At 34.3% G+C, this 57671-nt stretch carries 58 protein-coding genes and 1 other RNA gene (2 of these 59 cut by a window edge); 49 read left to right on the top strand and 10 right to left on the bottom strand.

Features of this window, described 5'->3' with window-relative positions:
* From ACTQ5K_RS08400 to ACTQ5K_RS08425, 6 genes are all read left to right on the top strand, one after another.
* Positions 1 to 74, top strand: partial view of a tetratricopeptide repeat protein gene (locus tag ACTQ5K_RS08400; protein WP_031538312.1) — the 3' portion only. 1189 nt of this gene lie to the left of the window's left edge; 74 of the gene's 1263 nt are visible here — the last part of the coding sequence; its start codon lies beyond the left edge, outside the window; it ends in the stop codon at positions 72 to 74.
* 198 nt (positions 75 to 272) lie between these two features.
* On the top strand, positions 273 to 818 hold the full coding sequence (locus tag ACTQ5K_RS08405; RefSeq protein ID WP_031538313.1) for a ReoY family proteolytic degradation factor: 546 nt from the start codon (positions 273 to 275) through the stop codon (positions 816 to 818).
* Between the two features lie 133 nt (positions 819 to 951).
* Positions 952 to 1545: a DUF1405 domain-containing protein gene (locus ACTQ5K_RS08410; protein WP_035416534.1), complete on the top strand. Its 594-nt coding sequence runs from the start codon at positions 952 to 954 to the stop codon at positions 1543 to 1545.
* 70 nt (positions 1546 to 1615) lie between these two features.
* Positions 1616 to 2428, top strand: a complete 813-nt coding sequence (ypjB, locus tag ACTQ5K_RS08415; protein WP_031538315.1) for a sporulation protein YpjB — start codon at positions 1616 to 1618, stop codon at positions 2426 to 2428.
* A 60-nt stretch (positions 2429 to 2488) separates the two neighbouring features.
* Positions 2489 to 3163 carry a zinc metallopeptidase gene (locus ACTQ5K_RS08420; RefSeq protein ID WP_031538316.1) on the top strand — a complete coding sequence of 225 codons (675 nt, stop codon included), beginning with the start codon at positions 2489 to 2491 and terminating at the stop codon, positions 3161 to 3163.
* A gap of 301 nt (positions 3164 to 3464) precedes the next feature.
* Positions 3465 to 4691 carry an MFS transporter gene (locus tag ACTQ5K_RS08425; protein WP_441993820.1) on the top strand — a complete coding sequence of 409 codons (1227 nt, stop codon included), beginning with the start codon at positions 3465 to 3467 and terminating at the stop codon, positions 4689 to 4691.
* A gap of 128 nt (positions 4692 to 4819) precedes the next feature.
* Here ACTQ5K_RS08425 and ACTQ5K_RS08430 read toward each other — a convergent pair whose 3' ends face one another.
* Positions 4820 to 5698: a YitT family protein gene (locus ACTQ5K_RS08430; protein ID WP_031538318.1), complete on the bottom strand. Its 879-nt coding sequence runs from the start codon at positions 5696 to 5698 to the stop codon at positions 4820 to 4822.
* Positions 5699 to 5940: 242 nt separating this feature from the next.
* On the opposite strand from ACTQ5K_RS08430, the gene ACTQ5K_RS08435 reads away from it, so the two are divergent.
* The 17 genes from ACTQ5K_RS08435 (at position 5941) to ACTQ5K_RS08515 (ending at position 22653) form a co-directional block, all read left to right on the top strand.
* On the top strand, positions 5941 to 6270 hold the full coding sequence (locus ACTQ5K_RS08435; protein ID WP_031538319.1) for a nucleotide pyrophosphohydrolase: 330 nt from the start codon (positions 5941 to 5943) through the stop codon (positions 6268 to 6270).
* Positions 6271 to 6301: 31 nt separating this feature from the next.
* Positions 6302 to 7102 carry a 4-hydroxy-tetrahydrodipicolinate reductase gene (gene dapB / locus ACTQ5K_RS08440; protein ID WP_235251458.1) on the top strand — a complete coding sequence of 267 codons (801 nt, stop codon included), beginning with the start codon at positions 6302 to 6304 and terminating at the stop codon, positions 7100 to 7102.
* Between the two features lie 13 nt (positions 7103 to 7115).
* Positions 7116 to 7550 (top strand): methylglyoxal synthase, encoded by a 435-nt coding sequence (gene mgsA, locus ACTQ5K_RS08445; protein ID WP_035416535.1) that lies wholly within the window; start codon positions 7116 to 7118, stop codon positions 7548 to 7550.
* Entirely contained in the window at positions 7507 to 8250 is a 744-nt protein-coding gene (gene bshB1, locus ACTQ5K_RS08450) for a bacillithiol biosynthesis deacetylase BshB1 (RefSeq protein ID WP_235251460.1), read from the top strand. Before mgsA ends, bshB1 begins: the two co-directional genes overlap by 44 nt.
* Positions 8247 to 9401 (top strand): N-acetyl-alpha-D-glucosaminyl L-malate synthase BshA, encoded by a 1155-nt coding sequence (gene bshA / locus ACTQ5K_RS08455; protein WP_031538132.1) that lies wholly within the window; start codon positions 8247 to 8249, stop codon positions 9399 to 9401. Before bshB1 ends, bshA begins: the two co-directional genes overlap by 4 nt.
* The gene (locus ACTQ5K_RS08460; RefSeq protein ID WP_441993821.1) at positions 9385 to 10602 is read left to right on the top strand and encodes a CCA tRNA nucleotidyltransferase; all 1218 of its coding nucleotides are present in this window, start codon (positions 9385 to 9387) and stop codon (positions 10600 to 10602) included. Before bshA ends, ACTQ5K_RS08460 begins: the two co-directional genes overlap by 17 nt.
* Positions 10575 to 11558: a biotin--[acetyl-CoA-carboxylase] ligase gene (locus tag ACTQ5K_RS08465; protein WP_349204383.1), complete on the top strand. Its 984-nt coding sequence runs from the start codon at positions 10575 to 10577 to the stop codon at positions 11556 to 11558. Before ACTQ5K_RS08460 ends, ACTQ5K_RS08465 begins: the two co-directional genes overlap by 28 nt.
* 234 nt (positions 11559 to 11792) lie before the next feature.
* Complete coding sequence (gene panB / locus ACTQ5K_RS08470) at positions 11793 to 12632, top strand: 3-methyl-2-oxobutanoate hydroxymethyltransferase (RefSeq protein WP_031538127.1); 840 nt, start codon at positions 11793 to 11795, stop codon at positions 12630 to 12632.
* Positions 12629 to 13474 (top strand): pantoate--beta-alanine ligase, encoded by an 846-nt coding sequence (gene panC / locus ACTQ5K_RS08475; RefSeq protein ID WP_349204385.1) that lies wholly within the window; start codon positions 12629 to 12631, stop codon positions 13472 to 13474. Before panB ends, panC begins: the two co-directional genes overlap by 4 nt.
* Before the next feature lie 145 nt (positions 13475 to 13619).
* Positions 13620 to 14003 carry an aspartate 1-decarboxylase gene (gene panD, locus ACTQ5K_RS08480; protein WP_031538125.1) on the top strand — a complete coding sequence of 128 codons (384 nt, stop codon included), beginning with the start codon at positions 13620 to 13622 and terminating at the stop codon, positions 14001 to 14003.
* A 145-nt stretch (positions 14004 to 14148) separates the two neighbouring features.
* On the top strand, positions 14149 to 16932 hold the full coding sequence (gene dinG, locus ACTQ5K_RS08485; RefSeq protein ID WP_349204387.1) for an ATP-dependent DNA helicase DinG: 2784 nt from the start codon (positions 14149 to 14151) through the stop codon (positions 16930 to 16932).
* Between the two features lie 198 nt (positions 16933 to 17130).
* Positions 17131 to 17604: a cell wall elongation regulator TseB-like domain-containing protein gene (locus ACTQ5K_RS08490; protein ID WP_031538123.1), complete on the top strand. Its 474-nt coding sequence runs from the start codon at positions 17131 to 17133 to the stop codon at positions 17602 to 17604.
* Positions 17605 to 17626: 22 nt separating this feature from the next.
* On the top strand, positions 17627 to 18826 hold the full coding sequence (locus ACTQ5K_RS08495; RefSeq protein ID WP_031538121.1) for a pyridoxal phosphate-dependent aminotransferase: 1200 nt from the start codon (positions 17627 to 17629) through the stop codon (positions 18824 to 18826).
* A gap of 334 nt (positions 18827 to 19160) precedes the next feature.
* Positions 19161 to 20453, top strand: a complete 1293-nt coding sequence (gene asnS, locus ACTQ5K_RS08500) for an asparagine--tRNA ligase (RefSeq protein WP_349204403.1) — start codon at positions 19161 to 19163, stop codon at positions 20451 to 20453.
* Between the two features lie 192 nt (positions 20454 to 20645).
* Positions 20646 to 21356 (top strand): DnaD domain-containing protein, encoded by a 711-nt coding sequence (locus tag ACTQ5K_RS08505; protein WP_031538119.1) that lies wholly within the window; start codon positions 20646 to 20648, stop codon positions 21354 to 21356.
* Between the two features lie 125 nt (positions 21357 to 21481).
* Entirely contained in the window at positions 21482 to 22138 is a 657-nt protein-coding gene (nth, locus tag ACTQ5K_RS08510; RefSeq protein ID WP_031538118.1) for an endonuclease III, read from the top strand.
* A gap of 110 nt (positions 22139 to 22248) precedes the next feature.
* Complete coding sequence (locus ACTQ5K_RS08515; protein ID WP_152910818.1) at positions 22249 to 22653, top strand: YpoC family protein; 405 nt, start codon at positions 22249 to 22251, stop codon at positions 22651 to 22653.
* Positions 22654 to 22721: 68 nt separating this feature from the next.
* Here the strand turns inward: ACTQ5K_RS08515 and ACTQ5K_RS08520 are convergent, their stop codons facing one another.
* Together ACTQ5K_RS08520 and recU are read right to left on the bottom strand one after the other, a co-directional pair.
* Entirely contained in the window at positions 22722 to 25409 is a 2688-nt protein-coding gene (locus tag ACTQ5K_RS08520; RefSeq protein ID WP_441993822.1) for a PBP1A family penicillin-binding protein, read from the bottom strand.
* Positions 25410 to 25445: 36 nt separating this feature from the next.
* Positions 25446 to 26051, bottom strand: coding sequence for a Holliday junction resolvase RecU (gene recU, locus ACTQ5K_RS08525; RefSeq protein WP_031538115.1), 606 nt, complete (start codon positions 26049 to 26051; stop codon positions 25446 to 25448).
* 80 nt (positions 26052 to 26131) lie between these two features.
* Between recU and ACTQ5K_RS08530 the strand changes: the two genes are divergently transcribed.
* The 4 genes from ACTQ5K_RS08530 to ACTQ5K_RS08545 all read left to right on the top strand — a co-directional run bounded on the left by ACTQ5K_RS08530 (position 26132) and on the right by ACTQ5K_RS08545 (position 28626).
* Positions 26132 to 27112 carry a DUF2515 family protein gene (locus ACTQ5K_RS08530; protein ID WP_109767881.1) on the top strand — a complete coding sequence of 327 codons (981 nt, stop codon included), beginning with the start codon at positions 26132 to 26134 and terminating at the stop codon, positions 27110 to 27112.
* 146 nt (positions 27113 to 27258) lie between these two features.
* A complete protein-coding gene (locus ACTQ5K_RS08535) occupies positions 27259 to 27519 on the top strand; it encodes a hypothetical protein (protein ID WP_349204389.1) in 261 nt (86 codons plus the stop codon).
* Positions 27520 to 27568: 49 nt separating this feature from the next.
* Entirely contained in the window at positions 27569 to 27940 is a 372-nt protein-coding gene (locus ACTQ5K_RS08540) for a YppE family protein (protein WP_031538112.1), read from the top strand.
* 167 nt (positions 27941 to 28107) lie between these two features.
* Positions 28108 to 28626, top strand: a complete 519-nt coding sequence (locus ACTQ5K_RS08545; protein ID WP_349204390.1) for a YppG family protein — start codon at positions 28108 to 28110, stop codon at positions 28624 to 28626.
* 53 nt (positions 28627 to 28679) lie between these two features.
* On the opposite strand, the gene ACTQ5K_RS08550 is transcribed toward ACTQ5K_RS08545, so the two are convergent.
* Positions 28680 to 28832, bottom strand: coding sequence for a YpzG family protein (locus ACTQ5K_RS08550; RefSeq protein WP_065429091.1), 153 nt, complete (start codon positions 28830 to 28832; stop codon positions 28680 to 28682).
* Positions 28833 to 28972: 140 nt separating this feature from the next.
* Positions 28973 to 29458 carry an Hsp20/alpha crystallin family protein gene (locus ACTQ5K_RS08555; protein WP_349204392.1) on the bottom strand — a complete coding sequence of 162 codons (486 nt, stop codon included), beginning with the start codon at positions 29456 to 29458 and terminating at the stop codon, positions 28973 to 28975.
* A gap of 359 nt (positions 29459 to 29817) precedes the next feature.
* Between ACTQ5K_RS08555 and ACTQ5K_RS08560 the strand changes: the two genes are divergently transcribed.
* The 11 genes from ACTQ5K_RS08560 to ACTQ5K_RS08610 all read left to right on the top strand — a co-directional run bounded on the left by ACTQ5K_RS08560 (position 29818) and on the right by ACTQ5K_RS08610 (position 42332).
* Positions 29818 to 30600 carry an alpha/beta fold hydrolase gene (locus ACTQ5K_RS08560; RefSeq protein ID WP_031538109.1) on the top strand — a complete coding sequence of 261 codons (783 nt, stop codon included), beginning with the start codon at positions 29818 to 29820 and terminating at the stop codon, positions 30598 to 30600.
* 85 nt (positions 30601 to 30685) lie between these two features.
* Positions 30686 to 32968 (top strand): DEAD/DEAH box helicase, encoded by a 2283-nt coding sequence (locus tag ACTQ5K_RS08565; RefSeq protein WP_349204394.1) that lies wholly within the window; start codon positions 30686 to 30688, stop codon positions 32966 to 32968.
* Positions 32969 to 32978: 10 nt separating this feature from the next.
* Positions 32979 to 34256 carry a ribonuclease H-like domain-containing protein gene (locus tag ACTQ5K_RS08570; RefSeq protein ID WP_284561361.1) on the top strand — a complete coding sequence of 426 codons (1278 nt, stop codon included), beginning with the start codon at positions 32979 to 32981 and terminating at the stop codon, positions 34254 to 34256.
* 410 nt (positions 34257 to 34666) lie between these two features.
* Complete coding sequence (locus ACTQ5K_RS08575) at positions 34667 to 35014, top strand: CotD family spore coat protein (RefSeq protein ID WP_349204396.1); 348 nt, start codon at positions 34667 to 34669, stop codon at positions 35012 to 35014.
* 387 nt (positions 35015 to 35401) lie between these two features.
* Positions 35402 to 35959 (top strand): DUF1273 domain-containing protein, encoded by a 558-nt coding sequence (locus ACTQ5K_RS08580; protein ID WP_031538105.1) that lies wholly within the window; start codon positions 35402 to 35404, stop codon positions 35957 to 35959.
* A gap of 75 nt (positions 35960 to 36034) precedes the next feature.
* Positions 36035 to 36337 (top strand): cell division regulator GpsB, encoded by a 303-nt coding sequence (gene gpsB, locus ACTQ5K_RS08585; protein WP_031538103.1) that lies wholly within the window; start codon positions 36035 to 36037, stop codon positions 36335 to 36337.
* A gap of 108 nt (positions 36338 to 36445) precedes the next feature.
* Positions 36446 to 36827: RNase P RNA component class B (rnpB, locus tag ACTQ5K_RS08590), an RNA gene on the top strand.
* 212 nt (positions 36828 to 37039) lie between these two features.
* Complete coding sequence (locus tag ACTQ5K_RS08595) at positions 37040 to 38173, top strand: THUMP domain-containing class I SAM-dependent RNA methyltransferase (RefSeq protein ID WP_031538100.1); 1134 nt, start codon at positions 37040 to 37042, stop codon at positions 38171 to 38173.
* Between the two features lie 101 nt (positions 38174 to 38274).
* On the top strand, positions 38275 to 38445 hold the full coding sequence (locus ACTQ5K_RS08600) for a hypothetical protein (protein WP_155986757.1): 171 nt from the start codon (positions 38275 to 38277) through the stop codon (positions 38443 to 38445).
* Between the two features lie 234 nt (positions 38446 to 38679).
* Entirely contained in the window at positions 38680 to 40593 is a 1914-nt protein-coding gene (locus ACTQ5K_RS08605) for an ATP-dependent DNA helicase (protein WP_349204398.1), read from the top strand.
* Positions 40594 to 40808: 215 nt separating this feature from the next.
* Positions 40809 to 42332, top strand: a complete 1524-nt coding sequence (locus tag ACTQ5K_RS08610; RefSeq protein ID WP_031538098.1) for a carboxypeptidase M32 — start codon at positions 40809 to 40811, stop codon at positions 42330 to 42332.
* Between the two features lie 495 nt (positions 42333 to 42827).
* On the opposite strand, the gene ACTQ5K_RS08615 is transcribed toward ACTQ5K_RS08610, so the two are convergent.
* Positions 42828 to 43280: a chemotaxis protein CheX gene (locus ACTQ5K_RS08615; RefSeq protein WP_031538097.1), complete on the bottom strand. Its 453-nt coding sequence runs from the start codon at positions 43278 to 43280 to the stop codon at positions 42828 to 42830.
* 631 nt (positions 43281 to 43911) lie between these two features.
* On the opposite strand from ACTQ5K_RS08615, the gene ACTQ5K_RS08620 reads away from it, so the two are divergent.
* The 3 genes from ACTQ5K_RS08620 (at position 43912) to ACTQ5K_RS08630 (ending at position 49597) form a co-directional block, all read left to right on the top strand.
* Positions 43912 to 47490, top strand: a complete 3579-nt coding sequence (locus ACTQ5K_RS08620; RefSeq protein ID WP_349204399.1) for a dynamin family protein — start codon at positions 43912 to 43914, stop codon at positions 47488 to 47490.
* A 39-nt stretch (positions 47491 to 47529) separates the two neighbouring features.
* Positions 47530 to 48378, top strand: a complete 849-nt coding sequence (locus tag ACTQ5K_RS08625) for a sulfurtransferase (protein WP_349204404.1) — start codon at positions 47530 to 47532, stop codon at positions 48376 to 48378.
* Positions 48379 to 48724: 346 nt separating this feature from the next.
* Entirely contained in the window at positions 48725 to 49597 is an 873-nt protein-coding gene (locus ACTQ5K_RS08630; RefSeq protein WP_031538094.1) for a 5'-3' exonuclease, read from the top strand.
* Positions 49598 to 49954: 357 nt separating this feature from the next.
* Here ACTQ5K_RS08630 and sspL read toward each other — a convergent pair whose 3' ends face one another.
* A complete protein-coding gene (gene sspL / locus ACTQ5K_RS08635; RefSeq protein ID WP_031538093.1) occupies positions 49955 to 50092 on the bottom strand; it encodes a small, acid-soluble spore protein L in 138 nt (45 codons plus the stop codon).
* Positions 50093 to 50200: 108 nt separating this feature from the next.
* On the opposite strand from sspL, the gene ACTQ5K_RS08640 reads away from it, so the two are divergent.
* Both ACTQ5K_RS08640 and ACTQ5K_RS08645 read left to right on the top strand, forming a co-directional pair.
* The gene (locus tag ACTQ5K_RS08640; RefSeq protein ID WP_235251625.1) at positions 50201 to 50680 is read left to right on the top strand and encodes a divergent PAP2 family protein; all 480 of its coding nucleotides are present in this window, start codon (positions 50201 to 50203) and stop codon (positions 50678 to 50680) included.
* 182 nt (positions 50681 to 50862) lie between these two features.
* The gene (locus ACTQ5K_RS08645; RefSeq protein ID WP_349204401.1) at positions 50863 to 51132 is read left to right on the top strand and encodes a DUF6123 family protein; all 270 of its coding nucleotides are present in this window, start codon (positions 50863 to 50865) and stop codon (positions 51130 to 51132) included.
* Between the two features lie 699 nt (positions 51133 to 51831).
* Here ACTQ5K_RS08645 and ACTQ5K_RS08650 read toward each other — a convergent pair.
* Together ACTQ5K_RS08650 and ACTQ5K_RS08655 are read right to left on the bottom strand one after the other, a co-directional pair.
* The gene (locus ACTQ5K_RS08650) at positions 51832 to 52764 is read right to left on the bottom strand and encodes a DMT family transporter (protein ID WP_031538179.1); all 933 of its coding nucleotides are present in this window, start codon (positions 52762 to 52764) and stop codon (positions 51832 to 51834) included.
* A 16-nt stretch (positions 52765 to 52780) separates the two neighbouring features.
* Positions 52781 to 53170, bottom strand: coding sequence for a reverse transcriptase-like protein (locus tag ACTQ5K_RS08655; protein WP_235251627.1), 390 nt, complete (start codon positions 53168 to 53170; stop codon positions 52781 to 52783).
* A gap of 351 nt (positions 53171 to 53521) precedes the next feature.
* Between ACTQ5K_RS08655 and ACTQ5K_RS08660 the strand changes: the two genes are divergently transcribed.
* Entirely contained in the window at positions 53522 to 54181 is a 660-nt protein-coding gene (locus ACTQ5K_RS08660) for a reverse transcriptase-like protein (protein WP_235251628.1), read from the top strand.
* Positions 54182 to 54211: 30 nt separating this feature from the next.
* Positions 54212 to 54397 carry a zinc-finger domain-containing protein gene (locus ACTQ5K_RS08665; protein ID WP_031538176.1) on the top strand — a complete coding sequence of 62 codons (186 nt, stop codon included), beginning with the start codon at positions 54212 to 54214 and terminating at the stop codon, positions 54395 to 54397.
* 149 nt (positions 54398 to 54546) lie between these two features.
* On the opposite strand, the gene cspD is transcribed toward ACTQ5K_RS08665, so the two are convergent.
* Positions 54547 to 54747, bottom strand: coding sequence for a cold-shock protein CspD (gene cspD / locus ACTQ5K_RS08670; protein ID WP_009332654.1), 201 nt, complete (start codon positions 54745 to 54747; stop codon positions 54547 to 54549).
* 397 nt (positions 54748 to 55144) lie between these two features.
* Here cspD and ACTQ5K_RS08675 point away from each other — a divergent pair, with 397 nt between their 5' ends.
* From ACTQ5K_RS08675 to ACTQ5K_RS08690, 4 genes are all read left to right on the top strand, one after another.
* Complete coding sequence (locus ACTQ5K_RS08675) at positions 55145 to 55432, top strand: hypothetical protein (RefSeq protein WP_031538175.1); 288 nt, start codon at positions 55145 to 55147, stop codon at positions 55430 to 55432.
* A gap of 306 nt (positions 55433 to 55738) precedes the next feature.
* The gene (locus ACTQ5K_RS08680) at positions 55739 to 56038 is read left to right on the top strand and encodes a hypothetical protein (RefSeq protein ID WP_349204907.1); all 300 of its coding nucleotides are present in this window, start codon (positions 55739 to 55741) and stop codon (positions 56036 to 56038) included.
* A gap of 2 nt (positions 56039 to 56040) precedes the next feature.
* The gene (locus ACTQ5K_RS08685) at positions 56041 to 57027 is read left to right on the top strand and encodes an aromatic acid exporter family protein (RefSeq protein ID WP_349204908.1); all 987 of its coding nucleotides are present in this window, start codon (positions 56041 to 56043) and stop codon (positions 57025 to 57027) included.
* Between the two features lie 332 nt (positions 57028 to 57359).
* A protein-coding gene (locus ACTQ5K_RS08690; protein ID WP_349204909.1) for a type IA DNA topoisomerase crosses the window boundary here: on the top strand, positions 57360 to 57671 show its 5' portion. It continues 1839 nt past the right edge of the window; the window shows 312 of its 2151 coding nt (coding positions 1-312); it begins with the start codon at positions 57360 to 57362; its stop codon lies off the right edge, out of view.

Here is a 57671-nt window from a genome sequence, read left to right on the forward strand (position 1 = left end):
ATATGCTATTACAAACAGACCCAAGTAATGAAGAGTATATTGAAATCTTGCAACGCCTCACAGAAAACGAATAATTAAGTAATTGAAAAAGGGTAAAAGTATTTTTCACATGGTGACTTTCGTAAAGGATTTTCTTTTAGCGAAATTAAATTTATGGGAAAAGGGCAAACAAAAAGCTTGTTGGTCCACTCTAGTTGTCATTTCCTTAGGAGCGATGCAGGTAAAGCAGGTTGGATAATAAAATTTGTTGCAAGCAGAGGAGGGAATTACAAATGAAAACCCCTGTATCTGTCAATGAAAAAAAAGACTTCATTCGTTGGTTTTTAAATCATTATCAATTGAAGAGACGGGAATGTGTTTGGATTTTAAATTATTTAATGAGTCATGATCAATTGATGGAAAAAGTCCATTTTGTTGAAAATGCAGAAAAATGTCCAAGAGGGCTGATTATGTCCACGCATTGTGTAGATGAAGTACCTTTTAGGTTTTATAAAGAAAATGTAATGACTACAGATGCAGAAAAGTCTTTTCATGATATTCGCCTAAATAGAGATGAAGATATTTACATTCAGCTGAATTTTTACGCATCAAATCAAGTTCATCAATACGCAGCTGTACTAGTAGAAAATCCATTTATGCCGAAAAAGCTACAAATAACCGAAAAAGATAAAATGATTGCTGAACAATTTTTGGTAAGTAGCATAGAAAAATTTCAAAAAGAAAAACTTCTCCAATTAATCGATGAAGCATTAGATACTGGAGATAAAGATATGTTTAATACCTTAACGAATCAATTAAAATTCTTTCAAAATAAATAAGGTTACTTGTCTTCCCGTAAAGCGAACTTTACGGGATTTGTTTTTTTACTAAAGTTCTAATTTCTTGAGATTTTCCTATGCCCTCTAAACTGTGATAAAATAGGAGGATCAGTTATGGAAAAGGGGAAAATGTGTGAGAAGTATTTATATGATACTAAGCAATCGTTCATTTTTAGGGCTGTTACTCATTATTAACATAGTAGGAACGGCTTATGGCTATTATTGGTACAGGTTTCAATTAGCAGAGACACCGACAAAATTTCTGCTCTTCGTACCTGATAGTCCGACAGCAAGTCTCTTTTTTGTGTTTGTATTAATAGCTTTCTTATGGAAAAAGAATTGGCCGCTTATAGAAGCACTAGCTTTAATAACTTTATTTAAATACGGAATATGGGCAGTAGTAATGAACATTCTTGTCTATGTTGAAACAGGAGCAATTGGGATAGACTCATGGATGCTCATTTTTTCACATGGGGCAATGGCAATTCAAGGATTGTTATATATTCCTTTTTATCGTTTTAAATGGATCCATATTCTACTTGTAGCAATTTGGACTTTACATAATGATGTTATTGACTATGTGTTTAAGATGATGCCTAAATATAGTGTCTTGGATCAATATATGGCAAATATCGGCTACTTTACTTTTTGGCTTAGTATTCTAAGTCTATTAATAGGTGTATATGCATATAAAAAAAGGCAGCAATTACAATGGAAAATTCAATAGAATTATTTTTTTAGTCTAACCTTGTCCAACTCATCATACATTTTTAATAGTAGATAGAGGAGGGACAAGAATGAAGGCTAAATTGGTTATGTTGTTGATGATATTGATTTTACTTTTGCCTATCTCTTTTTCTGTATATGCAGACCAAAAAACGCCTGCTAAAGAATTAGATGAACTAGATACACTTTCAGATGAAGTATTACAGCTTGTACGATCAGAACGATATGAGGATGCTAAAAAAATTCTTGATTATTTTTCGAATCAATTTAGTACGGTAACGGTAAATGGCAGTCTATTTACACTCGATGAACAGCGAATATTAACTGGAGCGCATGATGAAGCGATAGAAGCTATAACCAATCCATCGATAGATAGTGATCAACGGATTAATACTGTAACGAAATTTCGATTGGCGGTAGATGCTGTTTCATCAGGTGAGCAGCCCTTATGGACACAAATGGAAGATCCTGTTATGACAACATATCGAGATATGAAAGATGCAATCATTTCTGAAGATAAAGAGAGATTTAATGAGAGATTAGATGCGTTCTTATCGCTCTATCAAATTATTAATCCTAGTCTTAAGCTAGATGTTTCAACCACTCAATTTCAAGAACTGAATTCTCTTGTCGAGTTTCTAAATACCTACCGTTTACAAGTATTTAATCAAAAAGGGACCCAAGAAGAAGTTGGTCAATTAGAAGCGGAGCTACAGGATGTTTTTAATCAGCTGTATGAAGATGAGGCGGATCCTTCATTATGGTGGGTGATTATTTCTACAGGAAGTATCATTATTCTTACTTTATCATATGTAGGATGGCGAAAATATCTTGGAGATAAAGCAGAAAAAAGACAAGCAAAACAAAAGAGAGATAAAATTTGACTTTGAAGTTTTTCTTGCTTACAATAAAAATATACTACATGATGAAATAGGGGGAAAAACATGTTTTTTGTATATTTTATACTAATTATTCTCATACCTATTTGGGCACAAATGAAGGTGAAAAGCGCATATAAAAAATATTCAAAAGTAGCTTCTTCCTCACAAATGTCCGGTAGAGAGGTAGCAAGAAGAATATTGGATTCTAATGGGTTATATGATGTATCTGTTGAAGAAACAAGAGGTGTTTTGTCAGATCATTATGATCCTCGCTCCAAAGTTGTGCGATTGTCCACTGATAACTATCACGGGCACTCAGTAGCTGCAGCTGCTATTGCCGCACATGAAGTCGGTCATGCAATCCAAGATCAGCAAGAATACTCATTCTTACGTTTTCGTTCCGCTTTAGTACCAGTTGCGAGTTTTGGAAGTAATGCATCTTGGATATTTATCATGATTGGTATTTTTGCAAGAATTGAAGGAATGTTATTGTTAGGAATTATTTTAATGGCTGCCGGTGTATTGTTCCAATTTGTGACACTTCCAGTAGAATTTAATGCATCTAACCGTGCAATGGATCAGGTAGTTTCATTAGGGATCATTCGAAACGAAGAAGAGAGAGAAACGAAGAAAGTATTAGATGCAGCAGCACTTACTTATGTGGCTGCAGCAGCAGTAGCGGTGCTCGAATTGATTCGTTTAGTTTTAATCTATACAGGTATGTCAAGAGACGAATAAAATTAATAGAACGATGTGAAAAGGAAGTATCTTTTTACATCGTTTTTTTATTTGATTAATTTGAATTTTGATTTTTCGAAAAATTATAGAATCGAAACAAACGAAGGTGTATAATAAACAATGCGATTTATTTAAAGTGATACCTCCTTTCATTTGGAGGGATTCTTTTATCCAAATGGATGGTTAATAAAACCATTCGGACCTATACGGACAGTTGATCTCCCTTTTATCTTCATATTCCCCATGAGAGAGAAAGGGGATAAATGGGAATTAACGAATAATTAAAGAAAGAAGGGTTTATTTGCAAACTGCTGAATACGTACAAGGGAAAAAGCAACAAGAGTTGACGGTTTATCGGATTTTATTTGCGATAAGTTTAGGGCATTTTTTAAATGATTGTATGCAATCTGTTGTGCCTGCTTTATTTCCGGTTATCCAACAATCAATGGCGTTAAATTATACGCAAATTGGCTGGATTGCCTTTACATTGAATATCACTTCATCCATTTTGCAGCCAGTATTTGGCGTGCTTGCAGATAAAAAGCCTGCACCATATCTATTGCCAATTGCGATGTTTTCAAGCTTAATCGGGATGCTCGGGCTTTCCCTTGCTCCTAATTTTTATCTTGTCTTATTATCGGTATTATTTATCGGGTTTGGTTCCGCCATTTTTCATCCAGAAGGTTCACGAGTTTCCTATATGGCGGCTGGTCCCAAAAGAGGACTTGCACAATCCATTTATCAAGTAGGTGGAAATGCTGGTCAGTCTTTAGCACCAGTATTTACAGCTGTTATCTTTGTTCGTACAGGCCAATTCGGGACTATTTGGTTTACAATTTTAGCAACTTTAGGCATGATCGTGTTATTCCAAGTATCAAATTGGTATAAAAAAGAATTATATAGTAGAAACCCACAAAAAAAACAGCAGGCCAAACGCGAATTTATTGTAAATAAAGAAATTATTGTTGCTATATGCTTACTAATTTTTCTTGTATTTGCTCGGTCGTGGTATGGAGCTGGAATCAGTAATTTTCTCCATTTTTATTTAATCGAAAAGTTTGGACTAAGTATTGAAAATGCGCAAATTTTTGTTTTTATATTTTTACTTGCTGGTGTAATTGGAACTTTTTTAGGTGGACCGCTAGCAGATCGTTTTGGTAAAAGAACCATTCTTCTATTTTCATTAGTTGGTTCTGCGCCATTTGCACTGCTTTTGCCTCATATGCCATTTTGGCTGATTGGACCTTTATTGTTTATTATCGGATTTATATTACAGTCTAGCTTTAGTGTGACTGTTGTTTATGCACAAGAGCTGCTTCCCGGCATGATTGGCCTAGTATCAGGGTTAATTGTAGGTTTAGCATTTGGAATGGGGGCTCTAGGTGGAGTGATTTTCGGAGTGATAGGAGATACGTTTAGTTTACAAGCCATTATGATTATCTGTAGTTTGCTGCCGCTGCTAGGAATATTAACTTATTTATTGCCGAGTGATAAACGTGTTACGGAAATTCAATCTGCTTTAAAATAAGCAACCTTTTTCGTTAAATGGAGGTTGGTTGGTATAAGTGATTTAAATGTATGAAATTTATAAAAAAATGTATTCCTTTCGCATTTACCTTTGAAAAAAGAAATGCGAAAAGAATACATTTTTTTTGGTTATTTTTCGAGTGGTTGTTTATACTCATCCAAAGTAAAGCCTTCTCCCATTACATCATGCACGACACTTACGGATACAAAAGCATGTGGATCAATGCTTGTGATGATACTTTTTAAGCGAACAATTTCTGTTTTCGCTACAACACAATATAGTACTTCTCGATCTTGTTTTGTGAAAGAACCATGCCCTTTTAATACCGTGACACCACGATCCATTTCAAGCATTATTTTATTGGCAATCTCAGTATTTGAGTCAGAAATAATCATTGCTCCCCTTGCGGCATATGCCCCTTCTTGAAGAAAGTCAATAACTCTGGTCCCAACAAAAACGGCAACTAATGTATACATTGCTTCCCTATAGGATAAGTAGGTCAAAAGGGACAGGGTAATGACACAAAAGTCAAAAACGAACATGGTCTTTCCCATACTCCATCCATAATATTTAAAGCCTAATCTAGCAATAATATCTACGCCACCTGTAGTCCCACCATAACGGAAGATGATTCCTAAGCCTACACCGATAAATGTACCAGCAAATAATGCAGCCAAAGTTAGATCCTCTGTTAGAGGAATTTCTAATTGAATCCTTGGAAGCTGGAAAAACCAAAGGAAAATCGATACCGCTACCGTTCCGATGATAGTATAAATGAATACATTCTTCCCTAATAGCTTCCATCCAATCAGAAATAAGGGGATATTAAGCAGTAGATTTGTTATGGAAGGATCCCAATTCCATAATGCATATAATAGAAGGGTAATACCGGTAAAACCACCTTCAGCCAAATTATTTTGCATATTAAAATGAACAATTCCAAAGGAAAAAATGGCAGATCCTAATAGAATAAATAAGACATTTTTAATTTTGATACCTTTAAACATCAACTCAGCCTACTTTCTCTATGTACAATTACATTGCTATTAGCGTATCCATTATATCGAATCACATTCAGATGGGCAATGGAGGAGAAAAAATTCAAGAAAGAATAACAAACAGAAAACGAGTAAAAGTTTAATACTTGTTAAATCTAAGCATATCTTCGTTAAAAATGTTTGTAAAAATGGAGCAGATTAGCTAACATGGAATTGGATAAGATTACTTATTGACGTAAGAGGTGTCTATATTGAATCGAGAAAAAACAGTAAAAGATATACAAAGAGAAGTTGATGAATACATTGGTCAATTTAAAGAGGGCTACTTTAGTCCGTTAGCAATGCTTGCTCGTCTTACCGAGGAGCTAGGAGAATTAGCAAGAGAAGTAAATCACTACTATGGAGAGAAGCCCAAAAAAGAGTCAGAGACGGAAAAGGAAATTACCGACGAGATTGGTGATATGCTATTTGTATTAACCTGTCTAGCGAATTCTCTAAATATTGATTTGGAGGAAGCGCATGATCGTGTCATGCATAAATTTAATACACGAGATAAAGACAGATGGACAAGAAAAGACTAAAGAAAATACATAAAAGTAAGGAGATTATACATTGAATAAAGTAAAAATCGTAATAGCTGGCCCAAGAGGTAGAATGGGAAAAGAAGCTGTGTATTTAACAGGAAGAACAGAGCAATTTGAGCTTGTTGCTGTTTTAGATCATAAACATGAAGGGAAAAGCTTAAAAGAGATTGAAGGCTTTTCTTCCTATGATGTCCCAATTTATACGGATATTGAAGCTTGTTTACAAACAGAAAAGCCAGATGTACTCATTGATTTGACTACACCTGAATTTGGTATGCATCATGCGAAAACAGCTCTAAGCTATGGCGTTAGACCAGTAGTTGGAACAACCGGTTTTACAAAGGAAAACTTGGAAGAGTTAGAAGGATTATGTGAAGAAATGAACCGCGGCTGTATTATTGCTCCAAACTTCGCTTTAGGTGCTGTTTTAATGATGAAATTTTCTAAAATGGCAGCACGATACTTTGCAGATGTAGAGATTATGGAAATGCATCATGATCAAAAGTTAGATGCACCATCAGGTACCGCAGTGAAAACAGCAGAACTTATTGCTGAAGTACGAGAAAGTAAAAAACAGGGACATCCAGATGAGAAGGAAACAATACAAGGAGCTAGAGGAGCTGACTTTGATGGTATGCGCATCCATTCTACTAGGTTACCAGGTTTAATTGCTCATCAACAAGTAATGTTCGGAGCAGAAGGAGAATCCTTAACAATTAGACATGATTCCTATAATCGTACATCATTTATGTCAGGCGTTAAATTTGCAGTAGAAGAGGTATTAAAAGTTAATGTACTGATCTATGGCTTAGAAAATATTATGGAATAGGAGTGGAATAAGGATGAACATTGCATTAATTGCTCATGATAAAAAGAAAAATGATATGGTAGCTTTTGTTGTTGCCTATAAAAAGATATTTGAAAAGCATGCTTTATATGCAACAGGAACAACAGGTGCAAGAATTCAGGAAGCAACCGGATTAGAAGTACATCGTTTTCATTCAGGACCGCTCGGAGGAGATCAAGAAATAGGTTCATACATTGCTAATAATGATATGGACATGGTGTTTTTCTTCCGAGATCCATTAACTGCACAGCCACATGAACCAGATGTAACAGCATTAATCCGCTTATGTGATGTTTATTCTGTCCCTCTTGCAACAAATATGGGAACCGGAGAAGTATTAATTAGAGGACTCGAGCAAGGCGATATAGATTGGAGAAAAATAGTTCATGGAAAGACAGAACCAGTGGCAAAAAAACTCGAAGATAACTAATATAGATATACTTGCTTTTGGTGCACATGCAGATGATGTGGAAATCGGCATGGGTGCAACAATCGCTAAATATGCAGCATTAGGGAAAAAAATAGTCATTTGTGATTTGACAGAAAGCGACCTTTCTTCAAATGGAACGGTTGAAAGACGTAAACAAGAAGCAAAGGAAGCTGGAAAAGTGTTGGGGCTTTTCGATAGAATAACCTTAGATTTTCCTGATAGAGGTTTATATGTGGAGGAGAAAGCCATTCAAAAGGTAGTAGAGGTAATTCGCTCCTACAAACCTAAGCTAGTTTTCTCCCCTTATTGGGAAGACCGGCATCCGGATCATGGGAACTGTACAAAAATCGTGAAAGAAGCGGTTTTTTCAGCAGGCATTCGTAATTATCACGCTAATAACACAGATCCACATAAAGTTCAAAATGTATACTATTATATGATAAATGGTTTTCATAAACCAGATTTTGTGATTGATACAAGTGAGTTTATGAAACATAAAGAAGCAAGTTTAAATTGTTATCAAAGCCAATTTGTTAAAGGGAAAGACAGTGTAGACACTCCGTTAACAAATGGCTATATTGACACCATCGAGGCAAGAGAAAAACTTTTTGGAAAAGAAGTCGGCGTAACCTATGCGGAAGGCTTTATTAAATCAAAGCCAATATTATTAAATCAAGATTTATTAGGTGGAGACATATGAAAAAATTAAAAATTGGCATTACCTGCTATCCAACTGTTGGTGGTTCAGGTGTTATTGCAACAGAATTAGGGAAAATGCTGGCGGAGAGAGGACATGAAATACACTTTATCTCCTCGAGCATACCATTTCGGTTAAATAAAATGTATCCAAACATTTACTATCATCAAGTAGAAGTAAATCAATATGCTGTTTTTCAATATCCACCATATGATTTAGCACTGAGTAGTAAAATGGCAGAAGTTATTAATCGAGAAGAATTAGATTTGCTTCATGTACACTATGCAATTCCTCACGCTGTTTGTGCCATATTAGCAAAACAAATGAGCAATAGAGATGTAAAGATAGTGACAACTCTACACGGTACAGATATCACCGTATTAGGGTATGATCCTTCACTAGCAACAGGCATTCGGTTCGGGATTGAAAAATCAGACCTTGTAACAGCTGTTTCGAATTCTTTAATTGCCCAAACGCATGAAGTAATTGAACCAAATAAAGAAATTGTCCCTGTTTATAATTTTATTGATGAAAGAGTGTATCGTAAGGTAGATGCTAGTCATTTAAAAAAAGAATTGGCTATTTCAATGAATGAAAAAGTCATCATACATGTATCTAATTTTAGAGGAGTTAAAAGAGTAACGGATGTCGTCAAAGCATTTAAACGAATTTCAGATCAAATTCCATCAAGACTACTGCTTGTTGGAGATGGTCCTGAAATGTCTAAAGTAACAAAACTGGTGGATGAATTGCAATTAAGAGAGAAAGTTTTGTTCCTTGGAAAACAAGAAAATCTAGAGGAGCTGTATTCGCTAAGTGACTTAATGCTACTTCTTTCTGAAAAAGAAAGCTTTGGCTTAGTAGCATTAGAGGCGATGGCATGTGGAGTGCCGGTTATAGGAACGAATGTCGGCGGCATTCCAGAAGTAATCGTTCCAAATGAGACTGGTTTTATTTGTGAACTAGGTGATGTAGAGGATATTGCTAAGCATTCGGTAAATCTTTTATCAGATAGTAAAAAACATGCTAGATTCTCTAAAAATTCTCTTTCAAGAGTAAGAGATTATTTCCGTGCAGATATTATTGTTGACCAATATGTGGAGATTTATAAATCAATTCTAGAAACTGGTGGAACGAATGATCAAGCCTTTTAATGACGCTATTCCCATAATGGAGAGAATTGAGAGTGCAGGCTTCGAAGCTTATTTTGTTGGGGGAGCAGTTAGAGATTATCTATTAAACAAACAAATTAATGATATAGATATTGCTACCTCCGCAACACCTGATGAAATTAAAACGATATTTTCCCATACTATCGATGTTGGAATTGCACACGGAACAGTAATGGTAGTATGGAAAAATCATACATACGAAATAACGACCTTTCGAACCGAATCTACTTATGTTGATTATCGAAGACCAGAAAAGGTGTTGTTTGTTCGCGAATTAAAAGAAGATTTAAAACGTCGGGATTTTACGATAAATGCGATAGCGATGAATAAAGAAGGACGTATTATTGATTTTTTTAATAGCCAGGAAGCTTTAAGACAGAAGGAAATTAAAACAGTTGGTAATGCGAATGAGCGGTTTCAGGAAGATGCATTAAGAATCATGCGAGGGATTCGATTCGTTAGTACCTTAGGCTTTCAGTTGGAGGAGGAGACGTTAATAGGCATTATCAAAAATAAGCATCTTCTTTCTAAGATAGCAGTGGAGAGAATTACTACTGAATTTGAAAAGCTTTTACAGGGGAAATGGTGTTCTGATGCTCTAGCTATATTGCTTGAAACAAAGATGTATACATTTTTGCCGATGCTTGCATCTAGTAAAGAAGGGCTCACTAAGTTTGTGAATCTCTCTCTGTCTCAGCTTGATTTACTTGAAAAATGGGCTGTTTTATTATTATCCATTGAAATAAAAGAAAAACAGCAAATAGAATCATTTTTGCGTGCTTGGAAGCTACCAGTTAAACAAATACGGCATATCCAAAAAATAATCTATTGGTTTTTAGAAAGAGAGAAAATGGTCACCTGGACTAATCATTCGCTTTATTTTGCTACAATATCTATCGCAGTTAGTACGGAGAAAATATATCAGCTTCTAAAAAATCAAGAAATTAATCCAAATATCTCTCTATTAGAAGAACAATATAGAAAGCTGCCAATCAAAAAAAAGGAAGAGCTGGCTATTAGCGGAAATGACCTTTTATTATGGACGAAAAAACAAGCAGGACCATGGATAAAAGAGATGCTTTCCCTTGTTGAAACAAAAGTAGTGGAACGGAAAATTAAAAATGATAAGAAAGTAATAAAGGAGTGGCTAAGAGAATGTCATCAGATATCAGAAAAGGACTAATTGAGGCTTTTACTAATAACCCGAATCAGTATTTATCTGGTGAATCGCTTGCTGAGCTTTTAGGATGTTCCCGTACAGCAATTTGGAAGCACATCGAAGCACTAAGACAAGACGGCTTTATCCTTGAAGCAGTCCGAAAAAAGGGTTATCGAATCATTAGCTCACCAGAGAAAATCGTTCCTGATAATATTTTGTTTGGTTTAAATACCTCCTATATTGGCAGGAATGTTCATTTTGAAGAAACGGTGGATTCTACCCAGAATATTGCCCAAAAGCTTGCCTTGGAAGGGGCTGTAGAAGGCACTTTAGTTGTAGCAGAAGAGCAGATTGGCGGCAGGGGCAGATTAGAAAGAAAATGGCAATCTCCTAAATATAAAGGAATATGGATGAGTCTTATTTTAAAGCCGGCTATTCCGATTATGAAAACACCGCAATTGACATTGCTTATTGCAGTAGCGGTTGTTCAGGGAATACAGGATGTTACTGGAGTACAAGCTGATATCAAATGGCCAAATGATTTATTAGTGAATGGTAAAAAATTGACAGGAATTCTAACAGAAATGCAGGCTGATAGTGACAGGGTGCATTCGTTAATCATTGGAATCGGTATAAATGTAAATCAGCAGCTTGAAGATTTTGAAGAAGAGCTGCAGTCCAGTGCCACTTCTATCTATCTTGAAACAAAGACAAGTTGGGATCGAGCAATCATTATCCAAGGCATTATGAAGCAAATAGAAAAACTATATCTTCTTTACTTAGAAAAAGGCTTTTATCCAATAAAACTATTATGGGAAAGCTATTCCATTAGTTTAGGGCAAAAGGTTAGAGCAAATACGTTAAATGGAAGTATCTTTGGACTGGCTAAAGGAATTACAGACGATGGGGTGTTACTGCTTGAAGATGATCAAGGAGAAGTACATTCCATTTATTCAGCGGATATTTTAATGGAAACGTAAATTGCCCATAGTCATCCCTTAGCTGGTTTGTTATAATTCATTTGTCGGGCAGTATCTTAATGAACTGCACCATTGTTTTTAATGTGCAACAACCATAATTATATCTGCCTAGATCCATATTTGGACAAGGACAGAGGGATGAAAAATCGAAACATAAAGACAATCCTTCTATTCTTTGTAGAAGGTTTTTTTCGTATTAAGCCATTCCCTCTTCCTATTAAAGGAGGAAAATGAGTGAAAACTACAACAGATTTTTTTAAAATGAAACAAAATGCCCAAAAGATTACAATGATTACGGCATATGATTATCCTTCTGCTAAATTAGTAGAACAAGCAGGAACCGATTTAATATTGGTAGGGGATTCTTTAGGAATGGTCGTTCTTGGATATGACTCAACAGTGCCAGTTACAATGGAAGACATGATACATCATGGGAAAGCAGTAAAACGAGGGGCTAAAGATACATTTATTGTCATTGATATGCCATTTATGAGTTATCATATATCAAACCGTGAAACATTAATCAACGCTACTCGCTTAATTCAAGAAACTGGAGCAAATGCAGTGAAATTAGAGGGTGCTGATGATGTCATCGATCAAATAAATAGTTTAACAAATGCTGGTATCCCAGTTATGGCTCATTTAGGCTTAACGCCACAGTCAGTTGGTGTTTTAGGTGGTTATAAAGTACAAGGGAAAAGCTCTGAAGAGGCTAAACTTCTTATTCAAAATGCACTGAAATGCCAAGCTGCAGGAGCTTTTGCGATAGTGCTAGAGTGTGTTCCAATGCAAGTTGCGAAAGAAGTAAGTGATCAACTGGACATACCAACAATTGGAATTGGTGCAGGAAGTGACACAGATGGCCAAGTCCTTGTATATCACGATCTCATAACATATGGTGTTGATCGAGTGGCGAAATTTGTAAAACAATATACAAACGTAAATGATCCAATTTCACTAGCGTTGGATCAATATATATCTGAAGTAAGAATTGGAGCATTTCCTGAAATGAAGCATAGTTTTCAGATGAAAGCAGAAGAAGTAAAAAGCTTATATGGAGGAAAAAGCCAATGAACATCCTAAGTAATCCACATCAATTGCAGGAGATATCAACACAGTTAAAAAAAGACCAAGTATCAATTGGGTTTGTTCCAACGATGGGCTATCTTCATGAAGGGCATCGAGCTTTGCTAAAAAAAGCAAGAGAGCAGAATGATGTAGTTATAATGAGTGTATTTGTTAACCCCCTCCAATTTGGACCTAATGAAGATTTGGAATCTTATCCAAGAGACTTTGAGCATGATAAACAGGTCGCAATCGAAGAGGGGGTTGATTATTTATTCCATCCTTCTGAAGAAGAAATGTATCCTGAACCAATGTCTGTAATCGTAAAAGTAGAGCGACGTACAAATTGTTTGTGTGGACGTTCAAGACCTGGGCATTTTGATGGGGTTGCAACCGTTCTAACGAAGCTGTTTCATTTAGTACAGCCAACTAATGTTTATTTTGGAAAGAAAGATGCTCAGCAAGTTGCAATAGTGGATGGATTAATTGAAAACTTTCATTTCCCTATTAATCTAGTTGCGGTTAACACAGTAAGGGAAGAAGATGGTTTAGCTAAGAGTTCTAGAAATATTCGCCTTACTCCAACAGAAAGACAAGAAGCAGGTATTCTTTATAAATCGCTAAGTTTTGCTAGAGCTGAATTAATAAAGGGGACAGACAATTTAGAAATATTGAAGAAGCATGTAGTTGAGTTGATTGAAAGGGAATCTAGTGGAAAAGTGGACTATTTTGAAATTCTATCCTATCCCCAATTGGAGAATGTAAAGCAGTTAACGGGAGAGATTATTATTGCGATTGCCGTTCAATTTAGTAAGGCTAGATTAATTGATAATATTATCTTTAAAATATAAGGTTAAGACGCATAAGTATCTCCCTCTGGCTTTTTGGAGAGTTCGAGGAAGTTAGGCCCGAATGGCTCCATTAACCATCAGTGGCGAAGGAAAGAAACCAAATAGAGGTACAAAGTTTCACTTTATATTATGGAGGGTTAACCCAATGTTTCGAGTAATGATGAACGGAAAAATCCATCGAGCAACAGTAACGGAAGCGAACCTAAATTATGTAGGTAGTATTACAATAGATGAAGATATATTAGATGCTGTCGGGATGGTAGCGAATGAAAAAGTTCAAATTGTTAATAATAATAATGGTGCAAGATTGGAAACTTATATAATCCCAGGGGAGAGAGGTACTGGCACTATTTGCTTAAATGGTGCAGCAGCAAGACTTGTACAAGTAGGGGATATTGTCATCATTATTTCATATTGTTATATTTCAAATGAAGAGCTACACAGTCATCAACCGAAAGTAGCAATTATGGATGAACATAATCGCATAATAAACATTCTGCATCAAGAACCAGTGAAAACAGTTATGTAAATTACTAATGCTGATATAAATTACCCCTATTCACTTTGAGTAGGGGTTTTATAATTTATAAAAATTTAAAGAATAAAACTAACATCTTTCCCTTTTTCCATTTTTATGATACCGTTTGAATGACTGAAAGTTTGAGGTGGACGTAATGAGTAACAAATTTGTAGTAGTTGATTTGGAGACAAACGGTAATTCTCCTAGAAAAGGGGATCGAATTATACAATTTGCGGCAGTTGTTATTGAAAACGGGAAAATAGTGGAGGAATATTCTTCTTTACTTAATCCTCTTCAACCAATTTCGCCATTTATAGAAGAATTAACTGGAATCACCGATGAAATGGTGGAAACAGCACCAATTTTTGACGAAGTTGCAGAAAAAATTGTTTCTTTATTAGAGGAAGCTTATTTTGTAGCCCATAATGTATTATTTGATTTATCCTTTTTAAATGAAGAGCTAGAACAGGCTGGCTTTAAGCAGTTTTATGGACCAATTCTTGATACAGTAGAATTAGCAAGAATTTTATACCCAACAGCAGATAGCTATAAATTAACTGATCTTGCTGCACAAGAAGGGATAGTCCATAGTAGACCACATCAGGCTGATAGTGATGCTTATGTTACAGCAGAGCTATTGCTATTATTGTTGGAGAAGCTGAACGTACTGCCTCAAGTAACGACAAAGCAATTAGAATTCTTAAGTTCCTCGCTCAAAAGCGATTTAGATATTTATTTACAAGCTCTTATTCAAGAAAAACAATCAAAAATAGAATATATACGGGATGATTGGGAGATATATCGAGGATTAACCATTAAAAGACTGCCTAGTAATCTGATAGTAGATCAAAGAAAGGATTGCTCTGTTTCTTTTGATATGGAAAAAATGGAGCAAAGAATGAGGGATACTTTTCCTTTTTATCAAAGAAGAGATGGACAATTAGAAATGATGAAGGTTGTTCATCAGGCATTATCAGACAATCGACATGGTCTTATTGAGGCTGGTACTGGTGTTGGAAAGTCTCTTGGTTACTTAGTGCCTGCTGCATATTTCTCAATCGCAAATAAACAGCAAGTAATTGTCAGTACTTTTACAACCCAACTACAAGAACAACTTTTTCATAAAGATTTGCCCTTGCTTAAAAGTATCCTTCCATTTCCTATAACTTATACACTATTAAAAGGTAGAAATCATTATATCAGTTTAGATAAATTTGAAGTTTCTTTAAAAGAGCAAGAAGATAATTATGATATTATTCTTACAAAAATGCAAATATTAATTTGGTTAACAGAGACAGAAACAGGAGATAAAGATGAGTTGAATTTAACAAGTGGCGGAAGCAATTACTGGGAAAAAATAAAAAATGACGGAAATTTTTCGCTGCCTATTTCAAAGGAATGGGCATCTAAGGATTTTTATAGAAGAACTCGAAATGCTGCACAAAAAGCAAATATGATTATAACGAATCATGCTTTGCTTTTAAAAGATCTTACAGCAGGTCAACGCCTCCTCCCTTCCTATGAGTATGTCATTGTGGATGAAGGACATCATTTTGAAAAAACGACGACAAAGCATTTTGGATTTCGTTTTTCCTACATTGCTGTGCGTTTAAGTATTAATGCGATTGGGACCACAGATCAAAAGCAACTTATGTTTCATTTAGAAAACTTGTTAGGGGAATCGAATATCCATCAGAAATGGGAGTTTAATCAATTTATCCTTGGATTACATGATGAATTAGATGAACTTTTTCGGGCTGTACTTCGCTATGCGAAAAAAACGAATCAACCAAGAAGAGATGGAAGGGGAAGCTATCGATTAAAGACTAATAGTGGCATGGGAGATTGGAATGCTGTCAAAAGCGTTGCAGAACGAATTATTTTTCTTTGGAAGGATGGAAGAGAAGTATTAGTAAAAAAAATACAGCGATTAAAGGAACAAGGAAGAAAGTTTAGCGCTTCTCAAATGCTAATAGTGGAAAGAATTGAGTCGATTTTAAATGATTGGTATATATATATTAATCATTTGCGGGAGATGTTTTTGCGAGTAGGGGACAATATCGCATGGTTGGAAACAGATGCGAAAAATTATCCGAACAATGCAGTAATATATACACAACCTACTTCTGTCGCTGAAACTTTACAGAACAACTTTTTTAATAAGAAAAAAAGTGTTGTATTTACTTCAGCAACAATTACCGTAAATAATTCATTTGAATATTATGCTAAAGGGTTAGGATTAGGAAATAGCCAACTGGAAGTTCAAATTAATTCACCATTTGATTATGAGAAACAGGTGCAATTACTTATCCCAACAGATGTACCAGAAGTTAATTCCGTATCATTAAATGATTATGTTACTACAATCGGAGAGCAAATAATCCATATCGCACAGGCTACAAAAGGTCGAATGCTGATTCTTTTTACAGCAAATGACATGTTAAAAAAAACATATGATTATATGAAAGAAAGTGGTTGTTTAGAAGAATACGCAATCTTGGCACAAGGGATTACAAATGGAAGTAGAATGAGATTAACGCGTAATTTTCAGCGTTATGATAAAGCAATATTATTAGGTACGAATAGTTTTTGGGAAGGAATTGATATTCCTGGCGAGGATTTAACTTGTTTAATCATTGTGCGATTACCGTTTTCTTCACCTGAAGACCCTTTAACGGAAGCGAAAAATGAGTTGATTAAGAATAAGGGAGGCAATCCTTTTATAGAAAATAGCCTTCCAGAAGCTGTTTTGCGATTTAAACAAGGATTTGGTAGATTAATTCGCACGGAAGAGGATAAAGGATTTATTATTGTTTTTGATCGCCGTATTGTTACAACCACTTATGGGGAGACATTTCTGAAGTCTATACCTACTGTGCCAATTAAGCAACAAAATAGTCAGGAAATGGTAAAATTCATCAAAAGCTGGCTAAAGTAAATTTTTATAAGGTGAATATAGGCGTTTGAGAAAGTACTGCTTCTTGAATGCCTGTATAAAGTGTTTAAGTAGTATACATAATCAATTAGTTGCTCGACAAATAACAACGAATTTATAGAAAATAATTTCTTTCTATTTATAAATACTGTTATAATAACCTATGTACAAAATACTGGTTTAAAGAAGTGATGTAATAAGATGAGAAAATGGATATGGATTGTTATTGTTGTTTTTCTTATTGGAATAGGTGTAAGTATTCATACATATGTACAAGCAATGAAGCCTATAAAAACCGCAAGAGAAATAGCTGAAACGATTGCTAAAAAGGAATCAGATATGAAGGAGATTGATAGCTTTCAATTATATAATGGGAAGGAAGCCTATTATATTCTAGAAGGAAAGAACGATGATAAGGAAGAAATGATTGTTTGGATAAATGAACAAAGCCATCAAGTTACTCAAAAGCTGAAAAAAGATGGGCTAACCAAACAAGAAGCACTTAATATATTATTATCGGAGCAATCACCAGAAAAAATAAATGCAGTCCGCTTAGGGATGTATGATGGACTGCCTGTTTGGGAGATTTATTCTCATACAGATACGGACTCAATAAACTACCATTGGTTAGATTTTGAGACAGGAGAAATCCTTTTAACAATTGAAAATTATTAACTGATAGGAGTGGCAAATAGGAATGAAAATTCAATTAGCGCAAAGAGTGAACGCATTAACACCATCTACAACATTGGCCATTACAGCAAAAGCAGCGAGTTTAAGAGCAGCTGGTCATGATGTTATTGGTTTAGGCGCAGGAGAGCCAGACTTTAACACTCCTCAAAATATTATTGATGCTGCGGTTAGAAGTATGAATGAAGGTCATACAAAATATACGCCTGCATCAGGATTACTAACATTAAAAAAAGAAATTGCAGCAAAGCTAAAGAAAGATCAACATTTAGATTATGATACAAATCAGATTATCGTTACAAATGGTGCAAAACACGGATTATTTACTTTATTCCAGGTTATTTTGGATAAAGGGGATGAAGTAATTATTCCTACCCCATATTGGGTTAGTTACCCAGAGCAAGTAAAGCTTGCAGAAGGTGTACCAGTTTTTGTAGAGGGATATGAGTCAAATGAATTTAAAATTACTCCTGAACAATTAAAAGGAGTAATTACCTCAAAAACAAAAGCAGTTATTATTAATTCACCAAGTAACCCAACTGGAATGATTTATACAGAGGAAGAATTAAAGGAAATTGGAAATGTTTGCTTAGAACATAATATTTTAATTATATCTGATGAAATTTATGAGAAATTAGTTTATGGCGATAGTAAACATGTATCGATTGCTTCTTTATCTCCTGCACTTAAAGAAGCGACTATTGTAATAAATGGGGTATCAAAATCTCATTCGATGACAGGCTGGAGAATTGGGTATGCTGCAGGAAATAAGGAAATAATTACTGCGATGGCGAATCTTGCAAGTCACAGTACTTCAAATCCAACCACACCATCACAGTATGCTACGATTGAAGCTTACGCTGGTCCAAAAGATTCAGTGGAAGAAATGCGCCAAGCATTTAATAAGCGCTTAGATATCATACATGAGAAATTAAATAAAATTCCTGGTTTTTCGTGCATAAAGCCAAAAGGAGCATTTTATTTTTTTCCAAATGTAAAAAAAGCAGTAGAATTAACAGGATATGCAACAGTTGATGAGTTTGTTGCTGGCTTGTTAGAAGAAGCATTAGTAGCCGTTGTGCCTGGTTCAGGATTTGGCGCAGATAATTACATCCGACTTTCTTATGCAACATCACTTGAAAAGCTTGAAGAAGCAGTAAAGCGGATGGAACAGTTTGTAGAAAAGAAAATGGTTGTGAATAATTAATTTATCTTTATAGCAGAGTATGTCAAAAAATTTCTATCTCTTTTTTGGCATTCTCTCTTTTCTTTATTGCTGTTTGAATACTGTAATGGGAACAGGTAGAGAATTTAGTGATAAACACTATTATTGTTGCCTATTGTATGTTCGATAGTGTTGATTGTCTTAAGATGTAAAGGTATAATGTTTTGGTAGAATATTTTTTTATAACTAGTATGTTTTCTACTAAATCAGCTAAACAGGTAGGAAGAAGCGGTTTATTTATTATCTTTATTATGGGTAGAACAACCGCCTCTATTTAAGTACATATATTTATTTGTTTTTGGAGGAGTTAATTGTGATTAAAGCAACTATTGCCGAGTTACCAAAATATGTTGATAAAGAGGTTAAATTAGGTGCGTGGATTGCCAACAAGCGCTCTAGTGGGAAAATTGCCTTTTTGCAGCTTCGCGACGGATCTGGATTTGTTCAAGGAGTAATTGTTAAAAGTGATGTAGAGGAAGAAGTATTTCAAACAGCTAAAACAGTTACACAAGAATCATCTGTATATGTTACTGGTACAGTACAAAAGGATGAACGATCTCCGTTTGGATATGAATTACTTGTTACAAATGTGGAACTGATTCATACTTCTACAGATTATCCGATTACACCAAAAGAACATGGCACAGAATTCTTAATGGATAATCGTCACCTATGGTTACGTTCAAAACGTCAACATGCAGTAATGAAAGTAAGAAATGAAATTATTCGTGCTACCTATGAATTCTTCAATGAAAATGGATTTGTTAAGGTAGATCCACCAATTTTAACAGGAAGTGCTCCAGAAGGTACAACCGAACTATTTGCAACGAAATACTTTGATGAAGATGCCTATCTATCACAAAGTGGACAACTTTATATGGAAGCTGCTGCAATGGCGTTAGGGAAGGTTTTTTCATTCGGACCAACTTTCCGTGCCGAAAAATCTAAAACACGTCGTCATTTAATCGAGTTTTGGATGATTGAGCCGGAGATGGCTTTTGTTGAATTTGAAGAAAACCTAGAGGTTCAAGAACAATACGTATCCTATGTTGTTCAATCTGTCTTGAAAAATTGTCAGCTAGAGCTTAAAACTCTTGGAAGAGATATATCTAAATTAGAGAAGATTACAGCGCCTTTCCCAAGAATAAGCTATGATGATGCGATTACTTTCTTGCATGAAAAAGGTTTTGATGATATTGAGTGGGGGGATGATTTTGGTTCTCCCCATGAAACTGCCATTGCTGAAAGCTTTGATAAACCTGTGTTTATTACCCATTATCCAACTAAAATCAAGCCTTTCTATATGCAACCACATCCAGAGAGAGAAGATGTTGTGCTTTGTGCAGATTTAATTGCCCCTGAAGGGTATGGTGAAATTATAGGTGGTTCTGAACGTATTCATGATATGGATCTCCTATATAAGCGTGTAGAAGAACATCAATTAGATCCAGAAACATATAAATGGTATTTAGAACTGAGAGAATATGGTTCTGTTCCACATTCTGGTTTTGGGCTTGGTTTAGAAAGAACGGTCGCATGGATTACAGGCGTAGAACATGTTCGTGAAACAATTCCGTTCCCAAGATTATTAAATCGTCTATATCCTTGATTAAATAATAGGGTGAAAAATATGGAAAGTTTTTCAAAAGTTGACCTCACATCGATAATTCGTGTGAGGTTTCACCTTTTGTACCAATCCTATTTTTTCCCTTCTTCTTTTTGTTAACTATTGCTAGGTTTGGGTGATTTTCATTATTTCATGCATCTGACCAACATGATATACTAAATTAGAGGTGTCATTATGAATAAAACAATTTTTTTAAAATGGTTGCAAGAGGGGAATATAAATATTCCTTCCACACTTCTAACACACTATAAATATTTGAAGATAAATGAAAAAGAATTAGTGCTTTTGCTGCAAATACATTACTATTTAGAACGGGGCAATGATTTTCCAACCCCGTCTGAAATAGCTGATCAAATGACTTTAGATAGTATGGAATGCCGCGAGTTATTGAGTCAGCTTATTAGAAAAGGTTTTATCGAGATAATTGAAGGAAACAGTGATACAGGGATTCGATTTGAGCGATATTCTTTAGAGCCCCTTTGGAATAAATTAATTGAGCAATTTTTACTTAATAATAAAAAAGAAGAAGCAGCTTTAAACGAAAAAGAAGAATCTGATTTATATACTTGCTTTGAGCATGAATTCGGTCGACCATTATCTCCTTTTGAAATTGAGACATTAAATATGTGGGTCGATGATGATCAGCATGAAATGGCAATAATAAAAGCAGCTCTTAGAGAAGCAGTTGTTTCTGGTAAATTAAACTTTCGATATATTGATCGAATTTTGTTTGAATGGAAGAAAAACGGAATTAAAACACTCGAACAAGCAAAAAATCATGGGAAAAAGTTTAGACAGCATCAAACTACTGGATACAAAATAGAACAGAGGGAAGAGGCTCCCAACAAAAAAGCAGTACCTTTTTATAATTGGTTGGATCAATAATTAATAGGTGAATAAAATTAAATAAGTTAGTCAGTAAGATTACTATCATTCGGAAAGGATGTCCAATTTATTCTTTGGATGACCTTTTTTTTATAGATTTATAGTTTATTAATTCGGAGGATCGCATGTTAAAAAAAGATGAAATCAGATATTGCCTAGATAAAATGGGAGAAATGTTTCCTGAGGCACATTGTGAATTAGTTCATTCCAATCCGTTTGAATTGGTTATTGCAGTATCTTTATCTGCACAATGTACGGATGCGCTAGTTAATAAGGTGACAAAAAACTTATTCCAAAAATATAAGACACCAGAAGATTACTTAAGTGTACCTTTAGAAGAATTGCAGAATGATATTCGCTCTATTGGTTTATTCCGAAATAAGGCAAAAAATATTCAAAAACTTTGCCAAATAGTTTTAGAAAAATACAATGGTGAGATACCAATGGATCGAGATGAATTGATTAATCTACCAGGTGTAGGAAGAAAAACAGCCAATGTTGTTGTTTCTGTTGCCTACAATATGCCTGCTATTGCTGTTGATACACATGTCGAAAGGGTAAGTAAGCGATTAGGGATTTGCAGATGGAAAGATTCTGTTTTAGAAGTCGAAAAAACATTAATGAAAAAAGTTCCTAGGGATGAATGGTCTGTGACTCATCACCGCATGATCTTTTTTGGAAGATATCACTGTAAGGCGCAAAATCCTCAATGTGAAGCTTGTCCGCTGCTAGCATTATGTAGAGAAGGCAAAAAAAGAATGAAGACTAAAGGTATAGTATAATGGACAAGTATCAATTAGATGTCCCCGTACAGCTCTTATATGGCCCTTTCCCAGTGATCAAGGAATTTTCATGTATTAAGACGGATTCCTTTGTTAGGAGACCAGCTTTTTTGCATGAAGCAAATTACTATTATAACAAGGAAACGTTTCACCCGTGGAATATAGAAAATGTTAAGGAATGTGTAAATAAGATACTAGAAGAGTGGAAGCTTCTTAAAGTGGAGCTACAACAATTTGCAGCGAACAGAGATACGTTAAATCTACAATACGGATTAACAATAGCTTTGGAATACTTTTTAGAATGCCTATATTGGATAAATGAAAAACCGGTGAATTTAATAGATGGTTTAGTAGACAAAAGTCTAGAAGTAAAACCGTTTAATTTAGAAGATCGTCTCGAATTTATCCTAAAAAGGCTGAATGGGTATCATTCCTATAGACAATTGGATGAGTTGTTTAAAGAGTTAGAAAAGCAGTTTGCGATAAAATTAGTAAAATTAAATAGGAATATTTAGAAAAAAGAAGAGGACTTTTCCATTTGGAATTGTCCTCTTCTTTTAATGAAACAGGTTCTTTAACTTATTTATTGAGAGTCATTTCGATTGTTATTTCTATTTCTCTCTTTATCTTGATTGATGTCAGTCGTGCTGGTGTTATTGTTTTGAACATCATCACTATTCCCATTATCATTATTCCCGTTATTGTTCCCATTTCCATTGTTATTGTTATCATTTCCGTTGTTATTGCCATTTTCATTGTTGCTGTTATTGTCTCCGCCATTATCAGAATCTTCGTCGCCTTCCTCGTCCTGATTATCGTCAGATTCTTCGCCATTAGGATCGTCTTGATTTTCTTCATCATCTATCGTTTCATTTGGATCCTCAGGTGGCTGTTCCTCGATTTTCTCTGGCACAGAAATATTACTAGATGCAGGATCACTTTCTAAATCATCTTTAATTGCCTTTACAGTAAAGGTATACGTACTACCAGCCGTTGGTTTTGTAATTTTGATGCTTGTATCGGAAGTAACAGTCAGCTGCTCGCTAGCTCCACCATCGACACTTACACTTACGTCAAATTTAATGCCATCTTTATCACCATAATCCCATGATAACTCGATTTGATCACTGTTTTCGTTATAGCTAGCTTTCACTCCAGTAGGAGCATTTGGCTTATTGTATTTCTGTGATACTTCGTTCAGAATATTACCTTTTACAGCATACTCAGTTAGGATTTGACTGCTTGGCGTGTATGGACTTGCCAATTTAGCTGGATACGTACCTTTTTCTATTTTTATCGTTTCGACACTATCTGGTTTTTTGAAATCAGCAGTTTCTACATCTTCAGAAATATGGCCCATTACTGCTTTAAAAATCTTTTGGGCTACTTTCTGATCTAAACCAGGTTCAATTGGATTTTTTCGTTCTGTGTAACCAGTCCATACAGCCATCGTAAAGTTGGTTGTATATCCTGCGAACCAAGCATCTGGAACACTTTTTGAATTAGTAATACCCCATTTATTTCGTTCTTCTTCAGAATAATTGGTCGTCCCAGTCTTACCAGCGACAGGCAATCCTGGAATATTAGCAAGACTTCCAGTTCCATCGCTACTTGTGAGTACACCTTTTAGCATATCTGTAATGAGAAAAGCTGTATAATCTTGCATCACAACTTTTGATTTAGGTTCCATATTTATCTTTGTGCCATCTTTTAATTTAAATGAGCGTACGGCATGTGGTGTATTATAAACTCCTTCATTTCCAAAAGCACTATAAGCACCTGCAATTTCTAGCGTGCTAGCTTCAAATGCACCAATTGCATAGGATTCATAGGCGTTCTCTAATGGAATTCCTAGATTGACAGCAAATTCTTGAGCATTTTCTGCTCCAACTGCTTGGAAGGCTTTTAGTGCAGGAATATTTCTAGACATTTCTAATGCTTTTCGCATAGTCATAGACCCTTTATAGCTATTATCCCAGTTGCTAATAGATGTTCCATCAGAATAAGTAGTACGTTCATCTACAATTGTTTGATAGGTTCCCCATTTTAAATACTCAACTGCTGGACCATAGTCAAGTATAGGCTTTGCTGTAGATCCAGGTTGTCGCTTTATATCTGTTGCATAGTTTGTTCCTAGCTTTACATCTGGATCACGATCACCACCAAGAGCTAAAATTCCACCAGTTTTTGTATCCAATAAGGTGATTCCTGCTTGGAAATCTTCATCGGGGAATTCAACAATTTCTCCTTCATACATTAATTCTTCGACATAGTCTTGTGCCTCTATATCCATTGTTGTATAAATTTCTAGTCCATCTGTATATACATTTACATCTGGATATTTCTTCTCAATTTCGGCAATAACTTGTTTTATAAATGGATCGTAAGGTAAGTCGTTTGTTTGTCGATCTTCTTTTGCTACTAATGTATCTTCAACCGATGTTTTTTGAGCTTCTTCCATTTCTTCTTTTGATATATATCCATGCTGATGCATTAAAGATAATACAATATTACGTCTTTTTTCTGCTCTTTCTGGATTATTAAACGGATTATAGGCATTCGGCGCCTGTGGCATCCCAGCAAGAAGAGCTGCTTCCGGTAGTGTCAATTCATCTAAGCTTTTATCAAAATATACTCTTGCAGCCGTTTTAACACCGCTCATATTTTCCGACATAAATATTTTATTCACATACATCTCAAAAATTTCTTCTTTAGAGTATTTGCGTTCTAATTCAAGGGCAAGCCAAGCTTCTTGGGCTTTACGAGTTAATGTTTTTTGCGGTTGGTTAAAGAAGAAGTTTTTCACTACTTGCTGTGTTATCGTACTTGCTCCTTCTGAACCAAATCCATCTCTAAAGTTTGCAATAACCGCTCCGCCTAAACGAATGGGATCAATCCCATGATGCTCAAAGAAACGGGAATCTTCTGTTGCGATAAATACATCTTTTACTAAATCAGGAATATCTTCATAGTTTACATAGTCGCGATTTACCGCACCTACTTTTGCTATTTCTTTATCATTCTTGTCATAAATGGTAGAAGAAATTGGATCCTTTAATGTTTCGGGATTCAATTCTGGCGCATCTTTTACCATGATGGCAAAAGTTACTCCACCTGCAATTATTCCAATAATACCGATTGTTAATAAGATAAGCAGAACGCGCTTAAACAAATTCATGCCACTTTTTTTCTTTGCTTTTTTAGGAGCATTTTTCTTTGAGGCTTCGAGTTGCTTGCGACGCTCCTCTCGCGTTTGATATTTATCTGTCATTGTTATTCCTACCTTTCTTTGAAAAACAAAAAGGAATTAGTTAAATTTATATATCGTATCGATTACTTTAATATAGTCAATTCTAGGGTGGTAACCAAGGCTAATAGAGTGACCATTGATTTCTAATTCATGTTTCGTAATCGATTTCCTTCCGCCATTTATCATTCTTTCCCAAAACATAAAGAGTTTTTCTGCTGTTAAATAGAATATTTCACTTGTTTCAGAGAAGGAGATAATGACAAAGCAAATTCCTTGTTGTTCACATACCATCCGCATATGTTTGATTTGGTGTTCATGGAAGTTGTTTAGCGGAAAAGAAGTAGTATGCTTCGTTTCTTTCGCTTCAAAATCTATATATTTTCCTTTATAAACACCGTTATAGTCTGTAGTGGAAGCTTGTTTAAAATAGGCTTCTTTTATGACTGCTGCACTTCTTTTTGGATAATCAACCTGAACGATTTGAACAGGTGTCGGCTTTTTATGTATAACTGCCTTCCCAAATTCTAAATAATATTTATTTGTTTCATTCAAATCATCCTCTAAAGTCATTCCCCTGTTACTATAACTAATTTTTTTTTGTGATTTAATATTCTCGTTTTTTAGCGGAGAATATCTTTTTCCATTTGGGTAATGAATCTTCATTTTTTCACCTCACAAAGATCCTTTCAAAGTATAACTTATTGCAATCAACAAACAATAATACCATAAAGCGTTCATAAGAGGTGAACATTTTGATAGGTATAAATTCGTATTTTTCTCCAATAGAAGAAGAAAAACTTATAACTAGAATAAGGCTAATTACTGATAAGTGCAACTTAGACAATATATCAAGAACAAATGCCTATCTTCGTTATTATAACAAAAATCAAGAAATACAATGGGCTTTTCTTGCCAGTCAAGTTTCGCGCAATGCCGGCTGGAATATGTGTGACTTAAATGGGCTCTGGCTGCCGCAATTAGTTAGTCAAAAAAAAAGGCAGCAAATTTACCTAACCTATGAGAAAGCAAATTGGCTTATTTTTAAAGATGCATACCCCCAATTATTACTCTATGAATATTCGACGAAAATAAACGCGCCAATGTTTCATTTATTAAAAGTTTTTCAGGTTTCTTCTTTTATGGAACAAGAATGGCTGGAATTCTGGAAGAATAGGGATAAGAAAAGGTTAATGAACAGTTTGATTATTAATGAACAAAATGTTATTCAGAAGCCCGTAATTAAAAATGAAAGAATTAAGCATCATATTTTTCATTATCTTCCCTATCTTTTTCAAGATTTACTACATTTTAATGCTGTACTTTTTCCAACATTATATGGGAACCTATACGGAGCTAGCGTTGCGAACTTTACTTCCCTTGATGAGAGAATTAGGCTAGGAAATACATTAGCAAACCTATTATTTAAAAATAATTTATATCAAGACTTCTATGATTTTGCAAGAAAAAGAGAACATACTGGGTCGAGGAAGGATTATGAAAAATATATATACCCCAAAATGACCAATACAACACCAATATTGCGAGCTGTTTTTCCAATAGTCAATCATCGTGATAGTGAGAGAGGTGATTGGTATAAAAAGAAAATTAAGCATAAATGGCGAGTAAGTGGTGATAATAAAGAACCTTTCTTAATAACGGATTGGTACTTTAATAAACAAGAGCAGTTACATGAACTAATTCGCCAAAAAAATAAGTGGTTCTAGTCCATTTTTCTACTTTGTCGAATTTTAAACGAGTAATAAGAAAATCTACTTTCTTTGCCGAATCTCTTCTAGTTTTGTCACCTAGGGAGGATAGTTCATAAAAAAAAAGAAAAGAGTATATATCAAAATAGCTTGGAGGGATTTGCATGGAAATTGCTTATACAAAAGAAAAGTTATTGAATATGTTAGAAGAAATCCAAGAAGAGTTAGATGCATTAGATGAGACACTTTTTAAATCGAGAAATCAAAATATGCAACTTATTGAGGAGCATATCACTTCTTTAAATGAACTTGAAAATGTAATGGATACACTTAGGGAAAATATTACAGCAAGCCAAGTCTGCAATCCTACTGACCTTTCTCCTTATGCAAGAAAAATGCCACTTTACTTGAACTTAGCAAAATAAATCGTTAAAATAAATGGATTAACGACATTAGGTAAATGGAGTGGCAAAATTGACCGAAAATCATCAGTTGATGGATTATACAGAGAAACTTTTAGAGGCAGTCGAATATTCAGTTGAGACGTTTTACAAAGTGAAGGAATCGGGAGTAAATGAGGATTTTTATAAAGTCGTTCGTCCGTTTGCGAATCAAATTAAAGAGATTAATGATGAATGGAAGGAAATGGCTAAAGCATGGGTCAGCGAAGCGAAGCCTGATTATTTAAGTTCCATTCAAATTAATACAGCATCTGATCATATTGAATTAATTTCGATTCAAGCATTTTTTACGCAAACGAGCAAGAAACGGTTTCTTGATTCGGCAAAATCTGTAAAGTATATATTACAAACATTACTGGATTTGCTAACGGCGGAAAAACAATAGGGGAATGTCAAAAGGAGATGAAAAATCTCTTTTTTTTTCGTTTATTTAAAGGTAGGGTAATTCGTCTATGCCATTTAGTCAGTTGTTTTTTGATAATGAATGCACGGGATAGGCGAAATCATCATATAGTAGAGAAGGATACCTTTAACGTGGGAGGATAGATTTTCATGTATAGAGCATCTAATCCACAAAGAAGAAATGTACCTTATCTGAACGCTTATACGACGCCATATTCACAAACCGAGAACAGACAATATTATTATCCTTATATGAACATGGACCAAGGGCAATGGAATGGGGTAGGGATGAATGGACAAAATCACTATCATATGCCAATGCAACCCAATTATCCAAACAACCAACCAAGTTTTTATCACCCGCAAAATGCATACAAGAGCAGCACCCAAGACATTTTTCAAAATCCATTGCATTATATGGATAACTCGGAAATGAACCATTACTCGCAAAATTATATGAATCAAAATCCAAGCTTTATGAATCCATATCCAAAGCAGTCATTTATCCCCAAGAAACAAGGGAATGTGAAAAGTATTATGAATTCTTTTAAATCACAAGACGGTTCATTAGATTTTAATAAGATGATGGATACTGCTGGAATGATGATGAACGCGATGAATCAGGTTACGGGCTTAGTAAAGGGCGTCGGCGGAATCTTTAAAGTATAAGCAGAATGAACAAGGAGGCTGTCAATCGACAGCCTCCATTTCTTTTTCTCTACTTACCAGCGGTGTGCTTTTGCATTACTTCTTAGAATGATATTGTTTTGAGACATTTGTGTATGCCCATTTACTTGGGACTTAGAACGTTTTGGTCTCGTCCAATTGTGATGAAAAAGCGCAGAATGAGAATCTAATTGATCTTTATAACTCATCTTATCACCTCAGGAAGTAAGATTAGAAGAAATTTTTGGATGAAAAGGAACCTCTCCTTCTTGCGTTTAGGAAGGAGAGTGTGCTTCTTTTAGCATCCACTATTAATATGTGCAGATTATAATTTTTTACTCTATCTGGTTTAGGAACTTTGGTCTTCAATCATTATTTTTTTCCCTTTTTGTTTCGGTACTTTAATGATAAGCAAGCCATTTTGATAGGATGCTTTGACTTTTTTTTCATCAATAGGGTGAGGAAACGCAATCGTTCTGCTGCTTTTTTTAAACGTCTGACTTGTATGAAATGTTTTCGTTTTCGTATTTTCTTCTGTAATGATATCCTGATGGTTTACACTTATAGTTAAATGATGGTCAAAGATATCTAATTGTATTTGTTCTTTGTTGATTCCTGGAAGTTCTGCTTTGATAATTGTTGCACTTTCCGTTTCATTCACACTAACGGGAAAAGCCATGTTTGGAAATGGATTGCTAAAAAACTCATCCATTTGTTGTAGAAAGTTTTTCACTGGCTTTTCTTGGAAAAATTGATTCATGGAACGCATAAATCCATTTAAAACTTGAGGATTTTTCTCCTTTTTATTCGGGTCAATTGGGAAATTGGAAGACATTTTAAATCACTCCTTACATAAAACATGAACATAAGTTGATAAATGTTTTCTTCCTTTTTCTATTCAGGGAGAAAACTGCAAATGAATAGGCCTTTTTCTACTTATACTATGCCTAATACATACAATTGGTGTTTCGTCCCCCTGCCATTTTTAATTAGAAATAGAAAAAAGGATGCCAAGAAGAGTTTTGATATATCCAATATTTTTCTCTCATCTGGCTTAAGTAGGTGAGGAGATTAATGTTACGCAAATGTTTGAATAGCTCAACAAATGAACAGCTTTTAATGACGTTTTACTTTATCTGTTTTTATAAAAAGTGCTATATTAAATGAAAAGCGGAAGAAAGGAAGTTAGTAAAAATGAATACTATAAAAGTTGGTAAGGAAGAGCTTTCTTATATAGAAAAAGGAGAAGGGGAAACCATTGTACTCATTCATGGATTTTGTGGAAGTACTGATTACTGGGAGTATATTATTCCATTACTTGCAGATAAATATCATGTATTAGCAGTCAATCTACGGGGACATGGAACTTCAAGCTTTAGTGGAGAACCCTTTCAAATAGAAGATTTAGCGAAGGATATTAAGGAGTTATTAGCGAGATTAGGGATTGAAAAAATATATATGTTTGGACATTCACTAGGCGGTTATGTGACATTGGCTTTTGCAGATCTTTTTATAGAAAGCTTAAAGGGATTTGGCTTAATTCATTCAACCGCATATCCTGATACAGAAGAGGGAAAGGCAGGTAGGCTAAACGCCATTCAAAAAATTCAAGACCTCGGCATTATAGAGTTTGTAAATGGTCTAGTTCCTAATTTATTTGCAGACGAATCCCTTGTTAAGTTAACGAACGAAGTAGAAAAGGCAAAAACAATTGGTTATGGCACTAATGCTTTAGCTGCTATGGAAACACAGGCAGCTATGAGAAATAGACCAGATAGAAATGATGTTGTGGATGAAGCTAACTTGCCTATTTTATTGGTAAAGGGAACAAAAGATAAAGTGGTTTCAGTGGATCGAGTAGCTTCTGCATCAAGCTCGAATATTTTTGAAGTTAGATTAGAAACTGGACATATGAGTATGCAGGAAGCTCCCAATGACTTAGCAAAAGCAATCCATTCATTTGTTAAAGAGAACTAACAAATAATGGTTATTTTTTTCTTTGAAAATCTCTTTTAAATCGAACGTCTATTCGATAGAATGGAGGTTATAGAGGTGAATCAAAATGAACGTACGTAAAAACCTTCAAGATATTATGAAAGAATTAAAAACAAAGGAAGACTATAAAGAAAAAATTTCCCATTGGCATACAATCGAACCGAAAGAAGCTGTAACAGCCCCGCTACCAGAAGATTTATTACCTAATTTAAAAGATGCATTGCAAAAGCGGGGCATTACACGATTATATACACATCAATCCTCCTCCTATCAGGCGATTCGGGAAGGGGATAGTGTAGTTGCTGTCACGCCAACTGCATCAGGAAAGACTCTTTGCTATAATCTTCCTGTTATCCAGTCCATTGCTGAAAATAAAAACGCAAGAGCTTTGTATATGTTCCCGACAAAAGCACTTGCACAGGACCAGAAAAGTGAATTAAATGAGCTAATTGAAAGTGCTGAATTACAAATAAATAGCTATACATATGACGGAGATACTCCTGCTTCGATTAGACAGAAGGTTCGCAAGGCAGGGCATATCGTCATCACAAATCCGGATATGCTTCACTCAGCTATTTTGCCACATCACACAAAATGGGTATCTTTATTTGAAAACTTAAAATATGTCATTATTGATGAATTGCATATTTATAGAGGCGTTTTCGGAAGTCATGTTGCGAATGTCATTAGAAGATTAAAACGGATTTGTGCCTTCTATGGCAGTAATCCTGTCTTTGTATGTACATCTGCAACCATTGCGAATCCAAAGGAATTGGCAGAAAATTTAACAGAACAGCGTGTTAAGCTAATTAACAATAATGGTGCTCCAAGCGGCAAGAAACATTTCGTCTTTTATAATCCTCCCATTGTGAATATTCCTTTAAACATCAGGAGAAGCGCGACTTTAGAAGTAAGGCAGATAGCAGGAGAATTGCTGAAAAATAAAATTCAAACAATCGTCTTTGCCAAAAGTCGAGTACGAGTTGAGATACTACTAACTTATTTACAGGAACTAGTTAAGTATCAGCTTGGATCAAAATCTATTCGTGGCTATCGTGGCGGATATTTACCAACGGAAAGAAGGGATATTGAGCAAGGTTTAAGACATGGAAATATATACGGAGTTGTTAGTACTAATGCATTAGAATTAGGTGTAGACATTGGACAACTTCAAGCTTGTGTGATGACAGGGTACCCTGGTACGATTGCCAGTTCATGGCAACAGGCGGGACGAGCTGGGCGTAGACATGATGAATCACTTGTGATTATGGTAGCAAGCTCTAGTCCCCTTGATCAGTATATGGTTGCTAATCCTGACTATTTTTTTAGTAGAAATCCAGAAACAGCGAGGATAAATCCTGATAATTTAATTATCCTAATTGATCATATGAAATGTGCGGCTTACGAGCTTCCGTTTAAAGAAGGAGATACATTTGGAAATTGTGAAATAACAGAAATACTCGAGTTTTTAACAACTGAACGAATCCTCTTTCAAAATGGAGATAAATGGTATTGGATGAATGATTCTTTTCCAGCACATAATATAAGTCTTCGTTCTGCATCACAAGAAAATATAGTCATTATTGACATTTCTGATCGTAGTAAAAGCAGAGTGATTGGAGAAAGTGATCGCTTTTCTGCGATGACTCTATTACATGAAGAAGCTATTTATATGCATCAAGGGATTCAATATCAAGTGGAGAAACTAGATTGGGAAGAGAAAAAAGCATATGTTCGTGAAGTCAGTGTCGATTATTATACAGATGCCAATTTAGCGGTATCTTTAAAGGTTTTGGAAGAAGATAATCGAACCGATTATTCTGAAGCAGAAACAGGCTTTGGCGATGTTAGTATTATAGCGATGAGTACAATTTTTAAAAAAATAAAATTTGAAACACATGAAAATATAGGTTCTGGTCCCATTACTCTGCCTGAAGAAGAGCTTCATACAAATGCGGCATGGCTTTCTTTTCCACAAGAAAAATTAGCATGGGATCAAGAGCAAACCGAACAAGGCCTAATTGGTGCTGCTCATGCATTAAAACATATAGCACCGCTTCTTGTTATGGCAGATCCATCTGACTTACATGTAGTTCCACAAGTAAAAGCAGAGCATAATGAAAAAGCAACAATCTTCTTTTATGATCAATATCCTGGTGGGATCGGCTTAAGTAAAAAAATATATGAAGAAATGCCATCAGTATTAAAGGAAGCAAAAAAAATGGTGAAAAATTGTGCTTGTGAATACGGCTGTCCTTCTTGTATAGGAACAGAGAGCCATTCAAATAACAGTAAAAGGGATGTAATTAGAATCCTTTCGCTCTTGGAAGAAAATAATTTTTCTATTTAAGGGGAATAATATGTCGATTAAAAATAAGTTAAGTAGAATGAAGTCTCATATAAAAAAAGAAGAACAGACTACTCCTGTTAAAAATATCGAGATAAAGGGAAAGAATATTCCATTTATCCAGCAGTGGGAGCAAGAAAATGTCTATCCTTATTGGCTAGATCAGGACTATTGTTTAATTCGTGAAGTAAGCTATCCTCTGGACTATACACATGGGAATTATACATTTCGGGAGTTTTGTCACATTGTGGACGAATGGAATAAAGTCAATTACGACCATCCTCTTTCAGCAAAAGGGCATCAGGCAAAGGAGCTGTTCTTCTTTGACACGGAGACAACTGGCCTTGGAGGCGGTACGGGAAATACTATATTTATTCTTGGGTATGCACAATTACGAGAAAATGAAATAGTTCTAAAACAGCATATATTGCCACATCCAGGAGCAGAAGTGCCTTTATTTAATAGTTTTTTAGAGAATGTAGACTATACAACTCTCGTAACATATAATGGAAAAGCTTTTGATTGGCCACAAGTAAAAACAAGACATACGCTAATAAAGGAGCATGTACCAAAGCTCCCTGAATTCGGTCATTTTGATTTGTATCACGGGGCAAGGCGGATGTGGAAACATCGTTTAGATAGAACAAAGCTGTCTATCGTGGAGGAAGAAATCCTTGGAGTAAAGCGGCAGGATGATATTCCCGGATTTCTTGCCCCCATGATTTATTTTGACTTTGTTGAACGAAAGAATCCTGAAGGAATGCTTGGTATTTTAAAGCATAATGAAATAGATATCCTTTCTCTTATTACTTTATATACCCATTTAAGCTATCAATTGTTAAGAAGAGATTATAACATTAGTGCCAAAGAAACGTTAGAAGTTGGAAAATGGTATGCCGTAATTGGCCAGACTGATATTGCCAAACAAAATTTACTGAGTATTCAGGAGCAAAATAAAGAAGAAGTTTTAGAGGCAGCCTTTTTATTAGCAAAAGAATATAAAAGAGAGAAAAGATTAGAGGATGCTGCCGAGCTTTGGAGAAAAATTGTTCAAACATATACACAAGAAACAAAAGTTGCAATGGTTTTACAATCGCTAATAGAACTTGCTAAAATGGCAGAACATAAAGAGAAAAACTATCAACTGGCATTAAACTATACCCAAACAGCAGAGCAAATAGTAAAACACAAAGATAAGCTAGATAAAATGATGTTTGAACTTCAAAAAAGAAGTGAACGCTTAGAAAGAAAACTGCAAATGAATAATAGAAATCAGTTATTCCATCAATAACCTAGTTGTTTGTACGCCCGTTCCCTATTAAAATAGTAATTGGTTCATTTATACTAAAAACTTTTTTCTATGAAATATATTTTAGTAATTTAACAACAATATAATTTCATAGAAAATACAAATTAGCATAGATGAAATACTAATTTGGAGTGAACGAACTTGTATAAAGTGGTTATGTGTATGTTTTTTGTTCTTATTTGTTTAACCATCATCTTATTTACAACACTAAAAGACAGCTTCTATGCCCTTTTATAAAATTATAATGACTCAAATAATATTGGGAATTATGGTGATTAATGATGCAGTAAAAAATTCTCTCGGCAAAATAGGTGTTTGTATTAGTACAAGATTATCCCTTTCTACATAAATTGTTAGTGTAAGATAACTAATTTTTGAGAGGAGATTTTCTTATGCATTGTAAACCAAATAACATTTTACCTGCAGTAGTACATCCGACAAAATGTTGTGTGAATAACACTTTTTCTAATAATATTGTGCCACATATTCATCCAACACATACTACTACTGTAAACCATGTGAACTATGAGCATCAACATTTCTTCCCACACACTCAATCTGTTGAGAATGTGGTAACTAATACTCAAGCTAATATGGGTTCAGCTCCAGCTCCAATGGCACCAATGGCACCAGCAACTCCAGCTATGCCAACAACTGGAGGAACACCATTTACAGCAACTGGTCAAATGTTCCCGGCTCAAACTGGTATGCCTGGTGGATTCCCATTTAGAAAAAGATAAGTAAGCTAAAACAAGGATCTTTGTTTGAGATCCTTGTTTCTATTTATAGAAAAGTTATTTTAAAACCCACACTTAAACTTACTTTTTACTAAGAGTAGTGGCGGAAGGAAGGTGGGAAGATTATTAGTCAAAAAGAAAAGAATGATTCCCGTAAATATCAGTAGGGGAGAAAAAAGATAACATTGCCTGGAAAAATCCTTTTTTCATCACGATTATTTTCGATCATTTTATCGAATACTTAACATATAATGAAATCAGCAAGCAAAGAAGCAGAGCTAAAAACGGTGTTCTTCTTCTTTTAGGAGGTATAAATTCTTTATGGGAAAAACTATTTATGATATATTTTAAAGTAATAATGGTTAATACGAAGGAGTTACTTGTACAATTATGAAAATAGCCGTCATTTCTGGCTATAAGCCTTTTGAGATAGGAATATTTAAACGAGACGAACTAGCTGTAGAATACATAAAATTAGCAATTAGGAAAAACCTGCAAATAATGCTGGAAGAAGGACTTGAATGGGTATTAATTAGTGGTCAACTTGGTACAGAGCTCTGGGCTGCTGAAGTTGTTTATGATTTGCAAATGGAAGAATATCCTGATTTAAAACTAGGAATTATTACTCCATTTCTTGGACAGGAACAAAATTGGAAAGAAATAAATAAAGAATGGTATGAAGAAATTATGATTCAGGCTGATTTCGTTGATTCAGTATCCAAGAAAGCATATGAAAATCCACAGCAATTAAGAGATAAGAATGTATTTTTACTGAAAAAAAGTGATGCTCTTCTTCTGTTTTATGATGAGGAGAACCCTGGTAGTCCCAAATATTTGTACGAATTGGCTAAAATGTATCAGGAAAAAAACACCTTTGAAATTCGTAAAATCCAGTTTTCAGATTTACAAGATATTGTGGAAGAAGTAAGATTTAATGAAGAGTATTAGTAGAATTAATTGACAAAATGGCGTATTTTTGAAAAAATATTGAGATAAATGGTAATCGACTGAGGTGAGCGATAAATGCTATCAGATAAAATGAAATTAACAGCAAAAGATATTTTGGAAAAAGAGTTCAAAACTAGTGTAAGAGGATATAAGCCGGAAGAAGTAGATAAGTTTTTAGATTTAATTATTAAAGATTATGAAACATTGCATCAAGAAATTGAAGAGCTTCAACAAGAAAATTTACGCTTAAAAAAGCAAGTGGAGGATGCTAGTCGCAGACAACCACCTCCAACTACAGCAGGCACAACTAACTTTGATATTTTAAAAAGATTATCTAATTTAGAAAAGCATGTGTTTGGTAGTAAGCTTTACGATTGAGTTACATTTACTAAATGCAGGTCATGCTGCATAATAGATTAAGAATTACCTATAATAACCATTGCAATGCTTTGGTAAAACCACTATAATAGCTATTGTATCAATAAAACGCTTTGGTAATCGCTGCAAACTTAGTTTGTAGAGGAAAGTCCATGCTCGCACAGGCTGCGATGCTTGTAGTGTTCGTGCCTAGTTAAAAAATAAGCTAGGGCAGCATATTTATGTTGACGGCAGGGAAAATGCCTAAGTCTTAGGATATGGCATGAATACCTTGAAAGTGCCACAGTGACGTAGCCTTGTCAGAAATGACAAGGGTGGAACGAGGTAAACCCCGCGAGCGAGAAACCCAAATTATGGTAGGGGAACTTTCTCTGAGGAAATGAACGGATGAGAAGGACAGAAATTATATTTCTGTAGATAGATGATTACCGCCTTTGTACGAGATGTTAAAGTCGTATGAGTACAGAGGAACAGAACATGGCTTATAAAGCGTTTATGTTGATTAATGATGAGAATGAAGATAAAATCACAAGGGTGACACGGAGATTAGTGTCTGATAAACTGTTAGCGTTTTGGCTTAAAACAGTATGTCATGCATTTAATCTGGTCATCCTTTTTATATGGACTATTTCTTGTATCAAAATAAAAGTAAAAATAAACAACATACATAAGATGAAATTATAGTGAAATGAAGGAGATAATATGCGAAACTTTGAATTAATAGCAACAGCTGCTATGGGGCTTGAAGCAGTAGTTGCGAAAGAAGTACGAGAGTTAGGGTATGAATGTACAGTAGATAATGGGAAAGTATTATTTAAAGGCGATGAAACCGCAATTGCAAGAGCAAATATGTGGCTTCGTACAGCAGATCGTGTAAAAATTAAAGTGGCCGAATTTAAGGCAACTACATTTGATGAACTTTTTGAAAAGACGAAAGCGATTCGTTGGGAGGATTATTTACCTGTTCATGCTCAATTCCCTGTTTCAGGTAAATCAGTAAAATCAAAACTTTTCAGTGTATCGGATTGTCAAGCAATCGTTAAAAAGGCTATCGTTAATCGTATAAGCTCACATTATAAAAAAACTGGCTGGCTAGAGGAAAACGGAGCTTTATTTAAAATAGAAGTAGCAATCCTTAAGGATATTGTTACATTAACAATGGATACTTCAGGTCAAGGTCTTCATAAACGAGGTTATCGAGCTGATCAAGGGGAAGCACCACTAAAAGAAACCCTAGCTGCAGCTTTAATTTCACTAACAAATTGGACAGCAGATCGACCATTCGTAGACCCTTTTTGTGGATCTGGAACGATTCCTATTGAAGCTGCTTTAATTGGACAAAATATCGCACCAGGTTTTAATCGTGACTTTATTTCAGAAAGTTGGGATTGGATGCCAGCTAAAGTATGGGAGGATGTCCGTACAGAGGCAGAGGATACTGCCAAATATGACCAGCCACTTGAAATCTTTGGATCAGATATTGATCATCGCATGATTAAAATAGCTCAAGAAAATGCATTTGAGGCAGGACTAGGAGATTTAATTACTTTTAAACAAATGCAAGTAAAAGACTTTACCACAATGAAAGAAAATGGTGTTATTGTGGGGAATCCGCCGTATGGAGAACGATTAGGGGATAAGCCATCTGTTCAAAAAATGTATCAAGAAATGGGACAGGCTTTTGCTCCACTTGAAACATGGTCTATTTATATGCTAACAAGTGATGAAGCGTTTGAAACACACTACGGCAGAAAAGCAACAAAGAAACGTAAACTATTCAATGGTTTTATCAGAACAGATTATTACCAGTATTGGGGAAAGCGAAAAAGAGATTAACAAATTAAAATTCCTTTAACAGATTAACTGTATTCGATGAGTATATTTTTTTTGTATCCGTATATATTTATTCTATACGTATTTTTCTGGAGGGAATATTTATGAACGATAATACAGTAGACTATACAAAAATTATGGATGCATTGAATTCTTCTATCGATCTTATGGCTGGAGAAGGAGTTGCAGACGAAAGCGTGATTCAAAAGCTGTCTAACGCCCAACAAATAGTTCACCAAGCAATGTCTTATTCCTTGTCTAGAGATAGGGGCTGAAGGAGAAATGGTGCTCTGAAGGTTCTTCTTTTCTGATTTTTTTACTTTAGAACAAATTAAAAATGCCATAAATGTTTGAGAGGGTGCCAAATTATTTTAAGGCAACCCTCTTTTCACTCGAATATTAGTTATAAATTGTCTATGATAAGGATTCGTTATGAAATAAATAAGGATAATTTTATATATAGCAAAGAGAGAAAAAAGGAAGTCAATTCGTAAAGTCGGAGGGGTATCATGCAAAATAGCATGCCATTTGAAGTAGCAAAAACAGAATCATTTTATGAAAAATTGGGAGAATGGATTGGTGACGTCTTTTATGACATTCTTCCAGAAGCAGGATATGAATTACGTGATGAACAGGTTTATATGGCTTATCAATTAGAAAAAGCATTTAAAGATAAAAAAACGATTTTTGCAGAAGCAGGTGTCGGTACTGGAAAAACATTTGTCTATTTATTATACAGCATTTGTTATGCTCGATATGTAAACAAGCCTGCAATTATTGCTTGTTCAGATGAAACATTAATCGAACAGCTTGTGAAAAAAGAAGGCGATATTGCCAAGCTAGAGCAAGCTCTTGGATTAAATATTGATGTGCGATTGGCAAAATCCCGCAACCAGTATTTATGCTTAACAAAATTGGATCAAAAAATCACTTTTGAAGATACTTATAATTCTATTTATGACAGTCTTCCTGAATTCGTTCACGGAACAGGTTCTATGCAATCCTTTGCTCCTTATGGGGATAGAAAGGATTACCCAGATCTAAATGATAAGGATTGGGAAGGTGTGGCATGGGATTCCATGCAAGATTGTTTTACATGTGATAAACGCCACCGTTGTGGACAGACATTACACAGGGATTATTATCGTAATGCCAAGGATTTAATCATATGTTCCCATGATTTTTATATGGAACATATTTGGACAAAAGAATCGAGAAAAAGAGAAGGGCAGCTTCCATTACTGCCTGATAGTGCGTGCGTAGTTTTTGATGAAGGTCACTTACTAGAATATGCAGCACAAAATGCGTTAACCTATCGTTTAACAGAACAAAATTTGGAAAATCTATTAACTAGATTGATGGCAAATGATGTGCGTGAAAAAACATTAAATATTATTGAAGAAACAATCTATCAGAATGAGCAGTTTTTTAGAGAGTTAACAGATGCTTCCTTTAAAGCAGAAGGCTCTGAAAAACAAGAAATTAAAAAAACAGACAAAGTAATGCGAGCAGGAAGAAAATTAGCAGGATATATTTCGGAATTAGAGGAAGAGCTTGTGTTCGAAAGCGAAATGTATGTTATTAATGAGTATGACTTAAAAGTTGTTGAGGAGTATTTAGAACAGATATCTCATTCTTTAAGCTTATTTTTGAAGGAAATGAATGGAATTACATGGTTTGAAGAAATGAATGAGGAAAGAACGCTTGTAATTATGCCAAGACTTGTTCAAGACATTATGCAAGAGGAAGTATTTAGCCAACAAAAACCAATTATTTTTTCATCTGCAACATTGTCTGAAAACAAATCATTTGAATATATGGCCAGAAGTATCGGAGCATCTGATTATCTTTCTTTTTCTGTTGATTCTCCATTTGATTACGATGAGCAGATGAATGTTCATATTAAGTCATTTGAGAAAGAAATGAATATGGAAAAACAGGAATATTGTTATGAAGAGTTGATAAAAGCAGAGGGACGCTCATTGGTTCTTTTTAATAGCAAAGAAGATTTGGCTAGTTTTAAGGAAAATCTACCAAAGGACTTTTCGCTTCCAATCTATTTCGAAGGAGAAAGAGAAATCAGTACGCTTGTTTCTAACTTCCAAAATGAGGAAGAATCCATCCTTTGTGCTGTGAATTTATGGGAAGGGTTAGATGTGCCAGGTAGATCTCTAGAAAATGTGTTTATCTATTCCTTGCCATTTCCTCCAAATGATCCAGTGTATAAAAGTAAACGAGAAAATGTCGGAAATCCATTTTTAGAAGTGGATTTACCTTATATGATTTTAAGACTACGTCAAGGCATTGGTCGTTTAATACGTACACATGAAGATAAGGGCTCCATTCATTTATGTATGGATAGCGATGAAACAGAGTTCGTACAAAATGCTGTATTAAAGGCATTGCCTGTAACACCAAATTAAGCAATTAATCATAAATGTCTCATTAGTCATTCTATTAGTGTGTCTTAAAAATAGGACACATAGTTGCTTGTTGCAGCTCAGAATGAACGAATGAGGCATTTTTTTCAAAATAAGCGAGTACATTTTTTTTACTTACTCCAATATCATAATATATCTAGTTTTCCAACAGGTATGTTATGATAAAAGAATACTAAAATGGAAAAGAGGAGAGTATATTGTCTATTAATATAAAAGAGATGGAAACAAAATTTTTGGAGTATGTGAAGAAGATAGGAGCATACAATGAAGCGCTCGCTCTAATTTATTGGGATTTACGTACAGGTGCTCCAAAAAAGGGAGTCAATCAACGAACAGAAGTAATCGGAGTGTTATCTTCTGAATTATTCGAATTATCAACTTCTGAACAATTAGAATCCTATCTTACTGTTCTATCTGAAGAGATCGTTCAAGAGGAATTATCCCCGATTACAAGAAAGACAGTAGAAGAAATGAAAAAGGATTTTGATCGCAATAAAAAAATTCCAGCTCAAGAATACAAGGAATATGTTATGCTTCAATCAAAAGCAGAAAGTGTTTGGGAAGAAGCGAAGGAGAAAGCAGACTTTGCACTTTTTCAGCCGTATTTAGAAAAACTAGTAGAAATGAACAAGAAATTTATCGAGTATTGGGGACATACAAACAATAAATATGATGTTTTATTAGATATGTATGAGCCTGGTATGACAGTCGCTATATTGGATGAAGTCTTTTCTAATGTGAGAGAGAAAATAGTGCCTTTAGTACATAAAATTGCAGAATCAAGTCATAAACCATCTACAGAGTTCTTATATGAGCGATTTTCGAAAGAAGATCAAGAAGCATTTAGTTTGGAAGTGTTGAAGCAAGTAGGATATGACTTTGATGCTGGACGTTTAGATCAAACCGTTCATCCATTTGCTACAGGGATCAATCCGGGTGATGTTCGTATAACGACGAAATATGATGAGTCAGACTTTAGAGTAGCTGTATTTGGAACAATTCATGAAGTTGGTCACGCTTTATATGAACAAAATATTTCCAAAGATTTAATCGGAACTCCTTTATGTTCGGGAACTTCGATGGGAATTCATGAATCTCAATCACTATTTTATGAGAATTTTGTCGGAAGAAATTTATCCTTCTGGAAACATAATTATGAAACACTAAAATCCCATACAAACGGTCAGTTTGATCAAGTTTCTGTCGAAGATTTTTATCGTGCGATCAATGAATCGAAGCCTTCTTTAATTAGAATTGAAGCAGATGAACTAACCTATCCGCTACATATCATGATTCGTTATGAAATAGAGAAAGGTTTATTTGATGGTGATATACAAGTGAAGGATTTACCAAAGATTTGGAATGAGAAATATCAGTCCTATTTAGGAGTGGTTCCTGAAAATGATGGGGAAGGGGTTCTTCAAGATGTACATTGGGCCGGAGGAAGCTTTGGTTATTTCCCTTCCTATGCACTTGGTTATATGTATGCAGCGCAACTAAAACAGGTAATGCAAAAAGACCTTCCTGAATTCGATAATTTATTAGAACAAGGACAATTACTGCCTATAAAAGAATGGCTTAATGAAAAAATTCATCGCTACGGAAAAATGAAAAAACCACTTGAAATATTGAAAGATGTTACTGGAGAGGGCCTAAATGCTCAATATCTAATTGATTATCTTTACACTAAATATAGTGACGTATATCAGTTAGAGCAATAATCAACACTTATTGACTGAACGATGATGAAGCGAGGGTAATTTTAAAGGGCTCCCTATATTACAGCAGTATTGCAATTCAATCGATTATAACAAATCGGTTAATCTTTTCTAGTTTCGGCACATATTCCATGAATGATAAATATACTAATATATGTTTATAAAGAAGTGGGTGTGATAAATATGGAGAATTATTATTGTAGTCACTGCCTGACCATCTATAATGAAAAGACAATTTGCAAATGCTGTGGGCAAAAGGTGGAGAATAAAATTAAAATCGAAGTACAAAGTCATACAGATAATAAGAAAATAATGTAGAGGAAAATATGATGAAAAAATCATTTTTTTGATTGAGTTAATTCTGCATGTTAAATCAGTTGAATTCCCTAACCAAATGGGTGAGAAAGTAAAATCTTAAACGGGGAAAAATTCAGCGGAAAGTAGAATTGTTCAGCTTCAATCAATGTGGATAGATAAAACATTGATTGAAGTTGAACTTTATATTTCTAAAATAAGAACAATGGTTAATTGGCCAATGTTTTGGAGCGAAATAGGCAAGCTAAGTGCTTTTTCAAAACCAGATAACTTTGTTTCACCTGCTAAAACGGTAGGTGGTGTTATATCTATATCAATTCCATTTTGAGACACAAATGTAGATAAATTACCAGCAATCATATTCCCTAATTCACCAGAGAATGATTCAAGCATAGCCCCTTCCAAAAACATACCAAACATGGATTCGCCTAGCTTACCAAAAACTTGGTTATCCCCATCTATAATGATTCTGCCACGAAAATCTCCAGTTAATCCAATTAATACCCCTAAAGATTTTAAAACAAATGGTGAGACAGTTACAGATGGCCTCTCAATTTGTAGTTCACAGGGAATAACACCTTTTACAGCTTCAATTGTTCCGTTTAAAATTTCAGTTGTACTTTTAGTTAATGACACACACTATTCCCCCATCCTCTAGATAAAAACATCTTATCATAAAATAGACCTATTTTGTTTATATTTTTTTGAGAAAATAGGATATACCACATGGTACATTTTTCCTAAACTACTTGTTTTATATGGATTTCCCTTGCTAAAAGGACAGAAAAATAAAACTATTTTTCTTATTGAAAATGATTTTCATTGATGATAATATGTAATTGAGATAGAAAATTATTCTCATTAAGGAAATGAGGTGTAACGAATGATAGCTTTTCCTATTGGCTTAACGGTTATCGGTTATTTATTTGTTATGAAGTATGTTTTAAACCATACAACCAAAGCAACAGATATTAAATAATAGTTTTACATATGATGATGAATGAAATACTGCTTTTTCTTGTCACCCTTGCCTACCTACATAGGGATTGGCTAACAAGAGAAAGCAGTTTTTTTCATTTCTCTAATATCAGTAAGACGTTATTTGAGAATGCGGAGAAGAGAGTTTGGTGAGTAACTGTCCCTAAAGGTAACACATGGTAAGATTCACTTTTTTTAGGTCGCTTTCAATTTTCAGTTAATTTTACTTTATTGTTATGTGGAAAATAGTTAAAATAAAAGAAATACATAGATGAAAAGGAGTTTATCCATGCTTTCAACGAATACAGACACCTTACATAAATGGACAGCGTTTTATCAATATTTTTTGGCACATAGTGATCAACAAACTGCGCAAAGATTGAAAGAACTAATTAAAAAAGCAACTAGACAAGAATTTATTGCAACTTTTTGTGGACATTATTCTGCTGGAAAATCAAGCATGATTAATAAACTTGTTGGTACAAAGGTTTTACCAACAAGCCCCATTCCGACAACGGCTAATATTTTTCGCGTGAAGAAAGGAAGCAAACAGTTAAAAGTTTCATATTGCACGAACCAAGCAGATGTTTATAAAGAGGTTCTTGATATAAAAGGCGTTTTACAGGCAACAGAAAGAGTGGATGAAATAAAAGAATTAGAAGTCCAATTGGATACGGAACTCCTTTTAGAGAATGCTATTTTAATGGATACCCCAGGAATTGATAGTACAGATCAAGCCCACCAATTAGCAACGGAATCTAGCATTCATCTCGCAGATATTATTTTCTATGTCGTTGATTATAATCATGTACAGTCCGAAATAAATTTTGATTTTACGAAACAGCTAGTTGATTCAGGCAAAAAATTTGTGTTAATCGTTAATCAAATGGATAAACATCGAGAAGAAGAAATTTCATTTCAACATTTTAAACAAAGTGTTTCTGACTCCTTTTTGTCATATGGAATTAAGCCAGAAAAAATTTTCTTTACTACCTTAATCGAAACGAATTTTTTCTATCAAGGGTTGAAAGAGTTAAAGTGTTATATTGTTGAAAAAATGAAAGAAAAAGAGTTCATTCTTCCTATTTCAATGGATGAATCCTTTCAAAAGCTATATAAAGATCATCATGCCTTTATCGAAACAAAGTATGCTGAAAGAATCGCTCCTATAGATGAGGAGTTAGCAGGTTTAACGGAGGAAGAATATCATTCATTAGAATCAACCTTAAGTACAATAAAAAAAGAACTTCAAACAATAGATGAGGAAGAAAGCGAAACAGTAGTATCTTTAGAAAACGAGTGGCATTCGATTATTAAAAATGCGTATATTATGCCATTCAATCTTCGTGAATTAGCCAAGTCATATTTGGAAACAGAACAGAAAAATTTTAAAATAGGATTATTTGGCAGCAAAAACAAAACAAAAAAAGAAAGAGAGGAAAGACTACTTGCTTTTTACACAGAGCTCGAAAAGCTTGTTCAAATACAATTAATAACGCCATTATCGCAGTTTTTTGAGAAACACGGTAAGTCAGAGTATTTTCCGAAAATTAAAGGGCTTGCTTCTATTTTACATAGGCATAGGTTAAAAGAGTTAGTAAATAAGGATGCGCAGCTTTCTGAAAACTATGTTCTGGTATATTGTGAGACTGTTGAAAATGATTTGAAACAGTCTTTTAGGAAAGAAATCACGACACTATTTACTCAATGGAAAGAAGAGCGCCAGCGACAATTACATACGGAAAAAGAAGAGCGTAGGAAAGAACAGAAAATCTGGCAAGGATTTGTAGACTGTAAGCTAAAAAAGGAAGAGCTAGAGACTAAATGGCAAGACTGGAGAGAGAACCTAAAGCATCTCTTTGTCACACAATCAGTTGATGAGAGTCTATTGCAAAGATTACTAGATTCAGATAAAGAAGAAATTACTTACCAAACATTATCATCCATAAACGCAAGAGCCGTAGACAAGAAAAGAAATCTGACTGAGGATATTAAACGAGAAGAAAGAAATGAATTTGATACAGATTTACTAATTAAACAATTACGTTTTTTAAGTAATAACCTGCAACAGGTAAAGGGATTTACACATATAGCAAAGAATTTGCTTACTAAAGCCGCCAATATTGAAAATCGAACATATACTATTTGCTTATTTGGTGCTTTTAGTGCAGGGAAGTCTTCCTTTGCCAATGCCTTACTAGATTATCCGATTTTGCCCGTTTCGCCCAATCCAACTACGGCAACAATAAATCGAATTTTGCCAATAGATAAAGACCATCCACATAAAACGGTGATTGTTAAATGGAAAACAGAGTCAGAAATGCTTACAGAGATAAATGACTATTTACAGTTAGTGAAGGAAGAGGCAAGTACATTAGAATCAGCGCAAAATTTGATAAAAAAGCTAGCTGCTAAACCTGTAGAAAGATATGCGAATGAATTTCGCTATCTGCAAGCTTTTGTAAAAGGATATTCTGCCCATCGTGATCAATTGGGCAGCGAGATTAATGTTGGATTAGAAGCGCTTTCGAATTTTGTTGCAGTAGAAGAAACCTCTTGTTTTGTGGCTTCGATAGATGTTTATTTTGATTGTAGTATTACTAGAAAAGGAATTACGCTCGTTGATACGCCAGGGGGAGACTCAATTAACAGCAGACATACGGAGTTAAGCTTTGAATTTATGAAAAAAGCAGATTGTATTTTTTATGTCAGCTACTATAATCACGCATTTTCCAAAGCTGATCGTGCTTTTTTAGTACAGCTTGGAAGATTAAAGGATGCTTTTGAAAAGGATAAAATATTTTTTGTCATTAATGCAATAGATTTAGCGAAGGATGAAGAAGAGCAAGAAGCTGTAGAGGAGTATTTACAAGAGCAACTGCAATTATATGGTATACGTTCTCCACGAATTCTTCCTGTTTCTAGTCTTTATTATAAGCATGAAATTTACGGGAAATGGATGGGAAGAGCAGAGGCTAAAATGTATGAATTTATTGAATATGAATGGCTAGCAATGATGCTCCAATCTGCTAAAAAAGAATATGAAGGGACAATTGAACTTTTAAAGCAGCTAGTTAAATCTGCTTTTGCAAAAAAGGAAGAAGCGGAACAAGAGCTTTCTCGGATGGAGGAAGAAAAACGGAATATACTCTTACAATTTGAAACAATAACGTTTCAAGATAGATTAGCGAAATTTAAAATGGAAGTTGAAGAACAGCTTTTTTATTTAAAGCAAAGAATCATGTTTCGATTACAGGAATTAATAAAGGAAGCCTATCATCCATCCATTTTACGAGGGGATAATAAGAAAAGAGAAATTTCCCTTGCTACTGCTTCTTTTTTAATACAGTTGAATTTTGAATTTGAACAAGAATTGCGGGCAGTAAATGTAAGACTGGACCAAATATTTTATAAACAAAGAAAAGAAGGCTATCAAGAAATTCAGCATTCCATTCAGTCCATTAATGGCGAAATCCGTTTGCAAGAAGAAATGGAAAATGCAATTGATACAAAATTAACTTACCATACTCCTTTCAAACAACTAGATAATGCGCTTAATAAAATTGGAACAAAATATTACAAAAATCCCAAAAGTTTTTTTGAGAATAATGAACGAAAGAATATGGGAATAGAATTAGAACAATTAGTGGATGAGCACGGGAATATTTTTATTAAGGAGCAAATTCACTCCTTCTTTACTTTTTATAAAGAGTTATTTGAACAGCATTTTGATACACTGCTTGATAATTTACAAGAACAAGTGGGCGAATATTATGATGGGAAAACGGCACTATTAACAGAGCATGAGAATTTAGATAAACTTGAGTGGATTATTAAGGAATCAACAAGATTTTCCGCTATTGATTAATGGTTAACAGGGATAACAAGAGGAGGAATAAAGATGGAAATCGTAAAAAGTGTTGATTGGCTAAAGGAAAATTTTGAACAAGATTCTGTTAGAATTATTGATTGTCGCTTTGATTTAAAAAATCCTGACGCTGGCACCGAATGGTATATAGAAGGTCATATCCCAAATAGCGTTTATTTTCACTTAGATAAAGATCTCTCCAATCCAGTAAGTGAACACGGGGGCAGACATCCATTACCAGCCATAGAAGAATTTGTTTCTAAACTTGAAAATATAGGTGTTGGTAAAGAAACTATCGTCATTGCCTACGATAATGGGGAGGGGGCGTTTTCCGGGAGACTTTGGTGGTTATTAAACTATATCGGACATTCCCATACATATATTTTGGATGGCGGCTATAAAGAATGGGTAAAAAAGGATTTTCCAATTTCAAAGGATGTCCCGACTTTTACAAAGAGTACTTTCTCTCCTGAAATTCAAACACATATGATTGCTACTTATGAGGAAGTGTCAGCACAAGTAAGAGCAAAAGAGGAATATAAGGTACTTATTGATTCCAGAGAACACATACGGTATATAGGAGAGATAGAACCGATTGATAAGAAACGTGGACATATACCTGGAGCAATAAACTTTGTATGGACAGATGGATTAAAAAATGGCTTCTTTTTGTCGACTAATGAGCAAAGAGAAAGGTTTTCCTCATTAGACCCCAGAAATGAATATATTGTTTATTGTGGCTCTGGCATAACTGCTACTCCTAATTATATTTCCTTAAAAATGGCTGGAATAGACAATGTAAAGCTTTATCCTGGAAGTTTCAGTGATTGGATTTCTTATGAAGAAAATCCAATTGAGACCTGTTTGTCTAACAAGATAGAAGAATGAAACAATGCATTCTATTTTTAGGAGAGGCAGTAAGTTTAGAGTTTACAAAAGTAGAGGCAAATATAGATGGCATGAGAAGGAAGTACAGTGTAGTTTTGAACTTAGCTTAAAATAAGTGGGTTAGGAACAGGAAACTAATGGGGAATTTTAGTTCTCTGTTTTTTTCTTTAGAAGATAATTATTTTTCAGACTTCGTTTTACAACAAACTTACGATCAGGTTAAATTCCAACTAATAAAAAGGGAGAAGAAAAAGCTACCAGCCAAAACTATTTTAGAATCTGTTATAATAAACGAATGGAAATAAAGGAGAGATGCGATTTGAATAATGACAAACAGACAAACCTGATGCTCGTAGATGGGATGGCGCTATTATTTCGTGCTTTTTTTGCTACAGCTGTTACAGGTCAATATATGGTTAACTCAAAAGGAATTCCAACAAATGCAATTCATGGTTTTGTAAAACATTTTTTTACGGCAATTGAACATTTTAACCCTTCACATGTTGCGGTTTGCTGGGATATGGGAAGTACTACATTTAGAACAGAAATGTACCCTTCCTATAAAGCAAATCGTCAAGACGCCCCTGTTGAATTAATTCCACAATTTGATTTGGTAAAAGAAGTTGTAGAAAGCTTTAATGTTCCAAATATAGGGATAACTGGATTTGAAGCTGACGATTGTATCGGTACAATTGCGAAACAAATGAAAGGTGAAGCAAATGTTACCATCTTAACAGGAGATCAGGATATTCTGCAATTACTGGATGATCATATTTCTGTTGCGTTATTAAAAAAAGGATATGGTAACTATATGGTTTATACACCAGCAAATTTTCAAGAAGAAAAAGGGATTACTCCAAAGCAAATGATCGATCTAAAGGGATTAATGGGAGATACAAGTGATAACTATCCTGGCGTAAAGGGGATAGGTGAGAAAACTGCCTTAAAGCTTCTCCAAGTTCATCAGAATATAGAAGGGATTTTAGCTAATTTATCGTTGCTTACAAAGGGTCAGCGTACGAAAATTGAAACAGACCTCGAAATGCTCCATTTAAGCAGACAATTAGCAGAGATTAAATGCGACGTTCCAGTAAGTTGCATGCTAGAAGATAGCTATTTAAATATCAATCCTGCTACCGCAATGAAGAAATTTGAGGAATTAGAATTTAAAAGATTTCATCATTATGTAGAAAAGAAAGAAGAGCTCACCTTATTTTAAGAAATGGTTTTTTATATATTACGCAAAATTTGCATTGGAATACGAAACTAGAAGGATAAACGCCTAGATATCTCAGAGACTGAAACAAATATGCTAACAAAAGTTAAACCCAACCGATTCAAACGAAATGCTTATTTAAAAGTTTCGTATAATCGTTTGGGTTTTTATTTGTATTTATCATGTTTAACTTCATTAGATGTGGGTAGAGTTGAAAATTCTTTAGAATAAATATACAAAAGGATAGATACTTTTGCCCAATTCATGAAAGAAATCAATCAAGATAAAGACTGAATAATACAAGTTGGCTGGAGCTTTTTTTAAAGCCCCAGCTAAATAGCGAAAATTAATGAAATATCATTATTTTGTATTCTTCTTTTTCGCGGCATTTTCTAATTTGCTTTTTGGAGCTGGCGTTATATCAGCGTCTTGACCGTACCCTTGTGGATTAACCCCGCCAGCAGCTTTTCCTCTATTCGTATGGTTTTTATTACTCATATCAATCACCTCTTAAAGTCATAGTGGAAATAAAAATCAATTTTAGTATGAGCAAATAAGAATAATATCATCCGTAAATAAAGAGACTATTTGAAAGAGGTGATTGATATGAATAAGGGCATATATGTTGCCTTAATAAGCATTGGAATGGCTCAATTTTTAAAAATCCCCATTCATTTTTTTAAAACAAAAAAGTGGGATAAAGGCTTATTTTTTCAAACAGGAGGGATGCCAAGCTCCCACTCAGCAGGTGTTTCTTCTCTAACAACTTTTATTGCATTAAAACGAGGTTTACCAACTATTGATTTTGCGTTATCGCTTATATTCGGATTAATTGTCATGTATGATGCACAGGGAATTCGAAGACAGACAGGAGAATTAACGTTAAAGGTAAATGATTTAGGAGAGCTAGTAGATAAAATTAATACAGATAAGAATATTGCCTTTAAAGAGCAACAACCAAAAAAACTAAAGGAAATGCTAGGCCACCAGCCACAAGAGGTATTTGGAGGTGCTTTATTAGGTGTTTGTATAGGTTTCTTAGGACATTTATGTACGAAGAAGAAAAAAACCATTATACGCCGTTAACAATTGATAGAGGGGCAAGCCCATTTTGCTTCTCTATCTTTTTTTTGCAAAGTTATCGAAGAAAATAGAAAAATTGTGACAATGGTCATTTAAAATGCAAAATAAGTGTTGAAAAAGCTAGAAATATGTCGTGATATAAAGTAACATGTAGGTAAAAGGATAGAGGGGAATGTACACAAAGTTTGAAAACAGTAGAGGAGTATTTGCTTTTTTTAGATGGGAAAGGCTTTTCCTTCGGTGACGATGCAATAGGTTTTATATATTTTGGCAAAGCATATACAAATGCTACAGATGAGCTTGTAATAACAGCAATTGAATGTACTTTAAAAATACAAAAGAGATTTGATGGCAGCTTTTTTGTTTCTTTGCTTGAGATGTTTATGGACAATGAACTGAAAACAAAAAAAGAAGTAATCAGCTTTATAAAAAGAAATCATTTATTTCCACTTTAATGTATTTACATAGAGTGGTTTTTTGTTTTTTCTAAAGAGGCAGTGACATAAGTATTTCAACCAAACAATAAACACGAACTATAATGCGATTAACTTACATTATAGTTCGTGTTTATTTTTTAGATAAAGGTTTAAAAACGAAGTGGAATGGAGCGGAGGACGCTCGACTCCTGCGGGAAATAGAGACGCTTTAGACCCCGCAGCGCAGCGAGGAGGGCACTGAAAAAGTCTAGTTCTCCAAATAAAATGAGGTTTTATTTATTTGAAAGCGAATAATAAGTTGGTTTGGAGAGGTGTCCGCTCGACTCCTACGGGAGATGCGAGAAAGTCCGAGACCCTGCAGGAGCGTGAGCTGTGAAGCGGCTCGGCGCTCGCCCCCGGTGAGTCGAGCGGTAAGCCTCGGAAAACAAAAGCCTACACTATGTTAGAATGGTTTGGTAACTACCGATTCACCAGGTAATTCACTTTTTCAGTGGCCACGCAGCGAGGAGGCTCAGCTTCCTCCCCGGCGCATCGTGCGTCTGTAGCGCAATGGAACGACTTAATTTTTACACTTAACTAGATTTAAAAACATAGATAACGTAGCTTTATTTAAGAGCTGAATTGAAGATTGTTCGTCTTTAAAGATTAGTTATTTAGTTTTGTCCCAGCCTCTTCATTAATGTGGAGAGGTACAGTAAATCTAAGGACATGATTTAATTATTTCTCAATAAAGCTACCCCGTTTAAATGCTGCAAGCAGTGTTTTCCTCGGTAATTCGGAAAAAACCATTCCTAATAAAATCAGCATACAACCAATCGTAGCACTAGCTGTTAACTGTTCATTATTAAATAGGTATGCAGTCATTGCTGCAAATACTGGTTCAGTTGCAAAAATCAACGCAACCCTAGTAGAATTGGTATATTTTTGTAAGCTTGTTTGGATTATAAATGCAACAGCAGTAGCAAGGATAGCAGTTATGAGTAAAGCAATTATTACTTCTTTGTGAAAAAGGATATTCACTTTAAAATTAGCTTTTGGATTTTCAAATAAAAAGCTACCAATAAACCCAAGAATTGAAACTGTCAAAAGTTGCATAATTGTTAATAATAATGTGGGATATTGTTTGCTATATTTTCCTGTTAAGATGATTTGCAATGCAAAGCCTATCGCACAAATAAATACAAAAAAGTCACCAATATTAAAAGAAAATACATTGCTTATCGTTAGGAGATAGAGGCCAATTGTTGCAATAATAACACCAATAATATGGTTGATCAATAAAGCTTGTTTCATAAAAAGATACATAAATAAAGGAACAAGCACAACACTTAGTCCAGTTATAAAACCTGCTTTCGAGCTAGTAGTATAGACAAGCCCAATTGTTTGAAAAGCATAGCCGATAAATAAACAAATACCTAAAATAATTCCGGCTTTTAAACAATGTATATTTATTTGCTTCAGTTGGGAAGGCTTAAATAGAAGTAACCATAGAAATAAAAAAAGAGCAGCTAGGAAAAAGCGAATTCCATTAAAGATAAGTGGTTGTAAAAAAGCTATTGCATTTTGAACGATTACAAAGGTCGAACCCCATATTAGAGCAACAAATAAAAGGGATAAATCTGCAAATCTTTGGGAAGTAAGTATTTTCAACGGATGATTCCTTTCCTTAATTATTTTTTCTAATGGCAAGTCTTGCTAATTCATCGGCTGTTTTATTATCATTACTTGGAATCCATTTAATAAAAAATAAATCCAATTCTCTTATAAGCTTTAAGGCTTGATCAAGGAGAGGAGCATATTTTTTATTTTTAGCGAATTCCTTTTCAACAGCTCGACTTACTAATTCAGAATCTGTACGAAAGCTCACTGTGCGATAGTTTTGATTAATGCAGATTTCTAAAGCTTTAATGAGTGCATAATATTCTGCTTCATGATTACTCATTAACCCAAGTGGGAAGGAGTATCTTTCTGCAGAACCATGCCCTTTTATAAAAATGCCAGCGCCACTAGGACCAGGATTTCCAGCACTGGCGCCATCAATATAAACTTCAATCATTTTGATACCTCCTGAAATTTTGATATGATTAATCAATGACTGTACTAGTTATTTTACATTTAGTTTTCATACAAAACGTAATAGCTGTATATATATCATTAAATATGTAACCTAGTTAATAAATAGTAGATAGGCTCCTATTGATGAATTGAAAAATGATATAATGACAAGCAAGGGTTACTGTAAAAAGTACAATGTATAAATGAAACGATGTAAAATATTATAAATGAAAAAAAGTTGTGATGGTAATGTTTTTTATAATTTCTTTAGGAGTAGCTTTTTATCCAACTACTAAGCAATAAGACCTCGAAGCTTCGAAAGTTACTTTACTTATAGAAAGGTTGTACCGTTATGAAATACAAATTGGAATATACATTTCAGATGAAGAAAAAGAAGGAAGGTATTCATTTTACTTCTGATTGGATCCAATCAGCTCTTGCTCTTGAAATGGGGGAAGAACTGGAGAAACGAAATGATACAAAGGATCTAATTTTTTATGATGAAAAAGGAACAAGCTGGACTTTAAAGGAATTACGAAAATTGAATGAAGAAATGGAAGAGGAGCCACATGATTTTACGGTATATTTTGATGGCGGCTACCACAAGGAAACAAAAACAGCAGGAATCGGTGTTGTTCTTTTCTTTCAGCAGGGCAAAAAGAAATTTAGAGTTCGGGCAAATGAACTATTTCATGATATTCTTTCTAATAATGAAGCAGAATACGCAGCTCTATTTCACGCTTTAAATCTTTTGGAGGAACTAGAGGTAAGGGATGTTACTTGTGAAGTAAAAGGGGATTCACAAGTAGTATTGAAGCAATTAGAAGGCGAATGGCCATGCTATGAAGAGGACTTAAATAGATGGCTTGATCGAATTGAAGCTAAAATAAAAAAATTACATTTAAATATGATATATACTTCTATTGGAAGAAATGAAAATAAAGAAGCGGATAAGCTTGCAACGCAAAGCCTAGAAGGAAAGCGTATCTATAGTAAAATGCAATTGATTTAATGATCGTTATAAATAAAGGAGGGGTGGAGCTTGGAACGAAAGAAACTGATTGAAGAAGCAGATGAGTTAATGAAAGATTATTGCAAAGATTGTTTTTTATATCGACAAAATAAATTAGAGTTAGGAAAAAGAGGAGCTCACCGCTTCTGTATTTCGCAGTGTACGGTGGGATATAAGCTAAAGGAATACGGGGAAAAGTTATCTGGTGCGAAGTAGGGGGGGAACATACTTCCACCTTTTTCTCTTATATTAAGATTCGAAAAGAACTAGTTGTATTAATAAGGGCAAAAATAAAGGGGACTTCTCAAGAAGAAAACTTCTAGAAAAATCCCCTGACTACTATTATTAATATATTTGTTTATTAATTATAGTTTAACAACATTAGCAGCTTGAGGTCCGCGGTTTCCTTCAACGATTTCGAAAGAAACTTCTTGTCCTTCTTCTAATGACTTGAAACCTTCGCCTTGAATAGCAGTGAAATGTACGAATACATCGTCTCCACCTTCAACTTCGATAAATCCAAATCCTTTTTCGTTATTGAACCATTTTACTTTACCGTTTTGCATATTAAATTTCCTCCTAAGCCTTTCAAGACACATGATTGGTGCCTATAAAATAAATATTTTCATAGAACAAAATAATAATAGAAAATAATTATTCTGAATTTTGTTAAATGATGTCTATAATATACACGATAACCTATATGTAGTCAAGGTTTCTAAGCGTTTTTTCTGAAAACTTCACCGAAATTTTGAAAAGGCTTACTTGGTTGAAAACAGATAGAAAACGGATACAATAAACCGGGAATATTATTAATAGTTTCTTCAAGTGTGAGACCTTTCCTTTTTCATCAATTTATATCATTTCTTGACTTTGATAAAATATTTCATAAATAATCATTTTCAACATATGATGAAGTAGCAGTTTTATTTTTAAAGGAAATAGAATAAGAAGGTGGCTATAATGTATCGATTTTCGATTGAAAATGAAAATTGGATTTTGCGATTTACACCGAATACTGTATTAGAGGATGGCAGCAAGGAGGCAGTTGTAAAAAGCATTCTTCAATTAGGGAATGTGTTACCCACTTTTTCACATGGGGAGTCCTTTGTCATTATGGTTAAAAAAATCGGCTTAATCGTATTCAATGTAGAAAAGATCCCATCTCTTATTTTAACTGTATCGAATATTATTGAAAAAGAAAATTGGTATATCCAAACAGACAGTAAGATAAAAAAGTATTTTATGTGAACTAGCTAACCAGCTAGTTTATTTATTTTATCATGTGATTGAAGGTGAATTTTGATATAACAGACTTGATTCCGCTTTCATTTCTTAACGTGAAAAAACGAATACTAGTGGGATTTTCTATGGATTTTTTTTTGCAAAAATTTCCTATGAAAAAATGAAAAAATAATTCTCGAACTTATTGAATTATAAGGCAAAATGTGTTTTTATTAACATGATTACAATAATTAAGTAAAGTTTATTTTTGGATAAAAATAAACGAATGTCATTAGGTAAAAAACTATAAATAAAAAGGGAAGATTTATTAAAATGATTGAAACGATTGTAAAGAGCAGTCAAAGTCCGTATTATGAAATATCCAGAGAAGATCAGATGATACTTAGCCCGTTTGAAGGAACTGTAAATGAAATTCTAATGAAAGAAAAAGCTTATTTTTATGAGTGGGAAACGATTTTAACTATTAGAACTTTAGCAGGGGAAATAAAAGATGTAAGTGTTCCTTTTAGTGGATCTGTTGTGGAATTATTAGTAAAGCCTGGTGATAAAATTGCCATAAATACGAGGCTAGCTTCTTTACAGGATGATTTACTAGTTACTGGTTGTGATTAATTATGCAAATGCAAAGAGCTTTGCAAAAATTAAAAAAGTATAAAATTGGTTATCGTACATTTAAAACAGCAGTGGCAGTTAGCATAGGTATATCTATTGCTCAGTTTTTCCACTTAGATTTCTATGTATCTTCTGCGATAATAACAATCCTGTGTGTACAAAATTCCAAAAAGAAATCACTTCATAGTGCCTTTTCGCGTTTTATTGCATGTATGCTTGCTATTCCATTTTCGTATATTTTCTTTGAGGGAATTGCTTTTGAGCCCTATATTATTGGGCTGTTACTATTATTATTTATCCCAACAACGGTTTTATTGAAGGTAAATGAAGGTGTAGTAACAAGTACGGTTATTATTCTTCATATTTATTCTACCAATCAAATGTCGTGGCAGGTTGTATTTAATGAGTTAGGCTTAATTATAATTGGAATTGGTGCAGCATTACTTGTTAATAGTTATATGCCAAGTCTCGATAAAGAAATGAAAGTACATCAAAAAGATATCGAGCAATACTTTAAAGCTCTTTTGATGGATATGGTTGTGTATCTTCGCACAAAGGAAATGAAAGAAGATTTTGCATTAAAGTTTAAACAAGCATCTGATGAAGTGCAATTTGCTAAATCCGTTGCATATCGTGATGTCGAAAATCATTTTTCTAGAAAAGAAAATTATTATTATAAATATTTTACGATTAGAGAAAAGCAACTAGAAATCATTTCTAGGCTATTTGATCGGATTATAACTGTCGAAACGCTTGATAATCAAAGAGAGCTTGTAGCTGACTTTTTAGAAGAACTGAGTTTATGTGTCCATTCAGGTAATACAGCTGTACTGTTTTTAAGTAAGCTTCAGCGACTAGAGGAAATGATTAAACACGATAAACTACCGAATGATTGGCGTTCTTTTGAGGAACAAGCACATGTCTTTTTTGTCTTAAAAGAATTAGAACAGTATTTACAAATAAAAAAATCTTTAAAGGTAGCCTATTAACATTATGCTCCTTCTAAAACTTTATAATGGACGGGGACTCTAATACAGTTATGGTCTCCGTCTAATTAATTTAGTATAGCATGAAAAAAACAATAATGAGCGTAATTTGATAGCTCAGCATTCCCCCACACCATTATCTTCTTTTTAATTCTCTTCGTTGTAAAAGGTAAGAAAAATGAATATATATAATGAAGTCAATAAAAATTTCTAAATTACTCCATTTGCATTTTTATAAATTTACCCCTTTCTATACATTTCTCTTTTTTGCGATTATAATGTTATCTTGTATAAAAAATATTAATGAATGTAAGAAATGAAAAAAGGTGATATAGATGAAATTAATATTGGCGGAAAAACCATCTGTATCGAAAAATATTGCAGATGCATTAAAAATAAAAAATAGACAAGATGGCTATTTTGAAGGAAATGGCTATATTGTTACATGGGCATTCGGACATTTATTGCAATTAAATGATGCAAAAGATTATGATGAAAAAATGGCTACGTGGAAACTAGAAAACTTTCCTTTTATCCCAAGTAAGTTTCAATATAAAGTGAAGTCAGATTCTAAAAATAAAGATAAGCCAGATCGTGGCGCCGAAAAACAGCTTAAAATCATCCACAGACTGATGAAAAGATCAGAT

The organism is Niallia sp. Sow4_A1, assembly GCF_052116745.1.
Classification (GTDB): Bacteria; Bacillota; Bacilli; order Bacillales; family Cytobacillaceae; genus Niallia; species Niallia hominis.

What these genes read in the sequence shown, in the direction of transcription:
- ACTQ5K_RS08405 (WP_031538313.1), top strand. Translation starts at nt 273, where the DNA reads ATGAAAACCCCTGTATCTGTCAATGAAAAAAAAGACTTCATTCGTTGG.
- ypjB (WP_031538315.1), top strand. Translation starts at nt 1,616, where the DNA reads ATGAAGGCTAAATTGGTTATGTTGTTGATGATATTGATTTTACTTTTG.
- ACTQ5K_RS08420 (WP_031538316.1), top strand. Translation starts at nt 2,489, where the DNA reads ATGTTTTTTGTATATTTTATACTAATTATTCTCATACCTATTTGGGCA.
- ACTQ5K_RS08430 (WP_031538318.1), bottom strand. Translation starts at nt 5,698, where the DNA reads ATGTTTAAAGGTATCAAAATTAAAAATGTCTTATTTATTCTATTAGGA.
- mgsA (WP_035416535.1), top strand. Translation starts at nt 7,116, where the DNA reads ATGAACATTGCATTAATTGCTCATGATAAAAAGAAAAATGATATGGTA.
- bshB1 (WP_235251460.1), top strand. Translation starts at nt 7,507, where the DNA reads ATGGAAAGACAGAACCAGTGGCAAAAAAACTCGAAGATAACTAATATA.
- bshA (WP_031538132.1), top strand. Translation starts at nt 8,247, where the DNA reads ATGAAAAAATTAAAAATTGGCATTACCTGCTATCCAACTGTTGGTGGT.
- ACTQ5K_RS08460 (WP_441993821.1), top strand. Translation starts at nt 9,385, where the DNA reads ATGATCAAGCCTTTTAATGACGCTATTCCCATAATGGAGAGAATTGAG.
- ACTQ5K_RS08465 (WP_349204383.1), top strand. Translation starts at nt 10,575, where the DNA reads ATGTCATCAGATATCAGAAAAGGACTAATTGAGGCTTTTACTAATAAC.
- panC (WP_349204385.1), top strand. Translation starts at nt 12,629, where the DNA reads ATGAACATCCTAAGTAATCCACATCAATTGCAGGAGATATCAACACAG.
- panD (WP_031538125.1), top strand. Translation starts at nt 13,620, where the DNA reads ATGTTTCGAGTAATGATGAACGGAAAAATCCATCGAGCAACAGTAACG.
- dinG (WP_349204387.1), top strand. Translation starts at nt 14,149, where the DNA reads ATGAGTAACAAATTTGTAGTAGTTGATTTGGAGACAAACGGTAATTCT.
- ACTQ5K_RS08490 (WP_031538123.1), top strand. Translation starts at nt 17,131, where the DNA reads ATGAGAAAATGGATATGGATTGTTATTGTTGTTTTTCTTATTGGAATA.
- ACTQ5K_RS08495 (WP_031538121.1), top strand. Translation starts at nt 17,627, where the DNA reads ATGAAAATTCAATTAGCGCAAAGAGTGAACGCATTAACACCATCTACA.
- ACTQ5K_RS08505 (WP_031538119.1), top strand. Translation starts at nt 20,646, where the DNA reads ATGAATAAAACAATTTTTTTAAAATGGTTGCAAGAGGGGAATATAAAT.
- nth (WP_031538118.1), top strand. Translation starts at nt 21,482, where the DNA reads ATGTTAAAAAAAGATGAAATCAGATATTGCCTAGATAAAATGGGAGAA.
- ACTQ5K_RS08520 (WP_441993822.1), bottom strand. Translation starts at nt 25,409, where the DNA reads ATGACAGATAAATATCAAACGCGAGAGGAGCGTCGCAAGCAACTCGAA.
- recU (WP_031538115.1), bottom strand. Translation starts at nt 26,051, where the DNA reads ATGAAGATTCATTACCCAAATGGAAAAAGATATTCTCCGCTAAAAAAC.
- ACTQ5K_RS08535 (WP_349204389.1), top strand. Translation starts at nt 27,259, where the DNA reads ATGGAAATTGCTTATACAAAAGAAAAGTTATTGAATATGTTAGAAGAA.
- ACTQ5K_RS08545 (WP_349204390.1), top strand. Translation starts at nt 28,108, where the DNA reads ATGTATAGAGCATCTAATCCACAAAGAAGAAATGTACCTTATCTGAAC.
- ACTQ5K_RS08550 (WP_065429091.1), bottom strand. Translation starts at nt 28,832, where the DNA reads ATGAGTTATAAAGATCAATTAGATTCTCATTCTGCGCTTTTTCATCAC.
- ACTQ5K_RS08555 (WP_349204392.1), bottom strand. Translation starts at nt 29,458, where the DNA reads ATGTCTTCCAATTTCCCAATTGACCCGAATAAAAAGGAGAAAAATCCT.
- ACTQ5K_RS08560 (WP_031538109.1), top strand. Translation starts at nt 29,818, where the DNA reads ATGAATACTATAAAAGTTGGTAAGGAAGAGCTTTCTTATATAGAAAAA.
- ACTQ5K_RS08565 (WP_349204394.1), top strand. Translation starts at nt 30,686, where the DNA reads ATGAACGTACGTAAAAACCTTCAAGATATTATGAAAGAATTAAAAACA.
- ACTQ5K_RS08570 (WP_284561361.1), top strand. Translation starts at nt 32,979, where the DNA reads ATGTCGATTAAAAATAAGTTAAGTAGAATGAAGTCTCATATAAAAAAA.
- ACTQ5K_RS08575 (WP_349204396.1), top strand. Translation starts at nt 34,667, where the DNA reads ATGCATTGTAAACCAAATAACATTTTACCTGCAGTAGTACATCCGACA.
- ACTQ5K_RS08580 (WP_031538105.1), top strand. Translation starts at nt 35,402, where the DNA reads ATGAAAATAGCCGTCATTTCTGGCTATAAGCCTTTTGAGATAGGAATA.
- gpsB (WP_031538103.1), top strand. Translation starts at nt 36,035, where the DNA reads ATGCTATCAGATAAAATGAAATTAACAGCAAAAGATATTTTGGAAAAA.
- ACTQ5K_RS08595 (WP_031538100.1), top strand. Translation starts at nt 37,040, where the DNA reads ATGCGAAACTTTGAATTAATAGCAACAGCTGCTATGGGGCTTGAAGCA.
- ACTQ5K_RS08600 (WP_155986757.1), top strand. Translation starts at nt 38,275, where the DNA reads ATGAACGATAATACAGTAGACTATACAAAAATTATGGATGCATTGAAT.
- ACTQ5K_RS08605 (WP_349204398.1), top strand. Translation starts at nt 38,680, where the DNA reads ATGCAAAATAGCATGCCATTTGAAGTAGCAAAAACAGAATCATTTTAT.
- ACTQ5K_RS08620 (WP_349204399.1), top strand. Translation starts at nt 43,912, where the DNA reads ATGCTTTCAACGAATACAGACACCTTACATAAATGGACAGCGTTTTAT.
- ACTQ5K_RS08630 (WP_031538094.1), top strand. Translation starts at nt 48,725, where the DNA reads ATGCTCGTAGATGGGATGGCGCTATTATTTCGTGCTTTTTTTGCTACA.
- sspL (WP_031538093.1), bottom strand. Translation starts at nt 50,092, where the DNA reads ATGAGTAATAAAAACCATACGAATAGAGGAAAAGCTGCTGGCGGGGTT.
- ACTQ5K_RS08640 (WP_235251625.1), top strand. Translation starts at nt 50,201, where the DNA reads ATGAATAAGGGCATATATGTTGCCTTAATAAGCATTGGAATGGCTCAA.
- ACTQ5K_RS08655 (WP_235251627.1), bottom strand. Translation starts at nt 53,170, where the DNA reads ATGATTGAAGTTTATATTGATGGCGCCAGTGCTGGAAATCCTGGTCCT.
- ACTQ5K_RS08660 (WP_235251628.1), top strand. Translation starts at nt 53,522, where the DNA reads ATGAAATACAAATTGGAATATACATTTCAGATGAAGAAAAAGAAGGAA.
- cspD (WP_009332654.1), bottom strand. Translation starts at nt 54,747, where the DNA reads ATGCAAAACGGTAAAGTAAAATGGTTCAATAACGAAAAAGGATTTGGA.
- ACTQ5K_RS08675 (WP_031538175.1), top strand. Translation starts at nt 55,145, where the DNA reads ATGTATCGATTTTCGATTGAAAATGAAAATTGGATTTTGCGATTTACA.
- ACTQ5K_RS08680 (WP_349204907.1), top strand. Translation starts at nt 55,739, where the DNA reads ATGATTGAAACGATTGTAAAGAGCAGTCAAAGTCCGTATTATGAAATA.
- ACTQ5K_RS08685 (WP_349204908.1), top strand. Translation starts at nt 56,041, where the DNA reads ATGCAAATGCAAAGAGCTTTGCAAAAATTAAAAAAGTATAAAATTGGT.